Origin of the sequence: Sulfitobacter sp. 1A13679, assembly GCF_043557115.1 — a bacterium.
GTDB lineage: Bacteria > Pseudomonadota > Alphaproteobacteria > Rhodobacterales > Rhodobacteraceae > Sulfitobacter > Sulfitobacter faviae.
Genome location: NZ_JBIFFO010000006.1, coordinates 57,034 through 114,704 on the forward strand (window position 1 = coordinate 57,034; position 57,671 = coordinate 114,704).

A 57,671-nucleotide genomic window follows, 5' to 3' on the forward strand; every position below is an offset into this window, starting at 1 on the left:
GCTGGTCTGGGACGCGAAAACCGGCAAGCCGTTGCATAACGCCATCGTCTGGCAAGACCGCCGCACCGCCGATTTCTGCCGCGCGCTGCGCGAAAGCGGCGACGACAAGATCATCACCGAGCGCACCGGCCTGTTGGCCGACCCCTATTTCTCGGGCACCAAGCTGAAGTGGATCCTCGACAATGTTGAAGGCGCGCGCGAACGGGCGCGGGCGGGCGAGCTGCTTTTCGGCACCGTCGACAGCTATCTAATCTGGAAGCTCACCGGCGGCGCGCGCCATGTGACCGATGCGACCAATGCCGCACGGACCATGCTCTATGACATCCACAAGGGCCGCTGGAGCACGACGATCTGCAAGATGTTCGACGTGCCGCTCGAAATGCTGCCCGAGGTGCAGGACTGCGCCGCTGATTTCGGCACCACGCGGCCCGACCTCTTTGGCCGCGAGATCCCCATCCTCGGTGTCGCGGGCGACCAGCAGGCGGCAACCATCGGGCAGGCCTGTTTCCAGCCCGGCATGATGAAGTCGACCTATGGCACCGGCTGTTTCGCCCTCCTGAATACGGGCGAGACGGCGGTGACCTCGACCAACCGTCTGCTCACCACCATCGCCTATCAACTCGACGGCAAGCCGACCTATGCGCTTGAAGGGTCGATCTTTGTTGCCGGTGCCGTGGTCCAATGGCTCCGCGACGGGTTGAAAATGATCCGCGAAGCGAGCGAGACGCAAGGGTTGGCCGAGCAGGCCGATCTGCATCAGAACGTCGTGCTGGTGCCCGCCTTCGTCGGCCTCGGCGCGCCTTACTGGAATGCCGAATGCCGTGGCGCGATCTATGGGCTGACGCGCAACTCGGGTCCGGCGGAACTCGCGCGTGCGGCGCTCGAAAGTGTGGGCTACCAGACCCGCGACCTGTTGGAGGCGATGCAGGCCGATTGGGCCGCCCAAGGCCAGCCGGGCGAGATTGCGACCCTGCGCGTCGACGGCGGGATGAGCGCCAGTGACTGGGCGATGCAGTTCCTCTCGGACGTGATCGGCGCCTCGGTGGACCGCCCCGATGTGCTGGAGACCACCGCGCTTGGGGCCGCGTGGCTCGCCGGGCAGCGGGCGGGCATCTACCCCGATATGGAGGGTTTCGCTCGCGAATGGGCGCTTGATCGGCGGTTTGAAACCCAGATGGACGAGGCCGCGCGCGAAGAGAAATACGGCGCTTGGCGGCGGGCTGTTCAGGCGACGTTGCAGTTCTGATGCAGACGATCTCTCCTTTCGGTTTCGCCACCGCCGGACGCATCCGTTTTGGCCGCGGTGTGGCGGGTGAAGTGGTGACCGCTGCGCGCGGCTATGGGCGGCAGGTGCTTTTGCTCCGCGGCGGTTCGGTCGCATGGGTCGATGAACTGGCGCGCGATTTGGCGGCGGCGGGCTGCGAGGTGACCCAGTTGCGCGGCAGCGGCGAGCCATCGGTCAAAGACGTGCGCGCCGCCGTGGCGGCGGCGCGCGGGGCGGATGTGGTGCTGGGCGTGGGCGGCGGCGCGGTGATCGACCTTGCCAAGGCGGCAGCGGCGCTGATCCCTTCGAAGTGCGACGTGATGGAGCATCTCGAAGTCGTGGGCGCGGGCAGGCCCTTGCAGGCCGACCCCCTGCCGATGATTGCGGTCCCCACTACCGCAGGCACGGGGGCCGAGGTGACCAAAAACGCCGTCATCGCCGTGCCGGAGGCCGCGCGAAAAGTCAGCCTGCGCGACGACCGCATGCTGCCCCGTCTGGCCTTGGTCGACCCGGCGCTCACCGACGGCGCGCCGCGCGGGGTGACTTTGGGCTCCGGTCTCGACGCGCTGGTGCAGGTGATCGAGCCCTATCTGTCCAGCAAGGCCAACCCGCTGACCGATGCCCTCTGCCGCGCCGCGATCCCGCAGGGCATTGCCGCGCTCAAGCGTCTGGCCGAGGGCGAGGATCCAGCCGCGCGGGATGCGCTGGCCTATGTCAGCCTCTTGGGCGGTTTGGCACTTGCCAATGCGGGCCTCGGGGCCGTGCATGGGCTGGCGGGTGTGATCGGCGGGCGTTTCGCTGCGCCGCATGGGCTGATCTGCGGGCGGTTGTTGGGGCCGGTTCTGGCCGCGAACGCGGATGCGATTGGGGCCTCGACCCGGTTTTCGGAGGTGCAGATGTGGCTCTCCGACGGGTTCGACCTGCCAGAGGACGGCACGTTCAAAGCGCTGACCGCCATGCTGGATGATTGGGGGCTGGATCGGTTGAACCGTTGGATCCCCGAAGATGCGGATCTGGGCGAGACGGCCCGCGAGGCGGCGGCCTCTTCCTCCATGCGTGCGAACCCTTGCGTGCTTGAGGCGGAAACCCTCGAAGCCTGCATCCGCGCGGCAATTTAGAACGGGCAGGGGCCACGGCCCCCGCCCGGCAGTTTTACGCGGCGCGCGGCGGCGTGTTGCCCTCGCCCAAATCCCAGAACACGCCCGCCATCACCCGCAGCGCATCGCGGCAGACGGGTTTTAGCACATGTTCATCCGGCGCGTGCTGCGAACAGCTGCGGTAGGAATGCGGCACCCAGACCGTCGGCAGGCCCAGAATATCGCTGAAACTGTCGTTTGGCAGTGAGCCTGCGAGGTTCGGCAGGATATGCGGCGCTTTGCCTGCGGTCTCGGTCAGGGACTGGGCCACGAACTTCACCCAAGGGTGATCTGCATCCAACCGCGTCGCGCGGAAGAAGCCACGATCATGCGGCTCGATCCGGACATCTTCGAACCCCTGTTGATCAAGGTGGCGGCGCAGCGCTGGCAGGATGTCTTCGGGATCGGTGCCGACGACATAGCGCAATTGGCAGGTCGCGGTGGCATGGGCCGAGATCGCGTTGACCGGCGCTTCGGGCACGCCGCTTTTCATGGCCAGCACGGCAAAGCTGTTCCAGCCATAGGCACGCTCGACCGGGGTCAGGTCTTCTTCGCCCCAATCGCTGTCGATGGCGGGGCCATCATCGCTTTCGATCGGCAGATCTTTCAACGCCGCGCGGACCGAGGGGGTCAGGCTGTCGGGCCGCCATTCGGGGATCTGGATTTGCCCGCGTTTGTCGGTGATGGTCGATAGGGCCTGCGCCAAGATCATCGCCGGATCGGCAAGCAAGCCACCCCAGTTGCCCGAGTGATGCGCGCCTTCGCGTTTGTCGACGATCAGGTCAAACGACACGCCCCCGCGCGAGCCCATGAACATGGTCGGCACTTCGGGTTGCAGCCGCGGCCCGTCCGAGGCGATGAGCACGTCGGCGGTCAGTTCCTCGCGGTGCTCGGCAAAGAACTCGGGCAGACCCGCACTGCCGGTCTCCTCGCTCATTTCGATCACGATGCGGCAGTTGAAACCCAGCTTGCCGCGGGTTTTCAGCACCGCTTCGATGGCGGCGATGTTGATCAGGTGCTGGCCCTTGTTGTCGGCGGTGCCGCGGCCATAAAGCTTGTCACCTTCTTCGACCAGTTTGAAAGGATGCAGCCCCTCGCGCCATTGATCGGTCTGGGCGCGAATCACGTCGCCGTGGCCATAGGTCAGCACGGTCGGCAGGTCATCCCCCTCACGGCGCTCGCCCACCAGAAAGGGGCCGCCGCGCGGGTCAGGATTGTCGTGAAAGCTGCAGACAAAGCCCATCGCCGTCAGCCGCGGCTCCATCGTCTCGACCAGATAGCGTTTCAGTTCGGGGGCTTGGTCAGGGTTCTGGCTTTCGGTCTCGTAGGAGACGAGGTTAGCCAGTTCGGCTTGGAATGTCCCCTCATCGAAATAGGTCGAGATCGCTTCGATCGCTTGATCGCGGGTCATGCTTCAATGTCCTTTGTCATATCTTCGGAAATGGCGTCGCCCCAAGGCGACATGATCTCGGTGCAGCCGGAATTCTGCCCGCCCGCGCGCATCACGCCTGCGGGACAGGCGAAAGCGTAGGGAAAGATCGTGCGTTTGGTCTCGGCGACCTCATTGTTCTCGCGCAGCCGGTCGAGCACATCGCGCGGCAGGCTTTCATCGGCGATGAGTTGATTGGCGTCCGAGGCGTCAATGCGCGGCGCGTGGAAGCTGTCTTCGAGCGACATGTCAAAATCGGTGACGAAAGAGGACAGTTGCGCCACCGCGCCCAAAATCTTGCGCCCGCCGGAGGCGCCGAAGGCGAAGCGTTTGTCGCCCTGTTCGCCGATCACAGGGCAGACGTTCATCAGGCAACGTTTGTTCGGCCCCAGCGAGTTCGGGCGGCCCTGAACCGGGTCGAACCACATGATCCCGTTGTTCATCAAAAAGCCGGTGGAGGGCGAGACGACGCGGGAGCCGAAGATCGACAAGAGCGTCTGCGTCTGCGCCACCATATTTCCGTGGCGGTCGACGACCGAGAAATGCGTGGTGCAGCCCGGCGCCTCGGGGCTTTCGCCGGTATCGCCCATGGAGCCCAGACGGCGGGCATAGGCGCCTTTGAGGGCCTCGGCCATGGCGGCATAGCTGTCGGGGCCGGGGGCGTTCCCGAGGTCTTCGGTCGCGAGGGAGGCGAAAGTATCGCGGAAGGTTGGCCCGGCGGTCAGCCCCGGCACAACATGGAAGCGCGCGTCGCGATAGGCGAAGTCGAGCGGCGCGCTAAACTCGGCGCGGTAGGCTTGCAGGTCGTCGTGGCTGAGGCAGCCGCCTTTCTCCTGCACATCCCGCGCCATCGCGGCCCCGAGGTCACCATCATAGAGCGCGCGCGCCCCGTGCCGCGCGATCTGGTCAAGGCTGTCGGCCATGCGCGATTGGTCCAGCCGTTTCTCGGCCAGAGCGGTCCAGCCGCTGATCGTCGGCCACTGCCCGTCTTCCAGAAAGAGGTCCGCCGCATCCGCATCCTGCGCAAGGGCGCGCGTGCAAGAGGCGATGACCAACGCGGCATACCAATCCACCAACAGACCCTTGCGGGCATGTTCAACCGCCGGGCCAAGCAGCTCGGCCCAAGGCATCTTGCCGAAACGTTCATGCGCTTGGCCCAGGCCGTCAACCACGCCGGGCACGGCGATGGCAGTGGCGCCTTGGACGTTGCGGTCCCCCTCCACATGCTCCCACGGGAAGAGATCGCCCGCCTTGCCCCGCCCGCTCAGCGGATAATTCGCCGGGTCGAGCGCGCCGGGGCTGCGCATGCCGTGGTTCAGTGCATGGGCTTGGCCTTCTTCGGCGCGCCAGAGCATCATCGCCCCGCCGCCCGCAGGGCCGCTCATCCAAGGTTCCAACACGCCGATGACGAAAGAGGTGGCCACAGCTGCATCCACCGCATCGCCCCCTGCCGCAAGCACCTCGGCCCCCGCGATTGCTGCCAACCGATGCTGCGCGGCGACGACGCCATGTTCGGTTTCGATGACGGTTTTGCGGGTTTGACTGCTGTGCGACAGGTTCGATGACATGGGATTACTCTTGTTCGTACATGGGGGTTTCCGGATCGTGCAGATGGCAGGCCACATGCCCCTGCGGGATCGGGGTGTGACGCGGTGCCTTTTGTTTGCAAAGATCCGTCGCGCGCGGGCAGCGCGGGTGGAAATGGCAACCGGGCGGCGGCGCGATCGGGTTCGGGTAGGCCATGCCCAACTGGGTGTCCGGCACGCCCAAACCGGGCTCGGGTGTCAGCACGGATTTCAAAAGCGCCTTGGTGTAGGGATGACGCGGGGCGTCAAAGAGCCCGGCGACCGAGTTCTGCTCGACGATCTCGCCCAGATACATCACCGCCACGCGGGTGGCGAGGTGTTCGACCACCGCGAGATCATGGCTGATGAAAAGGTAGGTCAGGCCAAACTCCTCGCGCAGCTCGCCCAGAAGGTTAAGGATCTGGCTTTGTACCGACACGTCGAGCGCCGAGGTCGGTTCGTCGCAGATGATCACTTCGGGCTTCATGATCAGCGCGCGGGCGATGGCCACACGCTGGCGCTGACCGCCCGACATTTGGCTGGGGAAGGTGTTCATCACCCGCTGAGGCAAGCCGACGACGTCGAGGATCTCTTTGACCTTCTTCTTGCGGCTTTCCTCGTCTCCGATGTTGTGCACCCGCAGCGGCAGAGAGATCACGTCATAGATGCTCTTGCGCGGGTTGAGCGAGGAATAGGGGTCTTGAAAGATCGGCTGGATCCGCCGTGCCAGCGCTAGACGGCCCTGTTCGGTGATCTCTTCGCCGTCGATCTTGACGTGACCGGCGGTGGGCTGCTCCAGCCCCAAGAGGATTTTGGCGAGGGTGGATTTGCCGCAACCGGATTCACCGACGAGGCCCAGCACCTCCCCCTTGCCCAATTGCAGCGACACGTCATTCACCGCCGTCAGCGGTTTGACCTTGCCGAACATGCCCTGTTTCACCCGGTAGGTCTTGCTGACGCCGGAAAGCTCCAGCACCGGGGGTGTGTTCACGCTGTCCTTCATACGGTCAGCTCCTTCTCGGACTGGCGTTTGCCATCGGGGAAAATGCAGCGGAAGGCGTGGTTGCCGTCCTCGCGCTTGGGGATGTCGCCACGGCATTCGGCGACGGCATGGGGGCAGCGGGTACGGAAGACGCAGCCCTCAACCTCGCCCACCAGCGAGGGCACGATGCCCGGGATGGTGCCCAGTTTCGCGCCGCGGTCGGTCTTGCCCGGGAGCGGGATGCAGCGCAGCAGCCCGCGGGTATAGGGATGCGAGGGCGCGTTGAAGATGTCGCCCACCGGGCCCGTCTCGACCAATTCACCCGCATACATCACCGCGACCTTATCGGCCACGCGCGCCACGACGCCGAGGTCATGGGTGATCAGGATCACGGCCATGTTCATCTCGCGCCCCAGATCGTGGAGCAGCCGCAGGATTTGCGCCTGAATGGTCACGTCGAGCGCGGTCGTCGGCTCGTCCGCGATGATCAGTTCCGGCTCGCACATCAGCGCCATGGCGATCATCACGCGCTGGCGCAACCCGCCTGAAAGCTGGTGCGGGTATTGCGACAAGCGGCTCTCGGCGGCGGTGATGCCGACCTTCTCCAAGAGTTCAATCGCCCGGTCCCGCGCCTGTTGGCGGCTGACCTTGCGGTGCAAGAGCAGCGCCTCGGCCAGCTGATCGCCGATCGTGTAGGCCGGGTTGAGCGAGGTCATCGGCTCTTGAAAGATCATCGACATCCGCGCCCCGCGCAGCTTGCGCATCTGGCCTTGGCTGGCAGTGGTCAGCTCGATCCCGTCAAAGGTCATCCGATCCGCGCGGCGTTTGATGGATTTGCCCAAGAGCCCCATCAGCGCCAGCGAGGTGAGCGATTTGCCCGAGCCGCTTTCGCCGACGATGCACAGGGTCTCGCCACGGTTGAGGTCGAAGTCGATCCCGCGCACCGCATGCAGGGTGCCGCCGCCCGTGGGAATATCGAGCCGCAGGTTGCGGACGCTCAGAAGTGGTTCTGTCATGGGTCAGCTCCGGTTTTCGGGGGCGGTGACGTCGCGCAGACCGTCACCCATCAGGTTGATCGCCAGCACCAGCACGAAAAGCACGGCGCCCGGGATCAGCACGAGCCACGGCTCGAACAGCATCATGTTCTTACCTTCGGAGACCATCAGCCCCCAGCTTGGCGTCGGCGGCTGCACCCCGAGGCCGAGGAAGGACAGCGCCGCTTCGAGCAGGATCGCGTGGGCCATCTCAAGCGTCACGACTACGATCAGGTTGTTTGCGATGTTGGGCATGATCTCGGACAAAAGGATGCGCGGGGTGGAGGCCCCGATGACCTGCGCCGCCGCGACATATTCACGTCGCCGGACCTGCATGGTCGAGGCGCGCATGACCACCGCGAAACGGTCCCACAGCAGCAGGCCCAGCACCATGATCACCACTTGCAGCGATCCGCCAAGGATCGCCACCACGGCCAGCGCCACCAGTACCACCGGCATCGCCAGACGCACGTTGATGAGGAAGGTGACGACCGCATCGACCTTGCCGCCGAAATAGCCCGCAGCCACGCCCATGGCGGTGCCGATGAGGCCCGAAATCAGCGCCGCCACGGCCCCGATCAGCAGCGAAATCCGCGCGCCGTAGATGAGGCGCGACAGGTAATCGCGGCCCAGATGGTCGGTGCCCAAGGGATGCTCCCATGTGCCGCCCATGAACACGGGGGGCTCCATCCGGGTCATCAGGCTTTGGGCATAGGGATCATGCGGGGCAATCCAGGGCGCAAGGATCGCGATGATCGTGAGGATGATCAGAACGACCGCCCCGATCAGCAGACCTTGGTGCCCGAAGATGCGCTTGCGCAGCATCTGGCCGGGGGTCGGGCCGGTGATTTCGTCCAAAAGGCTGTCATGTGTGCTTGCCGTGGCCATGTCAGCTGCTCCTCATGCGGGGGTCGAGCCATGCGTTCAGCACGTCTGCGAGGAAGGTGAAAACGATGTAGAACATCGAGAAGATCAGGATCAGCGCCTGCACCGTGGGCAGGTCGTTGCGCGCGATGCTCTCCCACGCCAGATAGCCCGCGCCATGCAGCGCGAAGATCGATTCAACCACGATGGAGCCGCCCAGCATGAAGCCCATCTGCACGGCGGCGAGGCTGACCACGGGGATGATCGCGTTGCGCAGGGCGTGGCGGAACAGCACCCGGCGCTCGTTCGCACCCTTGGCCCGCGCGGTGCGGATGTAGTCGGAGTTCAACACGTCCAGCATGCCCGCGCGCGTCAGGCGCATGATGGCGGGCATGGCGTAATAGCCCAGCACCACGGTCGGCAGGATGAAATGGCGCCACGTGTCGGTGCCCGAAGGTGGCAGCCAGCCCAGTTGGATGGCAAAGACCACGATCAGGATGAGGCCGAACCAGAAGCTCGGCATCGCCTGACCGGCAACCGAGATGAAGAGCGCCACACGGTCGATGATCGAATTGGGGCGGATCGCGGCGACCACGCCCAAGGGCACGGCGGTCAGCAGCGCGAAAGTAATCCCGCAGACGCCGAGCGTCATGGTCACGCTCAATCGGTCGGCGATGAGCGAGGCGACGGGCAGGCGGAAATAGTAGCTTTCGCCGAAATCGCCCTGAAGGGCCGAGAACAGCCATTCGCCATATTGCACCAGCATGGGCCGGTCAAAACCATAGAGACGGCGCAGGGCCTCGATATCTTCGCCACTGGCGGTTTCACCGGCCAGCGCGGCGGCGGGGTCGCCCGACAGGAACAGCAGGCTAAAGCTGATAAACGACACGGTGAAGGCCACGAGAAGGGCCAGTCCCAATCGTTTGAGAATGAATTGAAGCACGGGTGCAACTACCTTGAGGCTGCGCCGCAGGCGAGGGCCTGCTGCGTGGGTCTGGGTTGGGTGCGGAAGGGGAGAAGGGCAGGGGCACCGGTCACGGCGCCCCCGCCGATTGGTTTACTTCCAGCTGGCCGTGGTGAAGCGCAGGACTTCGTCGGCTGTGGGTGTGTATTCCACCTCATTGGTGGTCACGTAGTTGGTGTTGTAGGAGAACATCGGCGCCCAATAGGCTTCCTCGGTGATGCGTTCGATCGCCTTGGAGTAGTTCTCTTTACGGACCTCGGGGTCGGTCGAGCTGTCGGCGATGTTGAGGTATTCAAGCGTTTCGTCGTCCATCGCGTAGTCGAGCGAGCCATGTTTGAAGAACTGGCTGACCATGGCGGAGGCGTCGTTGATCGAATAGCTGCCCCATGTCTGGAACGACACGGCGGTTTCGCCCTTCATGTTCTGCTCGCGCAGGGCGGAATACTGCAACATCTTAAAGTTGGTATCGATGCCCACGGCGTTCAGGTAACTGGTGATCGCCTCGGCATATTCACGGTCGCGGTAGGCGTAGAAGTCGATGGTCAGACCGTCTTCGTAACCAGCTTCGGCCAGCAATTCCTTGGCCTTCTCGGGGTTGTATTCATACTTCACCGCCGCGTCTTCGTCGCAGCCGAACTGGCTGGGGAAGCAAGGGGTGTAGACGACTTTGGATTTGCCTTTAAGCAGCGCGTCGACCAGTTCCTGACGGTTGATCGCATAGTTCACAGCCTTGCGCACGCGCACGTCGGTGAAGGGGCTGTCCTCGGAGCGGCCCGCCGCATCGAGCGTCAGATAGCCCACGCGCATGGTGGATTCGTTGGAGACTTGGAACTCATCCCGCTCGGCCAGTTTCTCGGCTTGGTCCGACGGTACCTGCCAGATCAGATCAAGCGAGCCGCTGAACAGTTCGGCCATCTGCGTGTTCACATCCGGGATGGTGCGGATGTCGATGTTCTTGATGCTGGGCTTGCCCTTGGGGCTGTCGTGGTAGCCCTCATAGGCTTCCAGTTTGAAGTGCTGGCCGGGGACGACTTCGGTCACCTTGTAAGGGCCAGTGCCGACGGGTTTCAGGCCCATGCCTTCGGGGCCGGCTTCTTCGTAGTAGTCGCTGGGATACATCGAAACGGGGCCGGAGAGGAATTCGATCGCCGCCGGGAACTTCTCTTTCAGCATGATGCGCACGGTGTAGTCGTCGACCTTCTCAGCCGATTTCATCCAGTTCACGTTGCGCTGCGTTTTCACGCCATTGGCCTCATCGGCGACGTAGTTCACGGTAAAGACCACGTCATCGGCGGTGAAGTCCGACCCGTCGTGGAATTTCACGCCTTCGCGCAGTTTGAATTCGATGGTCGTGTCGTCGATCCATTCCCATTCGGTGGCGAGGTTGCCCATGTATTCGTTGGTGACCGGATCGCGGTAGATCAGACCATCCCAGACGGCGCGTTGCAGCACTACGCCTTCGCGGGACGAGTTGAAGTAGCTGTCGACGTTCTCAAGCTCTTTGGTGAAGGCGACATTCAGCGTGTCATTGGCTTTGTCCGCCCAAGCCGCGCCGGTGGCGGCGGCCAAGACAAGCCCGGTGATGGTTGATTTCAGGACCGTGGATTTCATGGTCAACTCCCCTGCTGGTTAACGAATTCGGTTCCGTATCTTTTTGACTTGCGTATCGTATCATATAATAATACTTGATATCGCAATACGATTAATAAACGCAATCAGATCGACATACGTCAAGCCCCGGTTTGAACAATTGGGCCAGATTTCGGGGTAGGTGATTGGAAAAGAAGCAAAATACCCTCTACGTCGGGTCGCTTGCCAAGGGGCTGCGGCTGCTCCGCGCCTTCGATGAATCGCATACGGAATTGTCGTTGGTCGAGCTTGCCGCGCGCAGCGGATTGGACAAGAGCGCGGTTCAGCGGCTGGCGAATACGCTGCATATCGAGGGCATGTTGGAAAAGGATCCGGCCACGCGGCGCTACCGCCCGTCTCATGCTTGGTTGGAGCTGGCCTATGCCTATTACTGGTCGGATCAATTGGTCGGGCAGGCGATTCCCAAGCTGATCGACCTCAGCCAAGAGATCGGGGAGACGGTGAACCTCGCCGAGCTTTCGACCGATCATATCATCTACGTCAGCCGATTGCCCTGCCAGCGAACCTATTTCGCGGCGACGGTGATCGGACGGCGGCTGCCAGCGCTTTCGACGTCAGCGGGGCGGGCGATTATCTCGACATTCTCGCCCGAGGACCGGGAAGAGGCGATCGAGACTTGGCCGCTTAAACCCTTTACCGCGCGCACCACGATGGACCGCGCCACGATCCGCAACAGCATCGGTGAGGCCGTGCAGCAGGGCTATGCGATTTCCAGCGATCAGATGATTTTGTCAGAGATCGGGGTGGCCTGTCCGATTACCGGCCCGGATGGGCGGGCCTTTGCGGCGGTGCAATGTTCGGTCTCGGCGCATACCTGGACGCGGGAGCGGATCAGGGTCGAGATTCTGCCGCGCCTTCAGGACACGGCGAACGCGATTTCGCCCTCATCACAGGTGCATCGGCGCTAGAAAAAGGGCCGGAGCATTTCCGCCCCGGCCCGGTGTTTTCTTATTCCCAGTTCAGCTTTTCTTCGCGTTGCCAGAACCGCAGTTTGCGGCAGGTCTGAAGGAACGCGTCTGCGTTATCGGCAGAGACCTCCATCGTGCCCTCGTCCTTCTCGACTCCGGCGGCGTTGAGCAGCGGATCGGCGGCTGTGGTCCAAGCGATGAACTTGTTATGCGCAAAGGCGTCCGAGACGAAATCCTGCGCCGGTTTGTTCTTGGCGATCTTGTCGGCTTTCTCATTCCCGAAGACCAAGGCCACCGCGTCAAAGACCACCGAGGGGCCGCCGTCGATCTTCTCATCCGCTTCGCGGGTGCTGCCGTCCGAAAGGGTCACCCCTTGGATATGCGGCGTCACGATGGCGACCATCGCGCCCTCATCGGCAAAGGTTTTTTCCAAGGCTTCCACCACCGAGGCATCCGCGCCTTCAGTCAGGAACAGACCCAACTTGCGGCCCGCGAAGCTGTTCGGCGCGTTCTTTAGAATGCTGAGCGCATCCGACGGCGGCAGATCGGTGATCGGCTCCCGCGCGGGTTTGGCGGGTTCCGGCATTTCGGTCACGCCCAAGCCTTCGGCCACCTGTTTCGCCAGATCGTCATGGACGTTCATCAGATGCGAGAGCATCCGCAGGCGAATGCGTTCTTCCTGACATTTCGACAGCTCGAAGGTATAGGCCGCCGCGATGTGCTGCTGCTCGATCTCGGTCTGGCTGATGAAGAACTGCCGCGCTTGGCTGTAGTGGTCAGCGAATGTCTCGGACCGCACGCGCTGTTTCGTGCCTTCGACTTCGGCCGGGTAGCTCTGAAAACCAATCTCGGGGTTCTCGCGCGGGCCGCCATCCTCGCCCCAGCTGTTCGGTTCATAATTCACGCGGCCCTTGGGATTGTGCATCGCCATATGGCCGTCCTGCTGGAAGTGGTGGAACGGACATTTCGGCGCGTTGATCGGGATATGGGTGAAGTTCGGCCCGCCGAGACGCTTAAGCTGCGTGTCGAGGTAGGAAAAGTTCCGGCCTTGAAGCAGCGGGTCGTTCGTGTGGTCGATGCCGCGCACGATGTTCTGGGTGCAAAAGGCCACCTGCTCGGTCTCGGCGAAGAAGTTGTCGACATTGGCGTCCAGCGTCAGCGTCCCGATGATGCGCACCGGCACCTGCTCTTCGGGGATGATCTTGGTGGCATCAAGGATGTCGAACTCGAAGTTGTCGGCGAATTCGTCGTCGAAGACCTGAATGCCCAGATCCCACTGCGGATAGTCGCCCGCGTCGATGGCATCCCACATGTCGCGGCGGTGGAAATCCGGGTCCGCGCCGTTGATCTTGAGCGCCTCGTTCCAGACCACCGATTGCAGACCCTGCTTGGGCTTCCAGTGGAACTTGACGTAATGCGATTTGCCCTCGGCATTGACCAGCCGGAAGGTATGCACGCCGAAGCCTTCCATAAAGCGGAACGAGCGCGGGATCGCCCGGTCGGACATCTGCCACAGCGTCATATGGATCGCCTCGGGCGAGAGCGAGACGAAATCCCAGAAGTTGTCATGCGCCGACTGTGCCTGCGGGAAGCCACGGTCAGGGGCGGGTTTGACCGAGTGGATGAGATCGGGGAACTTGATCGCGTCTTGGATAAAGAACACGGGGATGTTGTTGCCGACGAGGTCCCAGTTGCCTTCTTGCGTGTAGAACTTCGTCGCGAAACCGCGCACGTCGCGGGCCAGATCGAAAGAGCCCTTGTTGCCTGCCACGGTGGAGAAACGGGTGAAGGTCGGGGTCTTTTCGCCGACGCGCTGGAAAATATCGGCGCAGGACAGTTCGGGGATCGCTTCTTTCAGCTCGAAATGCCCATGCACGCCGTAGCCGCGGGCGTGAACGACACGCTCTGGAATGCGCTCGTGGTCGAAGTGGAACATCTTTTCGCGGAAAACGTGGTCTTCCATCAAGACCGGGCCGCGCGGACCCGCTTTGAGTGAGTTCTGATCATCCGCGATCGGGCCGCCCTGCGCGGTCGTCATCGTCTTTGCGCGGTCCGTGGTTTGCTGGCGGGGTTCGCCGCCTTTGCCAAGTTCTTTGTCTGTCATGATCTTTCTCCACAGCGCCCCCGGAATATAATCGGGAGGATTTGTTGCTAATATGTGGCGGGCCGAGAGGGCCGCTCCAGTGCCGGCGGTGATTGCCCGACCCTATGAGAGTTCAACCACCCCCGCGGCGAGGGGTTCCGATGCTTTTGCCCGGCGGGCGGGAAAGTTCTCGCGCGGGCGGGGACCTCCCGCCTCCGGTGCGAGGGGGGCGGCTGTCTCACGGGCCGCGGACTTGTCCAAAAAGCCGCGCAGCAGCGCGATATGCGCGGGCAGTTCATCGACCGGAATGCGTTCAGCCTCTGGCACCTGCACCGGCCAGCAGCCCAAACCCCCCCGGCGCAGTTTCTCCAGCAAGCAGCCCGCATCCGGCAAACAGTCATCGGCGAGATAGCCCGCCCCGCTCAGCCGGTTGCGCAGCGTATCGGCCATGCCGCCCGCCGCCCGGCCGACCAGCCTGCAAGAGGCTTCGACCCAGACATCATCCGCGTGATGCACCCGGCGGCCCGCCGCCCGCAGGGCGCGGATGATCGCGCGGTCCTCGCCGCAGGGGATCGGGGCGAAACCGCCGACGGCCTCATAGGCATCGCGGGTGAAGCCAAGGCTGGCCCCCGGCGCTTCGCCGTGGCTGTTCTGCAAATCAGCGCAGTTCGGGGCGTGCCGCGCGTAGAGCGTGAGCACCAAGCGGCGGTAGGCCATTTCATGGGCCTCAAACATGGGGTCTTGCTGCGCCAAACAGGCGGCCTCTTCGGGGTTCAGCGTGACCCTGCCGCAGAGGGCATCAAAGCGTTGGAGGTGGTGAATGCTGCGCGCGACCCAATCGGGGCTGACGCGGCAATCGGCATCGGTGGTCAGGATCTGGCGCAAATGAGGCATCTGTTCCAAGGCCACAGCGCAGCCCCTCCGCCTTGCCGCGCCGACCCCCATGCCGGGGGGGAAGGTAAGATCGAGCACGGTGAGGTCGAGGCCAAGCCGTCCCGCCGCCGCCGTGGCGATCTTAGCGGTGTCGTCATCGGTGTTGTTCACCACGAGGATCACGTGGACACGGTCGTTGCACTGGGGGGCGAGGGCGGTGAGGCAATCGCCGATCCGCTCCGCTTCGTTCCGGGCGGGGATGATGATCGCGGTGTCTTTCCAGCGCTCGAAACTCATCTGTCACCCTCCGGAAAGGCGCGGTCGATGCGGTAGTTCTCGGTCTTGCTGACGCAGGTGAAGGCATGGGTGTCGAGCGCCTTGGCAAAGCCGTTCAGCGCCTCCTCCCCTTGCAACGGATTGCCGGTGTCACCGCGCCACGTCACGCAGAGGATCTCGGCCTGCGGCCAGCGGGTCGCGATGTCGGTCGCCAGTTGGTCCAGCCCCGGATGATCCAGAAAATAGAGTACTTCGGAAAGGATCAGCAGATCGAAGTCCCCCTCGGGCAGGGGGCCGGGATAGAACCCTTGGACGAAGCGCCCCTCTGGCACCGTTTTGCGCGCGGCGGTCAGGGCGCTGGCCACGGCGTCCATCCCGGTATAGCGCGCGCAGATGTCGATCAGGTGGCGTGCCAATTGCCCATTGCCGCAGCCCAACTCAAAAGCCGAGCGGTAGCCATCCTGTGAAAGCGCCGCCCGCGTCGCCGCGAATTTGGCCTGCTCATAGGCGCTATGTCCGAACCCCCAAGGATCGCTCGTCTCGGCATAGAGACCTTGGAGATGATCCAACCCCACACCCATCACGGCATCCTCCAAAAGATTTCGTCTTGCTGCGCGAAGAGGTCGATCATCGCCTCGGGCAGAACGAACCCCTCGGGATCGTCTTGCACGACTTGGCCAAGCTGGCTGCGATGCGCGCGGATCGCAGCACTCTTGGCTTCGCGATAGGCGGCGGTGTCGAGGGTAAGGGGGGCGTAGCTTGCCGTGTTCTCGGCAAAGTTCGGATCGTCGAAACGGCTCCACACCGGATAGCTATGAAAATGCAGATCGGGGCGCTGCGCGCGCAGCCCGTCGGCCAGTGACGCGGTGGTTTGATGGTCGCAATGTTTGTCTTCGCGGGCCGGGACGAAGACGTGGCGTGCCGTTTGCGCGTCGATTACCTGCATCAGCTCGGTCAGGATGGCGTCGGCAGGCACTTCGTGCAATCGGCTGTCGGGATGGCCGAGCCATGTCAAATCCGCTGCGCCGCCACCAAGGAGATCAAGCGCCTCCGCCAATTCCGCGCGTCGCCTTTCGGCCAATCGGGCCGGGGGCCATGCGCGGGAGCCGGGGTGGCTGGCGCCGCCATCGGTCAGGCAGATGACATGCGCTCCGGGCCCTGCGAAAGCGCGCGCCAAAAGACCGCCGCAGCCGAGTGTTTCGTCGTCCGGATGCGGCGCCAGAACCACGATCTTTTCGCGGCCCGACAGAGCCTCGGTGAGGGGGGCGTTGTGGCTCATCCGAAGACACCCCAAACCGTCTGGTCGCTTGAAAGCGCATGGCGGGCGGCGCGTTGCAGGAAGGCGTCGCGCGCGGCTTGGCGCAGATAGACCGAGAGATCGCGCGCCATGCGACCCGTCTCGGAAGTTCCGGTGAAATGGCGCAACCCAAGGCTCTGTTCCACTGCTTTGATCGCGTCGAGGGCGACTTCCTCGGTATATATCCGCGCGGCGATGGCGGTGCTGACGAGGGTCTCCTCCGCGTGGTCATCCGCGTTGGCGAGAGCGGCGCGTTCGACCAATGCCATACCGGCCCAGACCCGCATCAGCACCTGCATCAGGCGGCTCGATTGGGCCTCGGCCTCAAGCCGGTCCATGTCCCGCAAGGCAGTGGCCGCCGCATCAATCAACCCCGCCGCGGCGCCCGCCTGAAGCGCTGCGATCCGCCAGACGCCGCCGACGAAATGCGGCTCTTTCAGATAGTCGCCGGGGGCGCCGATAAGTGCGTCATCCTCAAGAGGCAGGCCGGAAAAATCATAGGTCCCCGAGGCCGTCGCCCGCATCCCCAGCATGTCCCATTGCGAGGCATCACCGCGCGCGGGGTCAGTCACATTGATCAGCGCAAGCTGCACCTCGGGGCCGGAATTGAGCGAGACGAGCGCATGGGTCACAGTGCCGAGGCCGGATGCGAAGATCTTCTCACCCTTCAAAACACCCTTCTCGAAATGCGCCGGATTGCCGCCATCGGCCCCCCAAACGCCCAGAAGCCCGCCCTGCCGGATCACCTGCTTCGCCCGCTCTGCCTGCGCCGCGCTGCCGTATAGGCGGATCAGGCGCAGCGCGTTGACATGGCCTTCCCACAACCGACCGACGCTGAGATTGGCGGCACCGATTTTCATCAATGCGTGAGCGGTGCGCAAAGGGGCGGTGGCGCCATCTTCCAACATCAGGCCCGCGTCGCGTAGGATATCGATAGAGCCGCTGATCGGGGCGGTGCCCGCTTCCTCGTCCCGTGCCGCGTTGCGCAGTGCCTCACGGGCCGTTTGCGAAAGAACATCCGTTTGCGACTGGGGCGGGAAAGGATCGAAACGTGGCGCACTGTTCATGGCAGTGTCCGACAGTCGCGCAGAGTGATACCGAGCAGATCAAGCGTCACGATTTAGCCCCCATTCATAAAACGGGCAGCCTGCGCGGACGGCAGCACTGCCTTTGGAAGTGCAACCGTTCAACTTGTCTCTTGGTTCCCGCCTACGTTGCAGCCGCGGCGGGGGCGGATGTCAGCCCTCGGGAATCTCGCCCATCACCTTGGGCACATGGTAGCCCTTTTGCACCGCGTCCCGCGCGCGGAGGCGCTGATACCACGCACGCACATTGGGATAGTCGGCAAGGTCGATCTGCTGCCATTCATAGCGCGAGACCCAAGGCCAGCAGGCCATATCCGCGATGGAATATTCGCCGCAGATGTGGTCCCGCCCCTCAAGCTGTTTGTCGAGCACGCCGTAAAGCCGTTTGACCTCGGCCCCGAAACGCTCTTCGGCATAGGCGGCCTTGCCGGGGTTGAAATGCAAGAAGTGATGCGCCTGCCCGGCCATGGGGCCAAAGCCGCCCATCTGCCACATCAACCATTGCATCACCTCGGCCCGCGCGGCCTGCCCCTCGGGCAGGAAGCGGCCATGTTTCTCGGCGAGGTAGACCATGATCGCGCCGGATTCCATCAGGCTCACCCCAGTGTCATGGTCCACGATGGCGGGGATTTTATTGTTGGGGCTGATCTTTAGAAACTCGGGCGCGTGCTGTTCATCCTTGCCGATGTTGATGGCGTGCACATTGTAGTCGATCCCCAATTCTTCGAGCAGGATCGAGACTTTGCGGCCGTTGGGGGTGGTCCATGTGTAGAAATCAATCATCGCTTCGGTCCCTTATGCAGAGGTGCGTTTCGGTTTCTTGCAATGTTAAGCAGGCGGTTTGCGGCGGGTCAACGTAAGGAACCACAGCCGCCTGCGGGGGTTTTGCTTAACAAGGCACCAATTTGCGGAGCGAAGATGCAGAACAGTGACCCCCTAGCGCAGCCCGACATCGCAGATCGCGCGAAATCCGTTCTGGAAGTGCTTTGCGACCGCGACATTCACATCGCCACGGCGGAAAGCTGCACCGGCGGGCTGGTCGCCGCGCTGCTCACGGATATCGAAGGGTGCTCACACGCGTTCGAGCGGGGTTTCGTCACCTATACGGATCAATCCAAGCATGAGCTGTTGGGCGTCGACCGGGCGCTTTTGGACCGCTGCGGCGCGGTTTCGCGCCCCGTGGCGATTGCCATGGCCGAAGGCGCGCAGGGGCGTTCGGGCGCGCAGATCGCCGTCTCGACCACCGGGTTTGCCGGGCCGGGCAGCGCCGAGGATGAAGAGGGGCTTGTGCATTTTGCGCTTGCACGCGAGGGGTGTAACACGGTTCATCGGGCCGAGTCCTTTGGTGCCATTGGCCGGGATGCGATCCGGCAGCGATGCCTTGAAACGATTTTGGATATGTTGGAGGAGAGCCTGACGTGAGCAAGAGCCAAGCCGCCGCCTTTACCGCCTACCACCGTCATGGCTTTGTCCGGGTGGCGACCTGCACACCGCATGTGCGGCCCGCCGATGTGGCCTTCAACCGCGACAGCCTGTTGGACGAAATGCGCCGGGCCGATGCGGCGCGGGTGGATTTGCTGGTTTGCCCCGAACTGTCACTCTCGTCCTATGCCATCGACGATCTGCACATGCAGGATGCGCTGCTGACGGCGGTGGAAGAGGCGCTCGGCGACCTGATCGAGGCCAGCGCCGAGATGACCCCCGTGATCCTGCTCGGCGCGCCACTGCGCCGTGAGGGGCGGCTTTATAATTGCGCCATCGCCATTTCACGCGGGCAGGTGCTGGGCGTGGTGCCGAAATCCTACCTGCCCAATTACCGCGAGTTCTATGAGAAACGCTGGTTTGCCCATGGCCGTGACACCGACGGAGAGATCACTGTCGCGGGCCGGCGAGTGCCCTTTGGCGATGACCTGATTTTCGAGGCGACGGATCTGCCCGGTTTGATTTTCCATGCCGAGGTTTGCGAAGACCTCTGGACGCCGGCGCCGCCCTCGGCGGATGCGGCCCTTGGTGGGGCGCTCATCCTCGCCAATCTCTCGGCGTCCAACATCGTGATCGGCAAATCCTCTGACCGTCACCTGCTGTGCCGGTCGCAATCCATGCGCGCCTTCGCGGCCTATGTGTACTCCGCCGCGGGGCCGGGGGAGAGCACGACCGATCTGGCGTGGGACGGGCAGGGGATGATCCATGAGTTGGGCGATCTTCTGGCCGAATCCACCCGTTTCCCGCTGGAGCCGGAACTGACCATCGCCGATGTAGATTGCGGGCGTATCCAGTCTGAGCGGATGCGGACGGGTAGTTTCCATGACGCCGCGCGGCACCGGGCGCCGGAATTCCGCCGGGTGACCTTTGCCCATCAGCCGCATCACGAGAACGCCGGGCTGATCCGTCCCGTCCGCCGGTTTCCCTATGTGCCGAACCGCGAAAGCCATCTCGACCAAGACTGCTACGAGGCGTTCAACATTCAGGTCGAAGGGCTGCGCCGCCGCTTTGAGGCGACCAAGGGCAAGACCATGGTCATCGGCATTTCCGGCGGGCTGGATTCGACCCATGCGCTGATCGTGGCGGCAAAAGCCGGTGACCGTATGGGCATCCCGCGCGACCGGATCCTCGGCTTTACCATGCCCGGCTTCGCCACCTCCGAGGGCACCAAATCCAACGCGTGGAAATTAATGCAGGCCATGGGCATCACCGCGGATGAGATCGACATTCGCCCCGCCGCGCGCCAGATGCTTGAGGATATGGATCACCCCTTCTCAGACGGGGAGCCGGTCTATGACATCACCTTTGAAAACGTCCAAGCCGGGCTGCGCACCGATTACCTCTTCCGGCTCGCCAACCAGCGGCAGGGCTTTGTTATCGGCACCGGCGATCTGAGCGAATTGGGGCTTGGCTGGTGCACCTATGGCGTGGGCGACCAGATGAGCCACTATGCGGTGAACACCGGCGTCCCGAAAACGCTGATCCAATATCTTATCCGTTGGGCCACCCGTTCGGGGCAGTTCGACGCTGAGACGGACAAGGTGTTGCAAGCTATTCTGGACACCGAAATCTCGCCCGAACTCGTGCCCGCTGGCGAGGATGAAGAGATTCAAAGCACCGAGTCGATGATCGGCCCCTATGAGCTGAACGACTTCTTCCTCTTTCACACCATGCGCTACGGGCTCGCCCCGTCAAAGGTGGCCTTTCTGGCGTGGCACGCTTGGCATGATGTCGAGGCGGGGCGCTGGCCTGAGGGCTTTCCGCAGGGCAAACGCAACGCCTATGATCTGAAGACGATCCGCCATTGGCTCGAAAAATTCCTGCATCGCTTCTTTGCCACCAGCCAGTTCAAGCGCTCGGCTCTGCCGAATGGGCCAAAGGTCAGCGCCGGGGGGGCATTGTCGCCGCGCGGGGACTGGCGCGCGCCGTCCGACTCCGTCGCCACCCCGTGGCTGGAAGAGCTGCGCAGCAACGTGCCAGAGAGCTGGCCCCAGAGCTAAGCCGCGCTATTCCTCGCGGCTCAGCTCGCCTTCGACAAAGTTGGGGGTCAGCGGCGGCGCCGCGTGACGCTCTTGGGTTTCGGGATCGCTGCGCAGGGTCATGCGCAGCAGCCCCCATGCCACGATGGTCAACTGAAAACCGCCAAGCGCCAGCGGCAGGCCGCGCGGACCCAGCGTATCCAGCAGCACACCCGCCAGCAGCGGTCCGATTGCGGCGCCAATCCCCTGCATCAGCACCAGCCCACCCGAGACGGCCACCACCGCCGAGCCGGGGGCGCGGTCGTTGACATGGGCGATGACGATGGATTGCGCAGGCAAGACTAGCCCGCCAATGGCAAAGCCCAGCACCAGCAGCATCGACCCCGAAGGCGCGGGGATCGGCAGGGTCAGCATCATCAAAGCACCGCCCGCCACAGCCAGTCCGACGCCCAAGCCCCGGCGGCTCATCCGGTCGGAAACCCAGCCCAACGGGAATTGCAGCATCAGCCCGCCGATGGTGAAGGCCGCGATCAGCAGGGCGATGCGCGCTTGGGTATAGCCCATCTCCTGCGCGAAGAGCGGTGCCAGCCCGTAGAACGTCCCGATAGAGGCCCCGACCAGCCCTGCGCTGACCGCCCCGTAGGGCGACAGCCCCCACAGTCGGCGCAGCGATGGCGGCTCCTGCGCGCCTTCCGAGCGTGGCCCCTCCACACGGCTAAGCGAGATCGGCACCAGCGACAGCGACATCACGATGGAGACAAGCACGAAGAGGATGAACTCAGCCGGATCCCCGAGGTTCAGCAGGAACTGCCCCGCCGCACCTGAGGCCATGCCGACCATGCCGTAGACCGCGAGCAATTTGCCCCGTTGCGCGGAACTCACAGAGGCGTTGAGCCAGCTTTCCGTCACGATGATCAACCCGGCAAAGGCAAAGCCAGTGAGGCAGCGCACGGCGATCCAGACCCAAGGGTCGATGAAAGCCAAATGCATCAGCGCCGCGGCGGAGGCGACAGAGGCGAGTGCTGCAAAGGTGCGGATATGGCCCACCCCGCTGATCAGCCGCGGTGCCACGAAGGAGCCCACGCTCAGCCCCGCGAAAAAGCCCGACATGATGAGGCCGGTGGTCGCCCCGCCAAACCCTTCGAGCCCCGCGCGCACGGCCAAAAGCGTACCCTGCAACCCGTTGCTCATCTGCAAAAGCGAAAAGCCCAGTAGCAGTGTCGCCAGTGGTAGAACCGTCGCGCGCATGATGTCCCCTTGGTCTTTGATCCGGCTTGGGCCAGAATATGTGCGGCGGAAACGGAATTTCTAGTAATCAACCCCATTGCCCTTCCACCGGGCAGGCTTCCGCGCCATAGTGCTAGCAGCCAGCGGCCCCTTCGGGGAATGCCCAGCCAGTGATCAAGCAGAATTGAGGTGCCTTTTTGGGGCCGATGTTCAATTATGCGCCTCGTAACATATTTTGAAAGCGCATCCCCCGTGAAAGCCCTGCGCCAATTTTTCGTATTTTTGCTTGTTCTCGTTGCGGGTCTCTACGCGATGTTAACCTATGTCCCCGCCTCCCGCCCCTATGTGGCGGAGACCGGCTTGCTCGATCTTCTGGGGATCGAGGAGGTCGCGGAGGCGCCACAGGCCTCTGGCCGGGGCTGGGGCGGCGGCGGGCCGTCGCTGGTCGTCACCGCCGGGGTCAGCGAAGAGACTTTGGCCGACCGGATCACCGCCATCGGTGACGGGCGCGCGCGCCGCTCCGTCACGCTGCGTTCCAACGCCGTGGGGGTCATCACCGACCTGAACCTGCCCGCCGGACAGTTGATCGAAGCAGGCACCGTCGTGGCCCTGTTGGAGAATGAGGCCGAGCAGATCGCCCTGAAACAGGCCGAACTTCAGCTTGAAAACGCCCGGACCGAGCAAGACCGCGTAGAGCGGCTGCAAAACACCGGCGCGGTCAGCGAAGTGCGCCTGCGCGAGACGGAACTGGCCCTGCAAAGCGCCGAGCTTGCGCTGAGCCAAGCGCAGTTCGATCTGTCGCAACGCCGCATCCTCGCGCCGATTTCGGGTTGGGTGGGGATCACCGATATCGAAGAAGGCGACCGCGTCAATGCGCAGGATCAACTCGCCACCATCACCGACCGGAGCGAGATCCTGATCGATTTCCGCGTGCCTGAACGGGTGGTGAGCAAGCTCTCCTTGGGAAAGGAAATCACCGTCACCCCGCTTGGCATGCGCGATTTGACCCTGACGGGCGAAGTCAGCGCCATCGACAGCGTGATCGACCGTGCCAGCCGCACGCTTCTGGTGCAGGGCCGGGTGCCGAACGAAGGCGACCAGCTGCGCGCGGGCATGGCCTTTTCGGTCAGCCTGACCTTTGTCGGCGATCCTTATCTGGCGATCCCGCCGCTGGCGGTGCAGTGGTCCTCGGACGGGCCGTTTGTCTGGACGGTACGGGAGGGCAAGGCGCATCAGGTCGCGGTCGAGATCGCGCAGCGCAACAGCAATTCGGTGCTCGTCCTGTCGGATGATCTGACCGCCGATGATGTGGTGGTGACCGAAGGCGTGCAAACCCTGCGCGAAGGCGGCGAGGTGCGTGAGGTCAACCGCGCGGGCAGCGTGCAGTCAGATGCCGCCCAGACTGAGAAGACAACCCTATGAGCGCCGCCCCGACCGAAGACGCCACGCCGCCCGCGAGCACCGCTTCGGGCACCGCGCTTTTCGTGCGCCGCCCGATCCTTGCTTTCGTGCTGAACGCGCTGATCGTGCTGGCGGGCATCGCCGCGCTTTTCGGTGCGGAGGTCCGCGAACTGCCTAATGTCGACCGGCCCGTGGTCACGGTCACCACGACCTTCTCGGGCGCCTCCCCGGAATCCGTCGATCAGGAGCTCACGGGGCGGATCGAAGGGGCCGTGGGCCGGGTTTCTGGCGTGCGGGCGATTTCATCGAACTCGCGCTTCGGGCGCAGCCGGGTCACCTTGGAGTTCAACGACAGCACCGATATCGACGTGGCCGCGACCGATGTGCGCGATGCAGTGGCGCGGATCGTGAACCAATTGCCCGAAGGGGCCGACCAGCCGCAGATCGTCAAGGCCGATGCCAATGCCCAGCCGGTGATGCGCATCGCCGTGACCTCCATGGGCCGTTCGCCGGAGGAGTTGACCAAACTGGTGCAGGACCGCGTCGAAGATCGGCTGATCTCGGTCAACGGTGTGGCGGATTTGCAGGTCTACGGCGACCGCGAGCCTTTCTTCCGCGTCGATATCGACCAGTTGGAACTGGCGAGCCGGGGCCTGACCTTGGGCGACATCCAGCGCGCCTTGGCCGATGTGGCCTATGACGCGCCCGCGGGTGATCTGGCGGGCGACCGTCAGTCGATCAACGTGCGCACCACGGCCAGCGTCGTTACCACACAGGCGTTCGAGGCGATGGAGATCAAGCAGAACGTCCGGCTCGGCGATGTCGCCAGCGTCACGCTCGGCCCCGCCGAAGGGGAGACGATCCTGCGCGCCAATGGGCAATTGGGCCTCGGCATCGGCATCATCCGGCAGGCCACGTCGAACACGCTTGAGATCTCGCGCGATGTGCGCGCCGTGGTGGGGGAGTTGAACGAAACCCTGCCCGAGGACGTGCGGATTTTTGTGACCTCGGACGATGCGACCTTTATCTCAGGCTCGATCCGCGAGGTGCTCTCAACACTGGCCTTTGCCGTGGGCATCGTGGTGGCGGTGATCTTTGTCTTCCTGCGTGATTTCCGCGCCACGCTGATCCCGGCGCTGACCCTGCCCGTGGCGCTGATCGGCACTTTGGCGGCGATCTATCTGGTGGGCTTTTCGATCAATATCCTGACCCTTCTGGCGCTGGTTCTGGCCACCGGGATGGTCGTGGATGACGCGATTGTGGTGCTGGAGAATATCGTGCGCCAACGGGCGGCGGGCATGGGGCCACGCGCGGCGGCGGTGCTGGGCACCTCGCAGGTCTTCTTTGCGGTCGTCACCACCACGGCCACGCTGGCGGCGGTCTTTATCCCGCTGTCGTTCCTGCCCGGACAGGCGGGCGGGCTGTTTCGGGAGTTTGGCTTTACCCTCGCCATCGCGGTGATGCTGTCCTCGGTCGTGGCGCTCAGCCTTTGCCCGGTCTTGGCGAGCCGCTTGTTGACCAAACCCGCGGCCGAGAACCCGCGCGGTCCTGTCGTGTGGCTTGGCAACCTGCTGTACCGCGCCTATGCGGCGACGCTTAGATGGGCGCTGGCGATGCCCTATGTCGTGGTGCTGCTCGCGGCCTTCGTCGCGCTGACAGCGGTGCTGGTCTCGGGCGAAATCCGGCAAGAGCTGACCCCGCGCGAAGATCGCGCCGTGGCCCTGCTCAGCGTCTCGGCCCCGCAGGGCGTCTCGCTTGATTATACCCAAAGCAAGATGCGTGAGATCGAAGACCTGATTACCCCGCTGCAAGAGGCGGGAGAGGTGACGAACATCTTCTCCATCACCGGATTTGGCGCGGATAACCGGGGTTTTATGGTCTTCACTCTCGCCGGATGGGAGGATCGCGCCCGCAGCCAAGATGAGATCGTGGGCGAGATCAACGGCAAGCTGCGCGGCATCGTGGGCGTGCGGGCCTTTGCAATCCAACCCAATTCCCTCGGTATTCGCGGCGCGGGGCGGGGGCTGTCTTTCGCGATCACCGGGAATAATTACGAACAACTGTCGCTGGTCGCGCAGGCGATGGTGGACCGGCTGAGCACGAACCCCGCGATGGGGCAGGTGCGGCTGGAGTATGAACGCACGCAGCCGCAGCTTTTCGTGCAGATCGACCGGACGCTTGCCGCTGATCTCGGCGTCGATATCACCGGACTGGGGCAGGCTTTGCAAGCCATGCTCGACGGGCGCGAGGTGGCGTCGGTCTTTATCGACGACACCAGCTATGGCGTGCAGATGCTGTCGACCTCGGACCCGGTGAACGATCCGCGCGACCTTGAGAACGTCTTTGTCCAATCGGGCAACGGGCAGACGATTTCGCTGGCCAGTTTTGTGACCCTCGAAGAACGCGCCGTTGCGCCCGAGTTGGACCGGGAGGGCCAGAACCGCTCGGTCGAGATTTCCGCCGGGCTGACGCCGGGCCTGTCGCTGGGCGATGCATTGGAACAGGTGCGCGCGGTCGGGCAAGAGGTGTTGGACGATGAAAACCTGATCGTGCCGCTGGCCGAGGCCGCCGCGTTGGATCAAACCAGTTCAGGGCTTTTCGTGACTTTCGGCTTTGCGATCCTCGTGGTTTTCCTTGTCCTCGCCGCGCAGTTCGAAAGCTTTATCTCTGCCATCGTGGTGATGGCCACGGTGCCCTTGGGGCTGGCCTGCGCGATCTTCGCGCTGCTGATGACGGGGCAGAGCCTCAATGTCTACAGTCAGATCGGTCTGGTCATGTTGATCGGGATCATGGCCAAGAACGGGATTTTGATCGTCGAATTTGCCAACCAATTGCGCGATCAGGGGGCGGATATCCACGCGGCGATCTTTGGCGCTTCCACCATCCGCCTGCGTCCGGTGATGATGACGATGACCTCTACCGTCTTGGGCGGCGTGCCGTTGATCCTCTCGGCGGGTGCGGGGGCCGAGGCGCGCGAGGCGCTTGGCTGGGTGATCGTCGGGGGGCTGGGCATGGCCACGCTCTCGACCCTCTATCTCACCCCTGTCGCCTATTTCCTGCTGGCGCGGTTCACCACGCCCAAAGCCGCCGAAGAAGCCCGGCTTCAGGCCGAGCTGTCTCAGGCGCAACCGGTCTGAGCCTGCCCGATATTTACGCATCGATGCAACTTCGCGCGGGAATGGGCGTTTAGCCCTGTAGGATCGAAGAGAGAGGGACAAAACGTGCAGGGCGATTTGGAACTGGCTAAGACGAACCACGCGCAAGCGGCCAACGGCCAAAGCCTGTTCAATGACAAGACGACATGGCGCGTCGCCCGGGCCGAGCGGTTTGGCCTTATTGTCGATGCGGCGGATTATTTCCGGGTCCTGCGCGAGATCTTCCTCGGAGCGCGGCAGCAGTTGATGCTGATCGGCTGGGATTTCGATTTCGAGCTTGAGATGCTGCCCGGCGAAAGTGACGAAGACGGCAATGCGCCGGACGGCTATCCCAACCAACTTGGCGCTTTTGTCGAGGCGGTGGTGGAGCGGAGGCCGGAACTGAATGTCTATCTGCTCAAATGGAACGGCGCCGTGCTGGCCGCGCCGGGGCGATTGGTGCCCTCGTTAGCGCTCAGCCTATTCGGTGGCGACCGGATTCACTTTGCCTTGGACGGCCACCACCCCTTCGGCGCCTGCCACCACCAAAAGATCGTCGTGGCCGACGATGCTCTGGCCTTTTGCGGCGGGATCGACGCGACCGAAGACCGGTGGGACACGCCCGACCATCTGCCGCACGACCCGCGCCGCCTGCGCAAGGATGGCACACCCTCCGACCCTTGGCATGACGCGACTTCGGCCATGTCAGGCCCCGCCGCCGCCGCCTTGGGTGAGCTTTCGCGCCGGCGTTGGTTCCGCGCCACGGGGGATGAGATTGCGCGCCCTGAGGATGCGCCCATGTTCGAATGGCCCGAAGACCTGCCGATTGATGCCGAAAACGTCGATGTGGGCATCGCCCGGACGGAGCCGCCGTTTGACGAAGAGCCACTGATCAATGAGATCGAACGGCTCTATATCGCAGGGATCCAATCGGCGCGTGACTATATTTATATTGAATCGCAGTACCTCGCTGCCGCCTCGGTCTGTGATGCGCTCAAGGCGCGTTTGGCCGAAGAGGATGGGCCGGAGGTCGTCATCATCAACCCGCGCGATGCGGAATCCCAGTTGGAAGATGACGCCATGCATGTGCTGCGTGAGCGGCTTGTGGAAGAGCTGAAACGCGCCGATCACCAAAACCGCTTTCGCATCTATTTCCCCGTCACCGAGGAGGGGGAGCCGATCTATGTTCATGCGAAGATCATGATTATCGACGATCATCTTTTGCGCCTCGGTTCCAGCAACCTTAACAACCGTTCCATGGGGTTTGATACCGAATGCGATGTCGCGATCGAACACCCCGCAGAGGTGATTGAAGGGTTCAGAACCCGCTTGATTGCCGAACACCTCGGCCTGCCGCTCGAACGTGTGGCCGAGGTGATGGCAGAGAAGAAGTCGATGATCGGGACCATTGAAACCCTCAACCGCAAGAAGGGCCGTGGCCTGCGGGCGGTGTTCCGGGGCAGCGAGACTGTTGTCGGTGGTTTTCTTGCAGATACCCGCCTGCTCGACCCGCGCTACCATCCGGGGGAGGCCACGACCACCGGGCGCGGCATCCGCCCACGTCACATGGCGCTGATCGCGGGCGGGCTGGGGCTTGCATGGCTGGCTTGGCGCAAATGGGGGCGTGGCGACGACCGGCGTTCGTAAAGGCTAGGGGGCGGCTTAGACGGTTGGGGCTTTAAGCGAGACGGGTGCGGGTTCAGCCGGTGCGGCAAGCACCTGCCGCGAGGTCTCTGCAACCCAGGCTACCCCATAGAGCGCCGCCGTTCCGACAACAGGCAGAACCCACGGCATCCACTGCGCCTCTGGCCGCGCCATCATCGCAACCTGACAGATCAGCGCCAGAACGGTGCCGCTGGCAAAGACCAGCAGACCATGCCGACCGATCAGCCGGACGGGGCTGGCCACGGCATGGGCCGAGAGGCGGGTGACGGTCTGCAACTGTGACAGGAAATACCCCAAGGACAGAATGTGAATGAAACGCGGGGCAGAGAGATAGGTCTTGTCGTGCGAAGTGATGTTGAAGGGCACCCCGGCCTCTCTCAAATGATGCATTTGCAGGTTCAGGAAACGGCCCAAACCCGGCACATAGCGCCATGCGAAGACGCCCAGCAGGATGGCGACGGACAGCCAGAACAGCGCTGGCGAGTTCGGGAAAAAACGGTAGCCCTGCCGCTGGCTCAGACCCACCAGCAGCCCGCAGACAAAGATCGCTTGCCATGCGAAGGGGTTGAAGAACCAGCCGCCTGGGTTGGGGTAGTTCGGCAGGTTCAGCCGGAAGACCCCGGTCAGCAGCCAAAGCACCAGCGACAGCACGAGAAGCAGGCGCGGCCAGCGCAGCCCTAGCATGATCGCCGCCGGGGCGCAGACCAGCAGGACGGAATAGGCGGGCAGAATGTTCACATAGCCGAACTGATGCGTCAAAAGCGGAATGCCGATCACGCTTTGGGTGGGGTTTTGGAAGACCTGCCGCATGTTGATCTTGGTCAGGAAGGCGGCCTCTGTGGTGATCTGGAAGGCAGCGGCGAAGATGCCCAAGGCCACTGCTGAGAGCAGGAGTTGCACCACGTAAAGCGACCACGCCCGTTTCCACAGGGGCGCGATGGCACGCCAGAGGCCGTGGCGCACCCTGCCTCGCGCGATAAAACGCGGCGTATAGGCCAAGCCTGCAGCGATGCCGGACATGAGGAAGAACGCCTCCGCCGCGTCGGCGAAACCGAGGTTGCGGATGGTCAGGGCCTCATAGGGGTTGCCCGGGACGTGGTTGATAAAGATCATCACCAGCGCCAGCCCGCGAAACAGGTCGATGCGCGGATCGCGGGCGGATTTGGGAGCCGCGCCGGCAGCCCGTGCGGCGGGCGATAGCCCGGTGTTAGGCGGTGGCATGGGGCAGATCCGCCGCTTTAGGTTCTGGCATCAGATGTTCGTCATTCCACGTCAGCCGCCAAACATCGCAGATGCTGTCGTATTCCGCGACGACATCGCGCGGCGCGGCATCCTCGGGCACGGCGAAAAGCCTGCGGGGCAGGGGGCGGGAGGTCCAGGAGATGAGCAGCGGCGCCAGCAGCATCGGGACCGCCACGGGCAGCAGCCAGACGGTCAGATCGGGCGCGACCCATTGTACCGCCGCGAGGATCACCGCCCCGATGAACACGATCCACCGGCCCGCCGTCCAGCCATCGGCCAAGCTCAATTGGCCCTCGTTTCGTTGGTTGGCGGGCCAGCCGCCGTCTTGGCCCGAGAGGACCTGCAACACTGCGCGACTGTGGTAGAGCAGCATCAGGGGGGCCAGAAGCGTGGTCAGCACGATCTCGGTCAGCACCGAGAGCGCCATCCGCAAAGCGCGGCCAAAGTCGCGCGCGCGGTCGGTCAGAAGCGCATGGATCAGGATCAGCAGTTTTGGCACCACCAACAGCCCCAGCACGCCCAAAGCCAGCAGCGTGATCTCGCGCGCGCTGGTATCGGGGAAGACGGGGAAAAGCTGATAGGGGCCGGGGAAATATTCCGGCGGCGGCGCGTAGAGCGTGCTGATCGCTGAGGTGATCAGAAAGGCCGCCCAGAGAAGCGAGACCACATAGGCGGTCACATTCTGCAAAAAGACGAAGCGGCTCCACCCCGCCAAGCCGGGCGCAAAGATCAGCCGCGCATGTTGCAGGTTGCCTTGGCACCAGCGCCGCTCGCGCCGCGCGAAGGAGAGTACGTTTTCGGGGCCCTCCTCAAAGGAGCCGCCCAAGGTCTCATCCACCTCGACCTTCCAACCGGCGCGGGCGAGCAAGGCCGCCTCGACATAATCGTGGCTCAGGATATGCCCGCCCAAGGGTGGCGGGCCAGAGAGTTCGGGCAGGCCACAGCTTTCGGCAAAGGCGCGGACGCGGATGATCGCGTTATGGCCCCAAAACGGCCCCGTCGCCCCTTGCATGCGGGCAAGGCCACGGGTGAAGATCGGCCCGTGGAACCACGAGGCGAACTGCAAGGCGCGGCCAAAGAAAGACCGCGCGCCGATGATCTTGGGCAGGGTCTGCAAGAGCCCCAACTGCGGATCGGCCTGCATCCGCGCGATCATGGCGCGGATCGTCTCGCCCTCCATCAGACTGTCGGCGTCAAGGATCACGGCAAAGTCATAGGCCCCGCCGTAGCTGCGAATGAATTCTTCGATATTGCCCGCCTTGCGGCCCGCGTTGTCCTGCCGCCTGCGGTAAAAGATGCGGCCTTGGCCCTCGGTTTCGCGCAGCAGGCGGGCGAAGGCAAATTGCTCTTTCCCGGCCAGCGCGTCATCGCGGGTGTCCGACAGAACGACAAAATCCACCGTAACCCCGGCCCGGGCGACAGAGCGGTCAATCGCGGCGATGCGGGCGAAGGTGGTGAGCGGGTCTTCGTTGCAGATGGGCACCGGGATCACCGTGCGCGGCTGCGGTGCCTCAAGCGCGGGGCGGGGCGGCGTCGATCTGCCGCCGAAAAGCCCGATCAGCGCCAGCGACGCGCCCCAAGCCAACCAAGCGGTGGTGGCGAAAACGAGCAGGGCGCGGAGGCCGTCCCAGCCGCTGAACCCATCCCGCGCCGCAGCCTCGGCCAAAAGGGTCGCGGCAAGGGCTGCGGAGCCGAGCGACAACAGCAGGGCGACCGCCCGTGCAAAACGGGTCGGGCCATCCGCCGCGATCTGCCTGTGCTGGGAGGTCATGGTGCTCAGGCCTTACGCCGCAGCAGAAATGCCCGCGCAAGGTCGGCCAGCCCGGCCAGATGGCCGCGCCGTTCCAAGCTCTGCCGTGGCATCGCGAGTGGGGCGGCGGGCGGCATCCAGTTCTCGCCCTCGCCAGCCATTGCGGAAGTGGGGGTCGTCGCGTCTTGAAGGGTCATGCGTTGATCCATTGGTACACCCATGTCTCTGTCAGATTGCGTTCATATCCCGATAGAACTGCCTTGATTTCGACGATGGCATCAGGCTCGGCGCGCAGTTCCAGCACCAGCCGCCATTCGTCCCTGCCATCCACCCGGCTTAGGATCGCCTCAACGATTTCGCCGTTTTGTGCGCTGGTGACGGGTTCAAGCTCGGCGTCGCTCGGCATATCGCTGAGCTGCCCGCCTGCGAAGTCGATGACGAATTTGCGGGTCTCGGTGTCTGCCTCAACACCCGCCACCCCGCCATGGCCTGAGCGCAGCCGTACCACGCGGCCAAGGGTCTGCGGCGTCGCGCCCGGCGGGGTCATTCCCCAGTGCATGCGGTAGCCGTAGGCCAGTTCATCGCCCGCGCGGGTCTCCTCTTCGGGGATCCAATAGGCCACGATATTGTCATTGCCTTCCAGATCCGAAGGTATCTCGACCAGCCGCAGTGTGCCTTTGCCCCAGTCTCCCATGGGTTCGATCATCAGCGAGGGGCGGCGTTCGTAATGGGCCTGCGCGTCGAGGTAATGCTCAAAGTCCCGGCTGCGCTGCGCCAGCCCGAAAGACCGCGGGTTCTGCGCCCCGAAATAGGAACTCGCCAAACGCGGCGGATTGTTCAGCGGGCGGCAGAGGGTGGTATCCTTGCCTGTGTTCAGCACCAAGACTTCGCTGTCATGCACCGCGGGGCGGAAGTCGTCGAAATTCCCCTTATCCGCGCCATTGTGCAAAAACATCGAGGTCAGCGGTGCGATGCCAAGCTGCTTGATGTCCTCGCGCAGGAACAGACGCATGGTGACCTCGACGGTGGTGTCTTCGCCCGGGGTGATCACAAATTGATAGGCCCCGGTGACCGAGGGGCTGTCGAGTGCGGCATAGATCGTGGCGCTATCGTCACCCGGTTCGGGGCGGCGCAGCCAAACCTCGCTGAAGCGGGGGAATTCCTCACCTTCGGGCAGGCCGGTGTTCACGGCCAATCCCCGCGCGCTCAGCCCATAGAGCGTGTCCTTGCCCAAGGCGCGGAAATAGCTCGCCCCTTGGAAGACGATCAATTCATCGAAAATATCAGCCCGGTTGAGCGGGGTGTGCAGGCGGAAACCGGCGACGCCCGGCATCTCGGCATTGGGTGGGATCGACTTGGCGAGTTCTTCGTCGTCATACTCGAAATCGGCGGTGGTAAAGCCCATCGGTTCCACCGCGTCGCCCCGGACTTCGTTGATCTTCACCGCCTCTTTGAACAGCCAACCGGGGTGGAAGGCGTGCAGCCTGAAGGCCACGCCCTTTTCCTGCCAGCGGGCCTGCTCGGGCCGGAACCGGATGCGTTGGTAGGCGTCGTAATCCAGATCGGCAAGGAAGCCTTCGACAGGCTTCGGGGCCATATAGGAGGTCTGGGCCAATCGCCGCATATCTTCGACCAGCCCGTCGAAGGTGAAGGAGGCGGCGGGCACCTCCTGCGCCGCGCTGTGCCGCGGCATGAGCGCGGCGGCAAAGGACGCGGCGGAGAGGGTGAGGAACTGGCGGCGTTCTAGGGTTTCGGACCGCTGTTCAATCGGTCGTGCAGTCGGGAAATTCGGCAAAACAATACCTCAGAAGACACGTTAAGAGTGTGCAATTTTTTCCCTATCTAATCTTTTTGCGGAGGCTGGAAACTTGATATTGCAACTATCAGCGGAATGCCGCAGGTCAGCGCGGAAAACCGCCGATCCGCCTGGTGCGCGGTGAGGGCTGCACAAATTTTCGCCTTGATTTCCGTAGGATCGCCGCTTTTTTGTGACAATCGCCCTGCGGTAGCGGCAAGATTTTGCGGCGCTTTGAGGCGTGTTTGGGCGGGATCGCGCCCCACCCCCGCGGGAGGGTGGCGCGCGGTGGGGGTCAGACGGCGTCGTGCCCTTCGGCCAGCAAACGCTCAAGGCTGCGCATCTCGGCATCCGTCAGGGGAATCCCCTTGGCCCGCGTCTCGGCACGCGCCTTGAAACGGCGCTGCGAGGGCAGCCGCGCCCCTTGGCCGGTGATCGCGTCAAAGAGGGTTTCCGCCCGCGCGAAGGGATCGCCGGGGCGGCCTGCGGCAAACGTTTTGGGGTCGAAGGCGATGATCAATTCGCCATGCGCGGGCGCAAGGGTGAGCGCGCCCAAGGCATCGCGCGCTTCAGGGCTGGTCAGGTCACCGATCATCACCCCGGCAAGCAATTCGATCATGGTCGAGATGGCCGACCCCTTGTGCCCGCCGAAGGGCAGCATGGCCCCGGCGAGGGCGGCTTCGGGGTCGGTCGTCGGGCTGCCATCGGGGGCGATGGCCCAGCCTTCGGGCAGGGGCGTGCCCGCGCGGCGGTGCAATTCGATCTCCCCCCGCGCGGCGACGCTGGTGGCGAAGTCAAAAACGTAAGGGTCGCCCCCTTCCCGAGGCCAGCCAAAGGCGAAAGGGTTGGTCCCCATCAAGGGGTCGGTTCCGCCAGAAGGGGCGACGCTGGCATAGCTGGGGCACATGGCCATGGCCGCGAGGCCCATCTCGGTCAGCGCCTCGATCTCGGGCCAGAGCGCGGCGAAATGGGTGCAATCGTTGATCACCATTGCGGCGATTCCGGTGGTGCGGCAACGCTCTGCCAGTACCGGCGCGCCTGCTTCGAAGGCGGCATTGGAGAACCCGCCGCCCGCGTTCACGCGCACCACGGCGCTGTCGTCGTGATGCACCTGTGGCACCGCGTCGGGCACCACCTTGCCCGCTTTGATCGTGCGCAGGCAGCCTTCGATCCGGTAGATGCCGTGGGATTTGCAGGCATCGCCTTCGCCCGCGACAATCACCCGCGCGAGGGCGGCGGCATTCAGGGGCGACAGACCCGCGCCTTGGAAAATCCGAATGACCATCGCGGTCAGGTCATCGTGAGAGAGGGTTGTGTCGGCCATCTGAAACCTCGCAGGGCTTGGGTTGCAATCATGCATACATCATGTATGCAGATGCGGAGAGACGCAAGCTGACACCGGGCCGCGGCCCGCATGAAAGGATAGACGATGGCCTTTACCCCCCATGGCAAACACCTGATCGCTGGCGAATGGATCGCCACGGATGACCGCTTTAGCTCTAGCCCGGCCCGTGGGCCGGCGCATGACTACTCGGTCGGCACGGTGGAGTTGGTCGACCAAGCCTGCGAAGCTGCCGAAGCGGCGTTTTGGGACTATGGCTATTCCAGCCGCGCGACCCGCGCCAAATTCCTCAACGCCATCGCCGATGAGATCGACGCCCGCGGGGCCGAGATCACCGAGATCGGCAGCCAAGAAAGCGGCCTGCCCGAAGCGCGGCTGGAAGGGGAGCGGGGCCGGACCGTGGGCCAACTCCGCCTGTTCGCGGCGCATATCGAACAGGGTGACTACCTCGACCGCCGCTTCGATGCCGCCATGCCCGAACGCCAGCCCGCCCCGCGGCCCGCGATCACCATGGTGCAACGCCCCATCGGCCCCGTGGCCGTCTTTGGCGCGTCGAACTTCCCGCTGGCCTTCTCCGTGGCGGGCGGTGACACCGCAGCGGCGCTGGCGGCGGGCTGTCCGGTCGTGGTCAAAGGTCACTCCGCCCATCCCGGCACCGGAGAGATCGTGGCCGAAGCGATCCATGCGGCGGTTGAAAGCTGCGGCATGCCGCGCGGGGTCTTCTCGCTGATCCAAGGCGGCAACCGCGCCGTGGGGCAGGCCGTGGTGCAGCATCCTCGGATCAAGGCCGTGGGCTTCACCGGCTCGCTCGCCGGGGGCCGGGCGCTCTTCGATCTCTGCGCCGCGCGGCCAGAGCCGATCCCCTTCTTCGGCGAGTTGGGCTCGGTCAATCCGATGTTCATGCTGCCCGCCGCGATGGCGGCACGGGCCGAGGAGCTTGGCAAGGGCTGGGCGGCATCGCTGACCATGGGCGCGGGCCAGTTCTGCACCAATCCCGGCATTGCCGTGGTAATCGACGGGCCGGGCGCCGACGCCTTCGTGCAAAACGCGGCCACAGCGCTGCAAGAGGTGGCCCCGCAGGTCATGCTGACAGACGGTATTGCCGAGGCCTATTGCGCAGGGCGGGACAAGTTCAAATCCGCGCCAAGCCTGCGCCAAGTGCATCTGGCCGACAGCGAAGGCCGCACCGCCGCGCCTGCGCTCTTCGAGACCACGGGCGAAGAGTTCAAGGCCAATCCGGCGCTGCACGAAGAGGTCTTTGGCCCTCTGGGCTTGGTGGTGCGGGTCTCTTCGCTGGAAGAGATGCGCGCGCTGGCACTCGATCTGGACGGGCAGTTGACCATCACCCTGCATATGGATGACGCGGATGTCGACGCCGCGCGCGACCTCATGCCGGTGCTGGAACGCAAGGCGGGTCGCCTGTTGGCCAACGGTTTCCCGACAGGGGTCGAGGTGGTGGATTCCATGGTGCATGGCGGGCCGTATCCGGCCAGCACCAACTTCGGCGCGACCAGCGTGGGCACCCTGTCGATCCGCCGTTTCTTGCGGCCCGTGTCTTATCAGAACCTGCCTGAGGCGCTGTTGCCGGAAGACGCGGCGGGATAATCTGAGATCGCAAAAGCCGGGCCGCGCGCCCGGCTTTTCGCATTTGTTTCGCCGTGGGGGAGCAGCCCAACCGGCTGCTCTTTCGCGACCATGCTGGCCAGGCCGGATTGTATCAGAAATATGTCGACATGCCGGTAAAAGTTAAAAATACATATTGTATTTTTAATGAAGACATTGTTCCTTCATACCACCCCGCACCCCGTCCAGAGAGAGTCGGGGGCGACCAACCCAAGAGGGAGATACCTATGAAATTCACGCAACTCGCCGGGAGCCTCGTGGCTGCGACCGTGATCGGCACCGCCGCTCAGGCCGACAAATTGGACGACATCATTTCTTCGGGCACGCTGCGCTGCGCCGTGGTGCTGGACTTCCCGCCCATGGGCTCGCGCGATGACAGCAATACGCCCGTCGGCTTCGACGTGGACTATTGCAACGATCTGGCCGCCGCCCTTGGCGTCGAAGCCGAGATCGTGGAGACGCCCTTCCCCGACCGTATCCCAGCCCTCGTCTCGGGCCGCGCGGATGTGGGTGTTGCCTCCACCTCTGACACGCTGGAGCGCGCCAAGACCGTCGGCTTCTCGGTGCCCTATTTCGCCTTCACCAACGTCGTGCTGACCCGCGAAGACGCGGGCGTCGACAGTTTTGAAAGCCTCAAGGGCAAGACAGTGGGTTCCGTCGCGGGCACTTTCGAAGCCATCGCGCTGGAAGAGCAGGTCGACGCATGGGACGAAGGCAGCTTCCGTTCCTACCAGAGCCAAGCGGACGTCTTCCTGTCGCTGGCCCAAGGCCAGATCGACGCGACGGTCGTGACCTCCACCGTGGCCTCCTCCATCGTGGCGAGCGGCAAGTTCGACGGTCTGACCATCGCGGGCGATGCGCCCTTTGACGTGGACTATGTCGGTCTGATCGGCCTGCGTCAGGAATACGGTCTGCTGAACTACCTCGACCTCTTCGTGAACCAGCAGGTGCGCTCGGGCCGTTATCAGGAACTGTTCGACAAATGGGTCGGCGGCGAGGCGCCGGACCTGACCATCGCCAAAGCCTATCGCTGATGAATGCGGGGCCGCGACCTGCGGCCCCCTTGCCGATAACCGCTGATCGGAGCAAGAGATGGGCAACTATACCTTTCAATGGCGACAGGCCTTTCGCGCCTTACCAGAGATGCTGGAAGGCGCGCTGGTCACGCTGCAAATATCGATCCTGTCGATGCTCATCGGCATTGCCATCGCCGTGCTGCTGGCCGTGGGCCGGGATGCCAAATCGGCTTGGCTGCGGGCGCCTGCGACCGCATGGGTCGAAGTGGCGCGCAACACGCCGGCGCTGTTTCAGATTTACATGGCGCATTTCGGGCTTGGGTCTTTCGGGATCTATCTCAGCCCCTACGCCGCGCTGCTGGCGGGGATCGCCTTTAACAACGCGGGCTACCTTTGCGAGACGTTCCGCGGCGCGATGCGCGCCATTCCGGGGACGCAACTGCGCGCCGGACGGTCACTGGGCATGGGGCAGGCCAAGGCGTTTCGCTTGATCATCCTGCCGCAGATGTTCCGCATCTCGTTCCTGCCGACGACGAACCAGATGATCTGGGCGATCTTGATGACCTCTCTGGGGGTCACAGTGGGGCTGAATTCGGATCTCGCCGGGGTGACGCAAGACCTCAACGCGCGCAGCTTCCGAACCTTTGAATTCTTCGCATTGGCGGCGGTGATCTACTACGTGATCGCCAAGACCGTGATGCTTGGCGCACGGCTGCTTGCGGCCCGCCTGTTTCGCTACTGAAGGAAGAGAATAGATGTTTGATACGGCTCTGACCTTCAACGACCTGTTGTTCATGCTCAAAGGCGCAGGGGTGACGCTTTCGGTCACCGCCTTCGCGGTGGTGGGCGGCACGCTGCTGGGGGTGTTCTTCGGGGTGCTGCGCAGCCAGATCAGCCCATGGGCGGCGCTGCCGCTGACCTTCGTGCTGGATATCTTCCGCTCGGTCCCGCTGCTGATCCAATTGATCCTTGCCAACGCCTTTCAGGCCATCGCGGGCTGGGGGATTTCGCCCTTCGTGACCTCCTGCATCGTGCTGGCGCTCTATACCTCGGCCTATTGCACCGAGATCGTGCGCGGCGCGATTGAGGCGGTGCCTTCGGTCACCCGCCGTGCGGCGCGCTCACTCGGCATGACATGGGGCCAAGACCTCACGCAGATCGTCTTTCCCATGGCGCTGCGGGTTGGCCTGCCCAGTTGGATCGGCCTGACGCTCGGCGTGATGAAAGACAGCGCGCTGGTGATGTGGCTCGGCATCATCGAATTGCTGCGCGCCTCGCAAATTCTGGTGACACGCCTGCAAGAGCCGATGTTCATCCTGCTCGTGACCGGCGCGATTTACTTCGCGCTCAGTTTCCCCATTGCCCGGCTTGGCAGCCGCTTGGAAAAAAGGTGGCAAGAAAATGATTGAGATTGAAAACGTCCACAAATCTTTTGGTGCGCTTCAGGTGCTCAAGGGCATCGACCTGACCGTGCAAAAAGGCGAGGTCGTCTCGGTGATCGGCGGCTCGGGTTCGGGCAAATCGACGCTTCTGACCTGCATCAACGGGCTAGAGCCGATCGACAGTGGCCGCATCGTCGTCGACGGGACCGAGGTTCACGCCCGCGACACCGACCTGAACAAGCTGCGCCGCAAGATCGGCATCGTGTTCCAGCAATTCAACGCCTTCCCACATCTGACGGTGCTGGAGAATGTCACGCTGGCCCCGCGCAAAGTGAAAGGTATGGGCCGCAAGGAAGCCGAAGAAATCGCGGTGCAGCAACTTTCGCATGTGGGTCTGGCCGACAAGCTGGATGTCTACCCTAGCCGCCTGTCGGGCGGGCAGCAGCAGCGGATGGCGATTGCGCGTGCATTGGCCATGTCGCCCGATTACATTCTCTTTGACGAGGTGACCTCGGCGCTCGACCCGCAGCTGGTGGGCGAGGTGCTGGACACGCTCAAATTGCTGGCAGATGAGGGGATGACGATGATCTGTGTCACCCATGAGATGAGTTTCGCACGCGATGTGTCGGACCGTGTGGCCTTCTTTCACAAGGGCGTCATGGCCGAGATCGGCGCGCCGGATCAGATCTTTGGCGATCCGCAGCAAGAAGAGACCCGTCAATTCCTGTCGAGCGTGCGGTAATGAACCAAACCCCGGTGACGGTTGTCGGCGCTGGCGTGGTGGGCCTGTCCACCGCGCTGGCACTTCAGGCGCGCGGGCTACCCGTGCGGGTGATCGACCGTGAAGGCCCGGCGGCGGGCGCTTCGGCGGGCAACGCGGGCGCCTTTGCTTTTACCGAGATCCTGCCGCTCGCCTCGCCCCGGATGATCCGGCAGGCGCCGAAATGGCTGCTTGATCCGCTGGGGCCGCTGTCAGTGCCGCCGCGCTATGCCGGGCGGATCGCCCCGTGGATGTGGCGATTTTGGAAAGCGAGTTGGCCCGCGCAGGTCCGTGCCTCGACAGTGGCGCAGACGGCGCTGATGAAGCTGTCGCAGGCCGCCCTAGATCCGCATCTGGAGAGGAGCGGTCTGGCCCATATGCTGCGGCACGACGGGCAGTTGCAGGTCTATGAAAGCGAGGCCGAGTTCCGCGCCTCCCTCCCCGGATGGCAGGCCCGCGAAGAGGCGGGGATCGCCTTCACCCATCTCAAGGGCGATGAGATTGCGGCCTATCAGCCCGGTCTTGCGCCCAGCTTCACCCATGCGACCTTCACCCCGGAATGGCAATCGATCTCGGATCCGCGCGACTATGTGCTGGCGATGGCCAAACGCTTCCGGGCCGGGGGCGGGGAGATCACCATCACCCGCGCCGAACGTCTCGTCGCGGGCGGGGTCGAGACCGCCGCTGGCCTGATGCCGGGCCGCGTGGTGCTGTCCGCAGGTGCGCATTCGCATCACCTCGCGCGGACCGCTGGCGCGAAAATCCCGCTGGAGACCGAGCGCGGCTATAACACGACCCTGCCCGCCGGGGCCTTCGACCTGAAGCGCCAAATCACTTTCGGCGGCCATGGCTTTGTCATCAGCAAGGTGGGCCATGGGATGCGCGTCGGCGGGGCGGTGGAACTCGGCGGGCTTGACCTGCCGCCGAACTTTGCCCGGGCCGATGCGATGCTGAAAAAGGCCAAGCGCTTTCTGTCGGGGCTCGACACCTCGGGCGGCACGCAGTGGATGGGTTTCCGCCCCTCACTGCCCGACAGCCTGCCCGCTATCGGCGCGCTGCCAAACCGCCCGGATGTGTTCTGCGCCTTTGGCCACGGGCATCTGGGCCTCACCCAATCGGCGGGCACTGCCGCCATCATCGCGGATCTGATGACCGGTCAAGATCCCGGCATCGACCTGACCCCCTTCTCTCCCGCCCGTTTCTAGAGGCTGACATGACGCAACACACATTTCCCTGTATCGACGGCCATACCTGCGGCAATCCGGTACGGCTCGTCACCGGCGGCGCGCCGCTGTTGAAGGGCGCGAACATGCTGGAAAAGCGCGCGCATTTTCTGGCGGAATACGACTGGATCCGCACCGGTCTGATGTTCGAGCCGCGTGGGCACGACCAGATGTCAGGCGCAATCCTTTACCCGCCGACGCGGGATGATTGCGACATTGCAGTGCTGTTCATCGAAACCTCGGGCTGCCTGCCGATGTGCGGCCACGGCACCATCGGCACCGTCACCATCGCGCTTGAGAACGGGCTGGTCACCCCCGCCACCCCCGGCCAATTGCGCCTTGAAACCCCTGCCGGGCGGGTCGATGTGACCTACCGGCAAGAGGGGCGTTTCGTTGAAGAGGTGCGCCTGACCAACGTGCCCGCCTTCCTCTACGCCGAAGGGCTGACGGCGGAGGTCGAGGGTTTGGGCGAAGTGGTGGTCGATGTGGCCTATGGCGGCAATTTCTACGCTATCGTCGAGCCGCAGAAGAACTTCCGCGATATGGCAGATTTTTCGGTCTCCGAATTGGTCGGCCTTAGCCCGAAACTCCGCGTCGCGCTCAATGCGAAATATGAGTTCATCCACCCCGAACACCCCGCGATCCACGGGCTGAGCCATATCCTCTGGACCGGCGCCCCCCGCGCGGGAGAGGCGCACGCCCGCAACGCGGTTTTCTACGGTGACAAGGCGATCGATCGTTCGCCCTGCGGCACTGGCACCTCGGCGCGGATGGCGCAGTTGGCGGCCAAGGGCAAGCTGAATGTCGGCGATGATTTCGTGCATGAATCCATCATCGGCTCCATGTTCAAAGGCCGTGTCGAAGCGGCGGCAGAGGTGGCCAGCAGGCCCGCGATCATCCCCTCCATCGCCGGTTGGGCGCGGGTGACGGGCTTTAACACCATTTTCATCGACGAGCGTGACCCCTTCGCGCACGGCTTTGTCGTCACCTGATATAAAGAGGCTCCCCATGGCGCATATCATCGTTCCCGCCGCAGCCCAAGGCGCGGTGCTGGCTTCCTCTGAGGGGCTGAGTTTCTGGGGCGGCGTCGATCCGGCCACGGGCAAGGTCATCGATGCGCATCACCCGCTTTGCGGTCAGTCGCTGGCGGGGAAGATCCTGCTCATGCCCACCAGCCGCGGCTCCTGCACCGGCAGCGGCGTGCTGCTGGAACTGGCGTTGAACGGTCATGCCCCTGCTGCCCTCGTGTTTCGTGAGGCCGAAGACATCCTGACCCTGGGCGCGTTGATCGCGGGGAAGATGTTCGACAAGCCGCTCGCGGTGCTGCGCCTCGGGGCCGAGGATTACGACCTGCTCGCCAAATCCCGCAGCGCGCGGATCACGCCTGAGATGCTCAGCACCGATGACTGGGATCTGCCCCTGTCGGACAGGCCCGCCCGCGCCCTGCATCTCACCGCCGAGGATCAAGCGATGCTGGACGGGGCCGAAGGCAAGGCCGTGCAACTGGCGATGGAGATCACCTGCACCATGGCCCGGGGGCAGGGGGCCGAGCGGCTGGTCGACGTGACGCGCGTGCATATCGACGGCTGCATCTACGCCAGCCCTGCCAACCTGCTCTTTGCCCAGACCATGGCCGATATGGGCTCGAAGGTGCGTGTGCCGACGACGATGAATGCGATCTCGGTCGATCACGGCAATTGGCGCGATCAAGGCGTGCCGCCGGACTTTGGCCTGCCCGCCAGCCGTTTGGCCGACGCCTATGTCACGATGGGCGCGCGGCCCAGTTTCACTTGTGCGCCCTACCAATTGCCGGCCCCGCCCGAACGCGGCGAGTTCATCGCGTGGTCGGAGTCCAACGCGGTGATCTATGCCAATAGCGTGCTTGGCGCGCGGACGGTGAAACATCCCGATTTTCTCGACCTGTGCATCGCGCTCACGGCGCGCGCGCCGCTCTCAGGGGTCTATCTAGAGGAACACCGCGCCCCGCGCCGGGTGATCGAAGTGGCGCTGCCCGCGCAGTATGACGAGGCGATCTGGCCGATGCTGGGCTGGCTGGCGGGGCAGGCCGCCCCGGACCGGATCCCGCTTTTGCGCGGGTTGGAGGGGGCCGCCCCGAATGATGACGATCTCAAAGCGCTCTGCGCGGCCTTTGGCACCACCTCCGCAGCCCCAATGCTGCATGTCGCCGGGATCACACCCGAGGCCGATCTGCCCCCTGTCGCGGAGGCCGATACGGTCCGCCTCACATCCGATGACCTGCGGCGTGTTTGGCGACAGTTCAACGCGGGGGCGGCGAAGGTCGACCTCGTGGCCTTTGGCAGCCCGCATTTCTCCCACGCAGAATGCCGCGCGCTCGACACCGCCCTTGCCGGGCGCAAGCGCCATGCCGACACGGCGGTGATCGTGACGCTTGGCCAAGACACGTTACAAGCGGCGCGCGATGACGGCACCGTGGCGCGGCTCGAAGCGGCGGGCGTGCAAGTCGTGCCCGATATCTGCTGGTGTTCGATCTCCGAGCCGGTCTTCCCGCCCTCGGCCAAGGTGTTGATGACGAACTCCGGTAAATACGCCCATTACGCCCCCGGACTGTCGGGCCGGGAGGTGCGCTTTGGCAGTATCGCGGACTGTGTCGAGGCAGCCGTGACCGGGCAGGCCGGGGAGGCTTTGCCGCCATGGCTGGCCGAAGAGGAAACAAGCAATGCGTAGCAGCAAGACGGTACATGTGATCTCGGCCCATGCCGAGGGCGAGGTCGGCGACGTGATTGTGGGCGGTGTCACCCCGCCGCCGGGCGAGACGCTGTGGGAGCAAAGCCGCTGGATCGCGCGGGATGAGACGTTGCGCAACTTCGTGTTGAACGAGCCGCGCGGCGGGGTGTTTCGCCATGTGAACCTGCTGGTGCCGCCGAAAGACCCCCGCGCCGATGCGGCCTTCATCATCATGGAGCCGGAGGACACGCCGCCGATGTCCGGTTCCAATTCGATCTGCGTCTCGACCGTGCTGCTCGACGGAGGCATCCTGCCGATGACGGAACCTGTGACGGAGCTAACCCTCGAAGCGCCGGGCGGGCTGGTGAAGGTTCGCGCCGAATGTCGCAATGGCAAGGCGGAGCGTATTTTCGTACAGAACCTGCCAAGTTTCGCGGCGCGTCTGGATGTGCCGCTTGAGGTCGAAGGGCTGGGCACGCTCACTGTCGATACCGCCTATGGCGGCGACAGTTTTGTGGTCGTCGATGCCGCCGCCATGGGGTTTTCGCTAGAGGCGCATGAGGCCCATGACATCGCGCGGCTCGGCGTGCGGATCACCGATGCGGCCAATGCGGCGATGCGGTTCGACCACCCTGAGAACCCTGATTGGCAGCATTTCTCTTTCTGCCTGTTCGCCGGTCCGGTGACCCGCGATGAGACCGGCCTGCGCGCCGGGGCGGCGGTGGCGATCCAGCCCGGCAAGGTGGACCGTTCGCCCACTGGCACCGCCCTTTGCGCGCGGATGGCCCTGCTGCACGCGCGGGGGGAAATGGGGCTGGAGGACAGTCTGACCACCGTGTCGCTGATCGGGTCGACCTTCACAGGGCGCATCTTAAGCGAGACGCGGGTGGGCGAACATATGGCCATCCAGCCAGAACTGTCGGGCCGGGGCTGGGTCACGGGCATCCATCAACATATGCTCGACCCCGATGACCCTTGGCCGGGCGGCTACCGCCTGTCCGACACATGGGGCGCGCGCGGCTAGGCGCCCTTTGCCACGTTGAACCCCGCCGCCCGGGGCAGACCGGGGGCGGGGCCAGTCTTTACAACCTCGCGCCGCCTCGGCGCGAAGCCGCCGTGTTTGGCTGACGCGAGGCAACGTCTTGCATGTGCTCTTCGTTTTCGATTGATTACTTTTCAATCAGAACACGAACTTTCAAACAACGGAGAGTCACCATGAAGCTATGCACCACACTCGCATCCTCCGCATTGGCGCTGAGCCTTGCGTTTCAGGCCCATGCCGCCGATGTGCCCGAGGGCGTGAATCTTGCCGACGATCAAACCTATACCTTCTGGCTGCTCGACGCGATCAAGTCGATGGACCCGCAGATCAACACCGACGTTGAAGGCTCAGACGTGCTGCGCAACCTTTTCGAGGGGCTCTACAACGAAGATGGCAACGGTGAGCTGGTCCCCGGTGTGGCGCTCGATCACGAAGTCTCGGAAGACGGCAAGACCTATACGTTCAACCTGCGCGACGACGCCAAGTGGTCCAACGGCGAGCCGGTCACCGCGAATGACTTCGTCTATTCATGGCGCCGTCTGGCCGACCCGGCGACCGCCTCGGAATACGCCTGGTACATGGAGTTGATGCAGGTCGAGAACGCGCCTGAGATCATCGCCGGGGACAAGTCCCCCGAGGAGCTGGGCATCCGCGCCATCGACGACTATACGCTTGAGGTCAAGATCACCACGCCGCTGCCCTATTTCCCGCAGATGCTGGTGCACGGCTCGACCTTCCCCGTGCTGCAAAGCGTGGTCGAGGAACATGGCGACGACTGGACCGATGCAGGCACGCTTGTCGGCAACGGCGCCTATACGCTGGTCGAACACCAGCTGGGCGAGCGTGTCGTGATGGAGAAGAACGACACCTATTGGGACGCCGAGAACGTGGTGATGGAAGAGATCATCGCGCTGACGATCAACGACGTGAACCAAGCCCTGACCCGCTATCTGGCCGGTGAGCTGGACCGCGTGGACATCCCCGCCGGGCAGTATCCGCGTCTGAAGAAAGAGTATCCCGAACAGGCGGTTTCCACCCCCTATAACTGCTCCTACATCTACATGCTGAACGTGGGCGAGAAGGGGCCGGAGGCGCTGAAAAACGTCAATGTGCGCAAGGCGCTGGCCTATGCCATCGACCGCGACATCATCGTCGACCGCATCCTGCAAGGCGGCCAGAAACCTTCGTACAACTGGACCCACTGGGCGATCGCCGATTTCGAGCGTCCCGAACTGGACTGGGCCGACAACATGGATCAAGCGCAGCGCGTGGAGAAAGCCAAGGAGCTGCTGGCCGAGGCAGGCTACGGGCCCGACAACCCGCTGGATCTGACGCTGCAGTACAACACCTCGGAAGATCACAAGAAGATCGCCATCGCGGCCTCGCAGATGCTCAAGCAGATCGGCGTGAACCTCACGCTCGACAACTATGAGTGGAAGGTCCACACCGACCGGATGCAGAACCAAGACTACGACATGGCGCGTTATGCTTGGTGCGGTGACTACAACGAGGCGTCGACCTATCTCGACCTCATGACCTCCTATTCGGGCCACAACAACGGCGAGTTCTATAACGACGCCTATGACAAGCTCATGAAGGACAGCAAGACCGCCGAAGATCCGCAGCCGCTTTATCAAGAAGCGGAGAAGATTTTGGCCGAGGAAATGCCGATCATCCCGATCTACCACTACGCGAACGTCGACATGATCGCGGAAGACATCGAAGGTCTGCCTGAGAACAACGTGAACAACACGTGGTACGGCAAAGACCTCTACCGTACCGCGGAGTAACCTCTCGACATTCGGGCAGCCCGGCGGTTATGGCACGGGCTGCCCGATTCTATTCTACACCCCCACAAACCCCGTATTCGGAGCGCGCGCCTCTTGCTCAGTTACATCCTCAAGCGCCTTGCTATCGCTATTCCGACGCTTCTGGTCTTGATCGTCATCTCCTTCCTGCTGATGCATTCCGCCCCCGGCGGCCCCTTCACCTCGGAGCGCGAGTTGCCGCCGCAGGTGTTGGCCAACCTCAATGCGAAATACGGGCTCGACGATCCGCTGTGGAAGCAGATCACAACTTACGTCTGGGGCATCGTGACCGAATTCGATTTCGGGCCGAGCTTTGTTTACAAGGACCGTTCGGTGAACGAGATCATCGCCCAAGGTTTCCCGATCACGCTCACCTATGGCCTTTTGTCCTTCGCCGTGGCGGTCATCGTCGGCGTGAGCCTCGGCGTCGCCGCCGCCGTGCGGCACAACTCGGCGCTGGACTATGCCGCCGTCGGCGTCTCCATCGGGGCGCAGGTGCTGCCGAACTTCGTGATGGCGCCGATCCTCGTGCTGGTCTTCACGCTCTGGCTTGGCTGGCTGCCGGGTGGCGGCTGGCAGGGACCGGAATATTGGATCATGCCAGTGATCGCCCTGTCCACGTCCTTCATGGCGTCGATTGCGCGGATTACCCGCTCCTCGATGCTGGAAGTGCTGACCTCCAACCACATCCGCACCGCCCGCGCCAAAGGGCTGCCCGAGCGCCGAGTCATCCTCCGCCATGCGTTGAAACCTGCGATGTTGCCCGTAATCTCCTACCTTGGGCCGGCCTTTGTCGCGATGATCACCGGCTCCGTGGTGGTCGACATCTATTTCTCCACCGGCGGCATCGGGAAGGCCTTCGTCGACAGCGCGCTCAACCGCGATTACGCGGTGATGATGGGGGTGACGATCCTCGTCGGCGCGCTGACGATCTTCTTCAACCTCGTGGTCGACATCCTGTACGGATGGATCGACCCCAAGATCCGGTACTGACATGGTGATGACATCCGAACAACGGGTCGAAGCCAGCGAGCTTGCGGGCAAGGGGCGCTCCCCTTGGGCCGATGCGCGGCGGCGGTTCTTTCGCAACAAGGCGGCGCTGATGGGATTGGTGATCCTCGGCTTCGTGGTGGCTTTCGCGCTCTTCGGCAACAGCCTTGCGCAATGGTCGAACGAGGAACTCGACTACAACGTCATGGGCCAGATCGTGGAACTCGGCGGGCCGTCTATTGAAAGCGGCCATTACTTCGGCACCGACGATCTGGGCCGCGACCTCTTCGCCCGTACCGTACAGGGCACCCAGATTAGCCTCGCCGTCGGCCTCGTGGGCGCGCTGATCGCCTGCGTGGTCGGCACGCTATACGGCGCGGTGGCGGGCTACTTCGGCGGGCGCACCGACAGCATCATGATGCGCCTCGTCGATATCTTCATGGCCGTGCCTTATATGTTCGTGCTGATCCTGCTCTTGGTCATGTATGGCCGCTCGATCACCATCCTTTTTGCTGGCGTCGGCCTGATTTCCTGGATGGAGATGGCCCGCATCGTGCGCGGCCAGACCCTGACCATCAAGGGCCGCGAATTCGTCGAGGCCGCCCGCGCCACCGGCGTCTCGGCCCCGGTCATCATCCTGCGCCACATCGTGCCCAACCTTCTGGGTGTTATCGCCGTCTATGCCACGCTGCTGGTCCCGCTGATGATCCTGACCGAAAGCTTCATTTCCTTCCTCGGCCTCGGCGTGCAGGAGCCGCTGACCTCCCTCGGGGCGCTGATCTCCGAAGGGGCGGGCACCATCGCCTATGGCACCACCTGGCAGTTGGGCTTCCCGCTGCTGTTCTTCTGTCTCACGCTGTTCGGCCTGTTCTTCATCGGCGACGGGCTTCGTGACGCGCTCGACCCCAAGGATCGCTGATGTCTCTGTTGGAAATCGACAAGCTCTCCGTCACCTTCGACGGCGAAGACGGCCCCGTACATGCGGTCAACGACCTGTCGCTCTCGATCAACCGGGGCGAGACCCTCGGCATCGTCGGCGAAAGCGGCTCGGGCAAATCGCAGACCGCATTCTCGATCATGGGACTGCTAGCGCCCAACGGGCGCACCGGTGGGTCGATCCGTTTCGATGGGCAAGAAATCCTCGGCGCCAAGCCCAAGGTACTGAACAAGATCCGGGCCGAGCGCATCGCGATGATTTTTCAGGACCCGATGACCTCGCTCAACCCCTACATGCGGATCAGCGACCAGATGACCGAGGTGCTGACCCTGCACCAAGGCCTGTCCAAACGCGATGCGCTCGCGGAATCGGTGCGGATGCTGGACGCGGTGAAAATCCCGGCGGCCAAGGAACGCATTCGCCTCTTCCCACACGAGTTCTCGGGCGGCATGCGCCAACGGGTGATGATTGCCATGTCGCTGCTGTGCAAGCCCGACCTGCTGATCGCAGACGAGCCGACCACCGCGCTCGACGTCACCGTACAGGCGCAGATCATGGACCTCTTGGGCGATCTGCAAAAGGATTTCGGCATGGCCACGATCCTCATCACCCATGACCTCGGCGTTGTCGCAGGCTTCTGCGAGCGGGTGCTGGTCATGTACGGTGGTCGGGTGATGGAGCAAGGCCCGACCGAGCCGCTCTTTGCCCAGCCGACGCATCCCTACACCCGCGGCCTTTTGGCCGCCGTGCCGCGCGTCGATGACGAGGACGCCACGATGAAGGCGATCCCCGGCAACCCGCCCAACATGGCGGCCCCGCCCGAAGGCTGCCCCTTCCGCCCGCGCTGCGACTACGTCGGCGACGATTGCCGCGTGATGCCACCCTTGGCCCCCTTCGACGGCGCGCGCGCCCGCGCCTGCCACCGTCCCATCGCGGAGGTCACCGCATGAGCCCGCTGCTTTCCGTCCGCGACCTTCACGTCAAATTCCCGATCACCCGCGCCGGCGACATGCCCTGGACCAAGCCGCGCATCCTGCACGCGGTCAACGGGGTGAGCTTCGATCTGGAGCCCGGCAAGACCCTCGGCGTTGTGGGCGAATCCGGCTGCGGCAAATCCACCCTCGCGCGCGGGCTGATCCAGATGGTCCCCGCCGAGGGGCAGGTCATGTGGCAGGGCGAGACCGATCTTCTGTCGCTCTCCCCGCGCCGGATGAAGCCCTACCGGTCCGAGATCCAGATGGTGTTTCAGGACCCGCTCGCCTCGCTCAACCCGCGTATGACGCTGGGTCAGATCATCGCCGAGCCGCTGAAGACCCACCGCCCCGACGTGCCCGCGCGCGAGCGTCGCACCCGGGTGGCTCAGATGATGGAGCGCGTGGGCCTGCTGCCGCAGATGATCAACCGCTACCCGCATGAGTTCTCCGGCGGCCAGTGCCAGCGCATCGGCATCGCCCGTGCGCTGATCGTGGAGCCGAAGCTGCTGATCTGCGACGAGCCGGTTTCGGCACTCGACGTCTCGATTCAGGCGCAGGTGATTGAACTTCTGAAAGAGTTGCAGCGCGATCTGGGGCTAGCGATGATCTTCATCGCCCATGACCTCAGCGTGGTGAAGAACATCTCGGACGAGGTCATGGTGCTCTACCTTGGCCGCGTTATGGAGAAGGCACCAAAGGCGCAGCTCTACGACGACCCGCAGCATCCCTACACGCAGGCCCTGCTCTCGGCCGTGCCAATCCCCGATCCGATCGCCGAGCGCGCCAAGCAGATCGTGCCGATGAGCGGCGACATGCCCTCGCCGATGAACCCGCCCTCGGGTTGTGCCTTCCGGGGCCGATGCCCGCGGGCGCAGGCCGATTGCGCGCAGGTGGTGCCGCAACCGGGCGAGTCGCTGCATCAAGTCGCTTGCATTCACCCCGGCCCGCTGCAAGCCAGCGAGACCGCGGCGCGGTAAGTTTGTGGGCGGTTTCGGCATGAAAACTTCAGAATAATCAGACCTTTAGGGGCGGTTTACGTTCGCCGCCGCCCCGCCCTATCCGCGAAAAATGATATACGTCTATCAAAAATGATTGACGTATATCAAAATATCCCCCTAGATAGGCCCCGAGATGCGCAGGCTGGGAGGGCCAGCGCGCGGGGGAGGGGCCATGACAAGTCCGACGTTAAGCGATGTCGCACGCGCTGCCGGGGTGAGCTATGCCACCGCGGACCGGGTGATCAACAACCGCGGCAACGTGGCGGAAAAGTCCATCGCCAAGGTGCGCGAAGCGGTCGCAGCACTTGGCTATGTGCGCAATGTCGCGGCGGCGAACCTGTCACGCGGGCGGGTCTACCGGCTCGCTTTCCTGATCCCCCGCGGCTCCAACGCCTTTTTCAACCGCATCCGTCAACACATCGACCATACCGCCGCCCATCAGGCCACCGAACGCGTCACCGCCGAGGTGATCGAGGTCGCGGCCTTCGCCGTCGAAGGGCTGCAAGACAGCATTTCGGACCTGCTGGAACGGGATTTCGACGGTGTCGCCATCGTCGGCTTGCAAAGCGCGGCGCTTGAGGCACCTTTGGCCGCCCTGCGCGAAAAGGGGGTGGCCGTGGTGGGCCTCGTCTCCGACCTGCCGCAGGTCGCCCGCGCCGCCTATATCGGGATCGACAACATCGCCGCCGGGCGCACCGCGGGCCGCATGGTGGGGCTTGCCCATGGCGGGCAGGGCGGGCGGGTGCAGACCTTTGCAGGCTCGCTGGACGCGCGCGACCACGCGGAGCGTCTGACCGGCTTTCGCGAAGTGTTGCAGGCCGATTTCCCACAGGTTGAATTGCTGGATCCGATCATGACGAAGGACGACGCGCAGGTGCTGAACGCGCAGACGCGTCAGGCGCTCGAACAGACGGAGCTGACAGCACTTTACAACGTGGGCGCGGGCAACAGTGGGTTGGTCGCAGCCCTGCAAGAGGGCCAGGGAGAGCGGCCCTTCTGCGTGGTGCATGAACTGGTCGCGCATTCGCGTCAGGCGCTGCTTGATCGGCATATCGATCTGGTGATCGACCAGCGCCCGGATGTCGAGATCAACCGCGCCTTCACCGTCTTGCGCGCGCTGATCGACCAAAAGGAGTTGCCGCCGATGCCGGACCTCGTGCCGACGATTTATGTGCGGGACAATCTGCCCGCCGACACATTGACCGATAAGATGAAGGCCAAGATAAATGACTGATTTCTTTAAAGATATAAAGCCCCTCACCTATGATCCCGAGGGGGCCGATCTGGCCTTTCGCCACTACAACCCTGACGAGATCGTCATGGGCAAACGGATGGAAGATCACCTGCGTTTCGCCGTGGCCTATTGGCATTCCTTCGCATGGCCGGGCGGCGATCCCTTTGGCGGGCAGACCTTCGATCGCCCGTGGTTCGGTGACACGATGGATTTGGCAAAGCTCAAGGCCGATGTGGCCTTTGAGATGTTCGATCTGCTGAACGCGCCCTTCTTTTGCTGGCACGATGCCGACATCCGCCCCGAGGGGGACACATTCGCCGAAAGCCTTCGCAATTTCGAAGAGATCATTGATTATCTCGGCACCAAGATGGAAGGCTCCCAAACCAAGCTGCTTTGGGGCACGGCGAACCTCTTTGGCCACCGGCGCTTCATGTCGGGCGCGGCGACCAACCCCGACCCTGAGATTTTCGCTTGGTCCGCCGCCACGGTCAAAGCCTGCATGGACGCGACCCATAAGCTGGGCGGTCAGAACTACGTCCTTTGGGGCGGGCGCGAAGGTTATGAGACTCTGCTGAACACCGATCTGAAACGCGAACGCCAGCAGGCCGGGCGCTTCTTGCAGATGGCGGTGGAATACAAACACAAGATCGGCTTCAAAGGCGCCATTCTGGTTGAGCCCAAGCCGCAGGAGCCGACCAAACACCAGTATGATTTCGACGTGGCCACGGTCTATGGTTTCCTCAAGGAGTTTGGGCTGGAGAACGAAGTTCAGATGAACATCGAACAGGGCCATGCGATCCTTGCGGGCCATTCGTTCGAACATGAGCTGGCGCTCGCCGCGTCCTTGGGGATTTTCGGCTCGATCGACATGAACCGCAACGACTATCAATCGGGCTGGGACACGGATCAATTCCCCAACAACGTGCCCGAAGTGGCGCTGGCCTATTACGAGGTGCTGAAGGCGGGCGGTTTCACCACCGGCGGCACCAATTTCGACGCCAAGCTGCGGCGGCAATCGCTTGACCCCATCGATCTGGTCGCGGCCCATGCGGGCGCGATGGATGTCTGCGCGCGGGGCTTCAAAGCCGCCGCCGCCATGCTGGAGGATGGCACGATTGAGGCCATGCGCGCCGAGCGCTACGCGGGGTGGGAGACGCCCAAGGCCAAGGCGATGCTGGAGGGGGATCTGGCCTCAATCGCCGCGCAGGTCGTCCAAGACGGCATTAACCCGCAGCCCCGCTCGGGCCGGCAGGAAATTCTGGAGAACATCGTGAACCGGTTCGTTTGAGCCGGGGAGAGGGAGGAACATTATGAAGACGATCAAGGGACCGGCGCTGTTTCTGGCGCAATTCGCGGGCGATGAGGCGCCCTTCAACTCTTGGGACAGCATCACCAAATGGGCCGCCGATTGTGGCTACAAAGGCGTGCAGGTGCCCAGTTGGGACGCGCGGCTGATCGACTTGGCCAAGGCCGCGTCGAGCAAGGATTACTGCGATGAGTTCAAGGGCAAGGCGGTCGAAAACGGCGTGGAGGTGACCGAGCTTTCGACCCACCTTCAGGGCCAGTTGGTCGCCGTGCATCCGGCCTATGACACGGCCTTTGACGGCTTCGCCGTCGAAGAAGTGCGCGGCAATCCCAAGGCGCGGCAGGAATGGGCGGTCGAGCAGGTCAAACTGGCGCTTTCGGCGTCCAAGAACATGGGGATCGGCGCGCATGCGACCTTCTCGGGCGCTTTGGCTTGGCCCTATGTCTACCCTTGGCCGCAGCGGCCTGCCGGGCTGATTGAGACGGCCTTTGACGAACTCGCCGCGCGTTGGCTGCCGATCCTGAACCACGCCGAGGATTGCGGTGTCGATGTCTGCTATGAAATCCACCCCGGTGAAGACCTGCATGACGGCATCACCTATGAGATGTTTCTAGAGCGCACGGGCAATCACGCGCGCGCCAACATGCTCTATGACCCCAGCCACTACGTCCTGCAATGTCTTGATTACATTGATAACATCGACATCTACAAAGACCGGATCAAGATGTTCCACGTCAAGGATGCGGAGTTCAATCCGACGGGCCGTCAGGGGGTCTATTCGGGCTATCAAAGCTGGACGGACCGCGCCGGGCGGTTCCGGTCGCTGGGTGACGGGCAGGTTGATTTCGGCGCTGTCTTTTCCAAAATGGCGGCGAATGATTTCGATGGCTGGGCCGTGGTGGAATGGGAATGTTGCCTCAAGCACCCCGAAGACGGGGCGCGTGAGGGGGCGCAATTCGTCTCAGATCACATCATTCGCGTGACCGACAAAGCCTTTGACGACTTCGCCGATGGCGGCACCGATGAGGCGGCAAACCGCAAAATGCTGGGGATCGACTGATGGCACGTATTCGACTTGGCATGGTGGGCGGCGGCAATGACGCCTTTATCGGCGGGGTGCACCGCATCGCCTCGCGCATCGACGACCGGTTCGATCTGGTCGCGGGCGCGCTGTCTTCGACCCCCGAGAAATCCGCCGCCAGTGCGGAGGCTTTGGGCATCCCGCGCTCCTACGGCAGTTTCGAAGAGATGGCCGAGGCCGAAGCCGGCCGCGAGGACGGGATCGAGGCGGTTTCAATCGTCACGCCCAACCACGTTCATGCCGCTGCCGCAAAGGCCTTCTTGGCCAAGGGCATCCATGTGATCTGCGACAAGCCCCTGACCTCCACGCTGGAGGATGCGGAGGCGTTGGCGGCCAGCGTCGCGGAGGCCGAGGCGCTCTTCATCCTCACCCATAACTACACCGGCTATCCGATGATCCGCCAAGCCCGCGAAATGGTCGAGGCAGGCGATCTGGGCGAGATCCGCATCGTGCAGGCGGAATATCCGCAGGACTGGCTGACTGCCCCAGCGGAGAACGAAGGCGTCAAACAGGCCGAATGGCGCACCGATCCCGCACGCTCGGGCGCGGGCGGCTCTGTGGGGGATATCGGCACCCATGCCCATAACCTTGCCTGTTTTGTCAGCGGTCTGGAGGTCGAAAGCCTTGCCGCCGATCTGCAAAGCTGGGGCGCGGGGCGCCAGCTGGATGACAACGCCCATATGATGCTGCGCTTTGCTGGCGGCGCGCGCGGCATGCTGTGGTCAAGCCAAGTTGCCCCCGGCAATGAGAACGCGCTGAAGCTGCGTATCTATGGCGACAAGGGCGGTTTGGAATGGTCGCAAGAGGATCCCAATTACCTGTGGTTCACGCCCTTGGGAGAGCCGAAGCGCCTGATCACCCGCAACGGGGCAGGGGCGTCTGAGGCGTCGCAATCGGTAAGCCGCATTCCCGGCGGCCACCCCGAAGGGTACCTCGAAGGGTTTGCCACGATCTATAACGAGGCCGCCGATGCGATCCGCGCCGTGCAGGGCGGGGCGAGCCGCGAAAGCGCCATGGGCGTGCTGCCGGACATCACGGCGGGCATGGCGGGGATGCGTTTCATCAACGCCTGCGTCACCTCCTCGGCCAATGATGCGGCGTGGACCAAGCTATGAGTGCCACCCCCGTTCTTGCCCTGCGCGACGTGAGCAAGAGCTTCGGCTCTATCGAAGTGCTGCACGGCGTGACCCTCGCGCTAGAGCCGGGGACCGTTCATGCGCTGATCGGTGAGAACGGGGCGGGCAAATCGACGACGATGAAGATCATGGCGGGCTATCAACTGCCCTCCAAGGGCGCTGTCGAACTTGACGGTGCAGCGGTCCGTTTCGACAGTCTGCACGAGGGCGAGATGGCCGGGATCGTGATGATCCACCAAGAGTTCAACTTGGCGGAGCAGTTGACTGTTGAGCAGAACATCTTTCTGGGCCGCGAGTTGAAACGCGGGCCGCTGCTCGACAAGGCCGAGATGCGGCGGCGCACGCGGGACTATCTTGATCGGGTGGCCTGCAACGTCTCTCCGGATGCGCTGGTCTCGCGCCTGTCGAATTCCGACAAACAGATGGTCGAGATCGCCAAGGCCCTGTCGCGCGATGCGCGGGTGTTGATCATGGACGAGCCGACGGCGGTGTTGACCAAACGCGAGACCGATGTGCTGTTCAAACAGGTCGCGGCCCTGCGCGCGGCGGGAACGGCGGTCTTGTTCACCTCCCATAAGCTGGACGAAGTGGCCGAGATCTCGGACCATGTCACCATCATGCGCGATGGCGCGGTGGTGCAATCCAGCCCGACCTCTGAGATCACCGAAGACGAGATGGCCACCGCCATGGTGGGCCGCGATGTCTCTGACCTCTACCCCGCCAAACCCGGTGTAGAGCGGGGCGCGCCAGAGGTGCTTTCGGTCGAAAACCTCAGCGTGCCGGGCTTTGCCAGCAATGTGTCCTTTTCGCTGCGACAGGGGGAGATCCTCGGGCTGGGCGGGCTGATCGGTTCTGGCCGGACCGAGGTGATGGAGGGCCTTGCCGCGCTGCGCCCGGCGAGTGCCGAGCGCGTCACCCTCTTTGGGGAGCCGGTACAGTTCAAGCGGCCAAGCGACGCGCAACAGGCCGGGCTGTGCTATCTGACCGAAGACCGCAAGCTGCGCGGTCTGCTGCTGGAACGCGGCATGCGTGAGAACCTGACCCTGCAAAACCTGCATAAATTCGGCGGCTTCCTGATCGACCGCAACGCAGAGGAAACCGCCCTGACAGAGGCCATTGGCGAGTTCGACATTCGCGCGGGCAGCCGTGATGTGCGCGTCGGCAATATGTCGGGCGGCAACCAGCAGAAACTGCTGCTGGCCAAGATCATGCTCTCCGAGCCGCGCATCCTGATCGTCGATGAACCCACCCGCGGCATCGACATCGGCACCAAGCAGCAAATCTATGCCTTCCTGCGCAAATTGGCCGATCAGGGCCACGCCATTATCGTGATCACCTCCGAGATGCCCGAACTCATCGGTCTTGCCGACCGCGTGATGGTCATGCGTTTGGGTGAGGTCAGCGGCACGCTGAACGCGGGCGAGATCACGGAAGACGCGATTGTCCGCCTCTCCTTGGGGCTGCGCGCCGAACAAATGCCGATGACGGCCTAAGGAAACCGAAGATGACAGATGTAACCACACCTCAAAACAAAAGCTTCCGGATGCCGTCGATGTCTGTCCTCGGGCCGATCATCGCGCTGATCGTTCTGCTGCTGATCGGCACGGCGCTGAATTCCAACTTCCTGAGTGCGGCGAATATCACCAACGTCCTCGCCCGCTCGGCCTTTATCGGGATCATCGCGGTGGGCATGACCTTTGTCATCACCGCGGGCGGGCTTGACCTGTCGGTGGGGTCGATGGCGGCCTTTATCGCGGGGCTGATGATTTTGGTGATGAACGCCGCCTTGCCGAGCCTCGGTGTCGGCGTGCCGATCATCCTCTTGGGCATGTTCACGGCCATCGTCGCGGGGCTGCTGGCGGGGCTGTTGAACGGCTTTTTGATCACCGCCCTCGGCATCGAAGCCTTCATCGTCACGCTCGGCTCCATGGGCATTTACCGCTCGCTGGTGACTTGGCTGGCGGATGGCGGCACCCTGTCGCTCGATTTCGGTCTGCGCAGCTTTTACCGGCCCGTGTATTTCGACGGCATCCTCGGGATCAGTTGGCCGATCATCGTCTTCGCGCTGGTGGTCATCATTGGTGAGATCATCATGTCGCGCAGCGTCTATGGCCGCCACTGCGCCGCCACCGGGTCGAACGAACATGTGGCGCATTATTCTAATGTGAACGTCAATCGCACCCGTCTAATCTCCTATGCCGCCTTGGGCATCTTGGTGGGCATCGCGACGATCATGTATGTGCCCCGCCTCGGCTCTGCCTCGGCCTCCACCGGGGTGCTGTGGGAGTTGGAGGCGATTGCCGCCGTGATCATTGGCGGCACCGTGCTCAAGGGCGGTTTCGGTCGGGTCTGGGGCACCGTCATCGGCGTGCTGATCCTCAGCCTGATCGGCAATATCCTCAACCTCACCGATTTCGTGTCGCCCTATCTCAACGGCGCGATCCAAGGGATTATCATCATTCTCGCTGTGATCCTACAGCGCGAAAGGAAGACGGCGCTTTAAGCCGTAGTTGAACGCTTCATGGGAGGAGCAAATATGACATTTACCAAAACATTCATTGCCACCGCGCTGGCCACGGCTGTTGGCACCGCCGCCTTTGCCCAAGACACCAAAGTCATCGGTGTCTCGATCCCGGCGGCGACCCACGGCTGGGCGGGGGGCATGAACTTCCACGCCAAGGAAACCGTCGAACGTCTGGAAGAGGTCTATTCCGATCTCGACTTCGTTCTCGCCACCGCGTCGGACCCCGGCAAACAGGTGAACGACATCGAAGACATGGTCGCCACGCGCGACATCGACGCGCTGGTGGTGCTGCCCTTTGAATCCGACCCGCTGACCCCGCCGGTGCAAGCCGTTGCCGACAGCGGTGCATGGGTCACCGTGGTGGACCGTGGCCTCTCCGTTGAGGGCATCCAAGACCTTTACGTTGCGGGCGACAACAGCGGCTTTGGCAAGGTGTCGGGTGAATTCATGGCCCAGCAAATGCCCGATGGCGGCGACATCGTCGTGCTGCGCGGCATCCCCACC

General features: G+C 63.6%; 48 protein-coding genes (2 of these 48 only partly in view). 29 read left to right on the forward strand and 19 right to left on the reverse strand.

Annotation, left to right across the window (positions count from 1 at the left end):
* Window positions 1–1,246, forward strand: partial view of a glycerol kinase GlpK gene (gene glpK / locus ACGYLA_RS06620; RefSeq protein ID WP_394431254.1) — the 3' portion only. 251 nt of this gene lie to the left of the window's left edge; 1,246 of the gene's 1,497 nt are visible here — the last part of the coding sequence; the start codon falls outside the window, past its left edge; the stop codon is at window positions 1,244–1,246.
* Between the two features lie 8 nt (window positions 1,247–1,254).
* Entirely contained in the window at window positions 1,255–2,382 is a 1,128-nt protein-coding gene (locus tag ACGYLA_RS06625) for an iron-containing alcohol dehydrogenase (protein ID WP_394431422.1), read from the forward strand.
* Window positions 2,383–2,416: 34 nt separating this feature from the next.
* Here the strand turns inward: ACGYLA_RS06625 and ACGYLA_RS06630 are convergent, their stop codons facing one another.
* The 7 genes from ACGYLA_RS06630 to ACGYLA_RS06660 form a co-directional block, all read right to left on the reverse strand.
* Window positions 2,417–3,811, reverse strand: coding sequence for a M20 family metallopeptidase (locus tag ACGYLA_RS06630; protein ID WP_394431256.1), 1,395 nt, complete (start codon window positions 3,809–3,811; stop codon window positions 2,417–2,419).
* Entirely contained in the window at window positions 3,808–5,397 is a 1,590-nt protein-coding gene (locus ACGYLA_RS06635) for a gamma-glutamyltransferase (RefSeq protein WP_394431258.1), read from the reverse strand. Before ACGYLA_RS06635 ends, ACGYLA_RS06630 begins: the two co-directional genes overlap by 4 nt.
* A 4-nt stretch (window positions 5,398–5,401) precedes the next feature.
* Window positions 5,402–6,397, reverse strand: a complete 996-nt coding sequence (locus ACGYLA_RS06640; RefSeq protein ID WP_394431260.1) for an ABC transporter ATP-binding protein — start codon at window positions 6,395–6,397, stop codon at window positions 5,402–5,404.
* Entirely contained in the window at window positions 6,394–7,392 is a 999-nt protein-coding gene (locus tag ACGYLA_RS06645; protein ID WP_394431262.1) for an ABC transporter ATP-binding protein, read from the reverse strand. Before ACGYLA_RS06645 ends, ACGYLA_RS06640 begins: the two co-directional genes overlap by 4 nt.
* A gap of 3 nt (window positions 7,393–7,395) precedes the next feature.
* Complete coding sequence (locus tag ACGYLA_RS06650; RefSeq protein WP_271690227.1) at window positions 7,396–8,298, reverse strand: ABC transporter permease; 903 nt, start codon at window positions 8,296–8,298, stop codon at window positions 7,396–7,398.
* 1 nt (window position 8,299) lies between these two features.
* Window positions 8,300–9,217 carry an ABC transporter permease gene (locus tag ACGYLA_RS06655; protein ID WP_136720362.1) on the reverse strand — a complete coding sequence of 306 codons (918 nt, stop codon included), beginning with the start codon at window positions 9,215–9,217 and terminating at the stop codon, window positions 8,300–8,302.
* 114 nt (window positions 9,218–9,331) lie between these two features.
* Window positions 9,332–10,849, reverse strand: a complete 1,518-nt coding sequence (locus ACGYLA_RS06660; protein ID WP_067265130.1) for an ABC transporter substrate-binding protein — start codon at window positions 10,847–10,849, stop codon at window positions 9,332–9,334.
* Between the two features lie 164 nt (window positions 10,850–11,013).
* Between ACGYLA_RS06660 and ACGYLA_RS06665 the strand changes: the two genes are divergently transcribed.
* Window positions 11,014–11,796: an IclR family transcriptional regulator gene (locus ACGYLA_RS06665; RefSeq protein WP_394431264.1), complete on the forward strand. Its 783-nt coding sequence runs from the start codon at window positions 11,014–11,016 to the stop codon at window positions 11,794–11,796.
* A gap of 40 nt (window positions 11,797–11,836) precedes the next feature.
* Here ACGYLA_RS06665 and ACGYLA_RS06670 read toward each other — a convergent pair whose 3' ends face one another.
* The 6 genes from ACGYLA_RS06670 to ACGYLA_RS06695 form a co-directional block, all read right to left on the reverse strand.
* The gene (locus tag ACGYLA_RS06670) at window positions 11,837–13,900 is read right to left on the reverse strand and encodes a catalase (RefSeq protein WP_394431266.1); all 2,064 of its coding nucleotides are present in this window, start codon (window positions 13,898–13,900) and stop codon (window positions 11,837–11,839) included.
* A 102-nt stretch (window positions 13,901–14,002) separates the two neighbouring features.
* Window positions 14,003–15,049, reverse strand: coding sequence for a glycosyltransferase (locus tag ACGYLA_RS06675; protein WP_394431268.1), 1,047 nt, complete (start codon window positions 15,047–15,049; stop codon window positions 14,003–14,005).
* On the reverse strand, window positions 15,046–15,609 hold the full coding sequence (locus ACGYLA_RS06680) for a class I SAM-dependent methyltransferase (protein ID WP_394431270.1): 564 nt from the start codon (window positions 15,607–15,609) through the stop codon (window positions 15,046–15,048). The genes ACGYLA_RS06675 and ACGYLA_RS06680 overlap by 4 nt, the downstream gene beginning before the upstream one ends.
* Window positions 15,609–16,307: a PIG-L deacetylase family protein gene (locus ACGYLA_RS06685; protein ID WP_394431272.1), complete on the reverse strand. Its 699-nt coding sequence runs from the start codon at window positions 16,305–16,307 to the stop codon at window positions 15,609–15,611. Before ACGYLA_RS06685 ends, ACGYLA_RS06680 begins: the two co-directional genes overlap by 1 nt.
* Window positions 16,304–17,392: an acyl-CoA dehydrogenase gene (locus ACGYLA_RS06690; RefSeq protein ID WP_394431274.1), complete on the reverse strand. Its 1,089-nt coding sequence runs from the start codon at window positions 17,390–17,392 to the stop codon at window positions 16,304–16,306. The genes ACGYLA_RS06685 and ACGYLA_RS06690 overlap by 4 nt, the downstream gene beginning before the upstream one ends.
* A 171-nt stretch (window positions 17,393–17,563) precedes the next feature.
* A complete protein-coding gene (locus ACGYLA_RS06695) occupies window positions 17,564–18,193 on the reverse strand; it encodes a glutathione S-transferase family protein (RefSeq protein WP_394431276.1) in 630 nt (209 codons plus the stop codon).
* Window positions 18,194–18,328: 135 nt separating this feature from the next.
* On the opposite strand from ACGYLA_RS06695, the gene ACGYLA_RS06700 reads away from it, so the two are divergent.
* Both ACGYLA_RS06700 and ACGYLA_RS06705 read left to right on the forward strand, forming a co-directional pair.
* Window positions 18,329–18,832 carry a CinA family protein gene (locus ACGYLA_RS06700; RefSeq protein WP_394431278.1) on the forward strand — a complete coding sequence of 168 codons (504 nt, stop codon included), beginning with the start codon at window positions 18,329–18,331 and terminating at the stop codon, window positions 18,830–18,832.
* Window positions 18,829–20,892: an NAD(+) synthase gene (locus ACGYLA_RS06705; RefSeq protein ID WP_394431280.1), complete on the forward strand. Its 2,064-nt coding sequence runs from the start codon at window positions 18,829–18,831 to the stop codon at window positions 20,890–20,892. Before ACGYLA_RS06700 ends, ACGYLA_RS06705 begins: the two co-directional genes overlap by 4 nt.
* 6 nt (window positions 20,893–20,898) lie before the next feature.
* Here ACGYLA_RS06705 and ACGYLA_RS06710 read toward each other — a convergent pair whose 3' ends face one another.
* Window positions 20,899–22,119 (reverse strand): MFS transporter, encoded by a 1,221-nt coding sequence (locus tag ACGYLA_RS06710; RefSeq protein ID WP_394412908.1) that lies wholly within the window; start codon window positions 22,117–22,119, stop codon window positions 20,899–20,901.
* A gap of 291 nt (window positions 22,120–22,410) precedes the next feature.
* On the opposite strand from ACGYLA_RS06710, the gene ACGYLA_RS06715 reads away from it, so the two are divergent.
* From ACGYLA_RS06715 to ACGYLA_RS06725, 3 genes are all read left to right on the forward strand, one after another.
* Window positions 22,411–23,520: an efflux RND transporter periplasmic adaptor subunit gene (locus ACGYLA_RS06715; protein ID WP_394431283.1), complete on the forward strand. Its 1,110-nt coding sequence runs from the start codon at window positions 22,411–22,413 to the stop codon at window positions 23,518–23,520.
* The gene (locus ACGYLA_RS06720; RefSeq protein ID WP_394431285.1) at window positions 23,517–26,636 is read left to right on the forward strand and encodes an efflux RND transporter permease subunit; all 3,120 of its coding nucleotides are present in this window, start codon (window positions 23,517–23,519) and stop codon (window positions 26,634–26,636) included. Before ACGYLA_RS06715 ends, ACGYLA_RS06720 begins: the two co-directional genes overlap by 4 nt.
* An 84-nt stretch (window positions 26,637–26,720) precedes the next feature.
* A complete protein-coding gene (locus ACGYLA_RS06725; RefSeq protein ID WP_394431287.1) occupies window positions 26,721–28,280 on the forward strand; it encodes a phospholipase D-like domain-containing protein in 1,560 nt (519 codons plus the stop codon).
* A 15-nt stretch (window positions 28,281–28,295) separates the two neighbouring features.
* Here the strand turns inward: ACGYLA_RS06725 and ACGYLA_RS06730 are convergent, their stop codons facing one another.
* From ACGYLA_RS06730 to ACGYLA_RS06750, 5 genes are all read right to left on the reverse strand, one after another.
* Window positions 28,296–29,519 (reverse strand): OpgC family protein, encoded by a 1,224-nt coding sequence (locus ACGYLA_RS06730; RefSeq protein ID WP_394431289.1) that lies wholly within the window; start codon window positions 29,517–29,519, stop codon window positions 28,296–28,298.
* Window positions 29,506–31,311 (reverse strand): glucans biosynthesis glucosyltransferase MdoH, encoded by a 1,806-nt coding sequence (gene mdoH / locus ACGYLA_RS06735; protein ID WP_394431291.1) that lies wholly within the window; start codon window positions 31,309–31,311, stop codon window positions 29,506–29,508. The genes ACGYLA_RS06730 and mdoH overlap by 14 nt, the downstream gene beginning before the upstream one ends.
* Before the next feature lie 5 nt (window positions 31,312–31,316).
* Complete coding sequence (locus tag ACGYLA_RS06740; protein ID WP_394431293.1) at window positions 31,317–31,487, reverse strand: hypothetical protein; 171 nt, start codon at window positions 31,485–31,487, stop codon at window positions 31,317–31,319.
* Window positions 31,484–32,983, reverse strand: coding sequence for a glucan biosynthesis protein (locus ACGYLA_RS06745; RefSeq protein WP_394431424.1), 1,500 nt, complete (start codon window positions 32,981–32,983; stop codon window positions 31,484–31,486). The genes ACGYLA_RS06740 and ACGYLA_RS06745 overlap by 4 nt, the downstream gene beginning before the upstream one ends.
* Window positions 32,984–33,380: 397 nt before the next feature.
* The gene (locus ACGYLA_RS06750; RefSeq protein WP_394431295.1) at window positions 33,381–34,409 is read right to left on the reverse strand and encodes an Ldh family oxidoreductase; all 1,029 of its coding nucleotides are present in this window, start codon (window positions 34,407–34,409) and stop codon (window positions 33,381–33,383) included.
* Window positions 34,410–34,514: 105 nt separating this feature from the next.
* Here ACGYLA_RS06750 and ACGYLA_RS06755 point away from each other — a divergent pair, with 105 nt between their 5' ends.
* From ACGYLA_RS06755 to ACGYLA_RS06855, 21 genes are all read left to right on the forward strand, one after another.
* The gene (locus tag ACGYLA_RS06755; protein WP_394431297.1) at window positions 34,515–36,032 is read left to right on the forward strand and encodes an aldehyde dehydrogenase (NADP(+)); all 1,518 of its coding nucleotides are present in this window, start codon (window positions 34,515–34,517) and stop codon (window positions 36,030–36,032) included.
* 245 nt (window positions 36,033–36,277) lie between these two features.
* Window positions 36,278–37,084, forward strand: a complete 807-nt coding sequence (locus tag ACGYLA_RS06760) for a transporter substrate-binding domain-containing protein (RefSeq protein WP_067260893.1) — start codon at window positions 36,278–36,280, stop codon at window positions 37,082–37,084.
* A 58-nt stretch (window positions 37,085–37,142) separates the two neighbouring features.
* Window positions 37,143–37,808, forward strand: coding sequence for an amino acid ABC transporter permease (locus ACGYLA_RS06765; RefSeq protein WP_067260891.1), 666 nt, complete (start codon window positions 37,143–37,145; stop codon window positions 37,806–37,808).
* 13 nt (window positions 37,809–37,821) lie between these two features.
* On the forward strand, window positions 37,822–38,475 hold the full coding sequence (locus ACGYLA_RS06770) for an amino acid ABC transporter permease (protein WP_067260889.1): 654 nt from the start codon (window positions 37,822–37,824) through the stop codon (window positions 38,473–38,475).
* Entirely contained in the window at window positions 38,468–39,190 is a 723-nt protein-coding gene (locus ACGYLA_RS06775; protein WP_243268455.1) for an amino acid ABC transporter ATP-binding protein, read from the forward strand. The genes ACGYLA_RS06770 and ACGYLA_RS06775 overlap by 8 nt, the downstream gene beginning before the upstream one ends.
* On the forward strand, window positions 39,190–40,413 hold the full coding sequence (locus tag ACGYLA_RS06780; RefSeq protein WP_394431300.1) for an NAD(P)/FAD-dependent oxidoreductase: 1,224 nt from the start codon (window positions 39,190–39,192) through the stop codon (window positions 40,411–40,413). The genes ACGYLA_RS06775 and ACGYLA_RS06780 overlap by 1 nt, the downstream gene beginning before the upstream one ends.
* A gap of 8 nt (window positions 40,414–40,421) precedes the next feature.
* On the forward strand, window positions 40,422–41,423 hold the full coding sequence (locus tag ACGYLA_RS06785) for a 4-hydroxyproline epimerase (protein ID WP_394431302.1): 1,002 nt from the start codon (window positions 40,422–40,424) through the stop codon (window positions 41,421–41,423).
* Window positions 41,424–41,439: 16 nt separating this feature from the next.
* Window positions 41,440–43,137, forward strand: a complete 1,698-nt coding sequence (locus tag ACGYLA_RS06790) for an aconitase X (RefSeq protein ID WP_394431304.1) — start codon at window positions 41,440–41,442, stop codon at window positions 43,135–43,137.
* Window positions 43,130–44,161: a proline racemase family protein gene (locus tag ACGYLA_RS06795; protein ID WP_394431306.1), complete on the forward strand. Its 1,032-nt coding sequence runs from the start codon at window positions 43,130–43,132 to the stop codon at window positions 44,159–44,161. Before ACGYLA_RS06790 ends, ACGYLA_RS06795 begins: the two co-directional genes overlap by 8 nt.
* Before the next feature lie 191 nt (window positions 44,162–44,352).
* Window positions 44,353–45,969, forward strand: a complete 1,617-nt coding sequence (locus ACGYLA_RS06800) for a peptide ABC transporter substrate-binding protein (protein ID WP_394431309.1) — start codon at window positions 44,353–44,355, stop codon at window positions 45,967–45,969.
* Window positions 45,970–46,062: 93 nt separating this feature from the next.
* Window positions 46,063–46,980 carry an oligopeptide ABC transporter permease OppB gene (gene oppB, locus ACGYLA_RS06805; protein ID WP_394431311.1) on the forward strand — a complete coding sequence of 306 codons (918 nt, stop codon included), beginning with the start codon at window positions 46,063–46,065 and terminating at the stop codon, window positions 46,978–46,980.
* Window position 46,981: 1 nt separating this feature from the next.
* Window positions 46,982–47,896 carry an ABC transporter permease subunit gene (locus tag ACGYLA_RS06810; protein WP_394431313.1) on the forward strand — a complete coding sequence of 305 codons (915 nt, stop codon included), beginning with the start codon at window positions 46,982–46,984 and terminating at the stop codon, window positions 47,894–47,896.
* Window positions 47,896–48,864 (forward strand): oligopeptide/dipeptide ABC transporter ATP-binding protein, encoded by a 969-nt coding sequence (locus ACGYLA_RS06815; protein ID WP_394431315.1) that lies wholly within the window; start codon window positions 47,896–47,898, stop codon window positions 48,862–48,864. Before ACGYLA_RS06810 ends, ACGYLA_RS06815 begins: the two co-directional genes overlap by 1 nt.
* Window positions 48,861–49,865 carry an ABC transporter ATP-binding protein gene (locus tag ACGYLA_RS06820; protein WP_394431317.1) on the forward strand — a complete coding sequence of 335 codons (1,005 nt, stop codon included), beginning with the start codon at window positions 48,861–48,863 and terminating at the stop codon, window positions 49,863–49,865. The genes ACGYLA_RS06815 and ACGYLA_RS06820 overlap by 4 nt, the downstream gene beginning before the upstream one ends.
* A gap of 193 nt (window positions 49,866–50,058) precedes the next feature.
* Window positions 50,059–51,120 carry a LacI family DNA-binding transcriptional regulator gene (locus ACGYLA_RS06825; protein ID WP_394431319.1) on the forward strand — a complete coding sequence of 354 codons (1,062 nt, stop codon included), beginning with the start codon at window positions 50,059–50,061 and terminating at the stop codon, window positions 51,118–51,120.
* Complete coding sequence (gene xylA / locus ACGYLA_RS06830) at window positions 51,113–52,408, forward strand: xylose isomerase (protein WP_394431321.1); 1,296 nt, start codon at window positions 51,113–51,115, stop codon at window positions 52,406–52,408. The genes ACGYLA_RS06825 and xylA overlap by 8 nt, the downstream gene beginning before the upstream one ends.
* A gap of 22 nt (window positions 52,409–52,430) precedes the next feature.
* Window positions 52,431–53,486, forward strand: coding sequence for a sugar phosphate isomerase/epimerase (locus ACGYLA_RS06835; protein ID WP_067261237.1), 1,056 nt, complete (start codon window positions 52,431–52,433; stop codon window positions 53,484–53,486).
* Complete coding sequence (locus ACGYLA_RS06840) at window positions 53,486–54,622, forward strand: Gfo/Idh/MocA family protein (protein WP_394431324.1); 1,137 nt, start codon at window positions 53,486–53,488, stop codon at window positions 54,620–54,622. The genes ACGYLA_RS06835 and ACGYLA_RS06840 overlap by 1 nt, the downstream gene beginning before the upstream one ends.
* On the forward strand, window positions 54,619–56,136 hold the full coding sequence (locus ACGYLA_RS06845; RefSeq protein WP_394431325.1) for a sugar ABC transporter ATP-binding protein: 1,518 nt from the start codon (window positions 54,619–54,621) through the stop codon (window positions 56,134–56,136). Before ACGYLA_RS06840 ends, ACGYLA_RS06845 begins: the two co-directional genes overlap by 4 nt.
* An 11-nt stretch (window positions 56,137–56,147) precedes the next feature.
* The gene (locus tag ACGYLA_RS06850; RefSeq protein WP_394431327.1) at window positions 56,148–57,146 is read left to right on the forward strand and encodes an ABC transporter permease; all 999 of its coding nucleotides are present in this window, start codon (window positions 56,148–56,150) and stop codon (window positions 57,144–57,146) included.
* A 33-nt stretch (window positions 57,147–57,179) separates the two neighbouring features.
* On the forward strand, window positions 57,180–57,671 hold the 5' portion of the coding sequence (locus ACGYLA_RS06855; protein WP_394431329.1) for an ABC transporter substrate-binding protein. Its footprint extends 456 nt past the window's final position; only the first 492 of its 948 coding nucleotides appear in the window; the start codon lies at window positions 57,180–57,182; the stop codon falls past the right edge of the window.

Excerpts from the sequence above, each read along its gene's own strand:
- ACGYLA_RS06630 (WP_394431256.1), bottom strand. The coding sequence starts at position 3,811 with ATGACCCGCGATCAAGCGATCGAAGCGATCTCGACCTATTTCGATGAG.
- ACGYLA_RS06635 (WP_394431258.1), bottom strand. The coding sequence starts at position 5,397 with ATGTCATCGAACCTGTCGCACAGCAGTCAAACCCGCAAAACCGTCATC.
- ACGYLA_RS06640 (WP_394431260.1), bottom strand. The coding sequence starts at position 6,397 with ATGAAGGACAGCGTGAACACACCCCCGGTGCTGGAGCTTTCCGGCGTC.
- ACGYLA_RS06645 (WP_394431262.1), bottom strand. The coding sequence starts at position 7,392 with ATGACAGAACCACTTCTGAGCGTCCGCAACCTGCGGCTCGATATTCCC.
- ACGYLA_RS06650 (WP_271690227.1), bottom strand. The coding sequence starts at position 8,298 with ATGGCCACGGCAAGCACACATGACAGCCTTTTGGACGAAATCACCGGC.
- ACGYLA_RS06660 (WP_067265130.1), bottom strand. The coding sequence starts at position 10,849 with ATGAAATCCACGGTCCTGAAATCAACCATCACCGGGCTTGTCTTGGCC.
- ACGYLA_RS06670 (WP_394431266.1), bottom strand. The coding sequence starts at position 13,900 with ATGACAGACAAAGAACTTGGCAAAGGCGGCGAACCCCGCCAGCAAACC.
- ACGYLA_RS06675 (WP_394431268.1), bottom strand. The coding sequence starts at position 15,049 with ATGAGTTTCGAGCGCTGGAAAGACACCGCGATCATCATCCCCGCCCGG.
- ACGYLA_RS06680 (WP_394431270.1), bottom strand. The coding sequence starts at position 15,609 with ATGGGTGTGGGGTTGGATCATCTCCAAGGTCTCTATGCCGAGACGAGC.
- ACGYLA_RS06685 (WP_394431272.1), bottom strand. The coding sequence starts at position 16,307 with ATGAGCCACAACGCCCCCCTCACCGAGGCTCTGTCGGGCCGCGAAAAG.
- ACGYLA_RS06690 (WP_394431274.1), bottom strand. The coding sequence starts at position 17,392 with ATGAACAGTGCGCCACGTTTCGATCCTTTCCCGCCCCAGTCGCAAACG.
- ACGYLA_RS06695 (WP_394431276.1), bottom strand. The coding sequence starts at position 18,193 with ATGATTGATTTCTACACATGGACCACCCCCAACGGCCGCAAAGTCTCG.
- ACGYLA_RS06700 (WP_394431278.1), top strand. The coding sequence starts at position 18,329 with ATGCAGAACAGTGACCCCCTAGCGCAGCCCGACATCGCAGATCGCGCG.
- ACGYLA_RS06710 (WP_394412908.1), bottom strand. The coding sequence starts at position 22,119 with ATGCGCGCGACGGTTCTACCACTGGCGACACTGCTACTGGGCTTTTCG.
- ACGYLA_RS06715 (WP_394431283.1), top strand. The coding sequence starts at position 22,411 with ATGTTAACCTATGTCCCCGCCTCCCGCCCCTATGTGGCGGAGACCGGC.
- ACGYLA_RS06720 (WP_394431285.1), top strand. The coding sequence starts at position 23,517 with ATGAGCGCCGCCCCGACCGAAGACGCCACGCCGCCCGCGAGCACCGCT.
- ACGYLA_RS06730 (WP_394431289.1), bottom strand. The coding sequence starts at position 29,519 with ATGCCACCGCCTAACACCGGGCTATCGCCCGCCGCACGGGCTGCCGGC.
- mdoH (WP_394431291.1), bottom strand. The coding sequence starts at position 31,311 with ATGACCTCCCAGCACAGGCAGATCGCGGCGGATGGCCCGACCCGTTTT.
- ACGYLA_RS06740 (WP_394431293.1), bottom strand. The coding sequence starts at position 31,487 with ATGACCCTTCAAGACGCGACGACCCCCACTTCCGCAATGGCTGGCGAG.
- ACGYLA_RS06745 (WP_394431424.1), bottom strand. The coding sequence starts at position 32,983 with ATGCCGCGGCACAGCGCGGCGCAGGAGGTGCCCGCCGCCTCCTTCACC.
- ACGYLA_RS06750 (WP_394431295.1), bottom strand. The coding sequence starts at position 34,409 with ATGGCCGACACAACCCTCTCTCACGATGACCTGACCGCGATGGTCATT.
- ACGYLA_RS06755 (WP_394431297.1), top strand. The coding sequence starts at position 34,515 with ATGGCCTTTACCCCCCATGGCAAACACCTGATCGCTGGCGAATGGATC.
- ACGYLA_RS06760 (WP_067260893.1), top strand. The coding sequence starts at position 36,278 with ATGAAATTCACGCAACTCGCCGGGAGCCTCGTGGCTGCGACCGTGATC.
- ACGYLA_RS06765 (WP_067260891.1), top strand. The coding sequence starts at position 37,143 with ATGGGCAACTATACCTTTCAATGGCGACAGGCCTTTCGCGCCTTACCA.
- ACGYLA_RS06770 (WP_067260889.1), top strand. The coding sequence starts at position 37,822 with ATGTTTGATACGGCTCTGACCTTCAACGACCTGTTGTTCATGCTCAAA.
- ACGYLA_RS06775 (WP_243268455.1), top strand. The coding sequence starts at position 38,468 with ATGATTGAGATTGAAAACGTCCACAAATCTTTTGGTGCGCTTCAGGTG.
- ACGYLA_RS06780 (WP_394431300.1), top strand. The coding sequence starts at position 39,190 with ATGAACCAAACCCCGGTGACGGTTGTCGGCGCTGGCGTGGTGGGCCTG.
- ACGYLA_RS06785 (WP_394431302.1), top strand. The coding sequence starts at position 40,422 with ATGACGCAACACACATTTCCCTGTATCGACGGCCATACCTGCGGCAAT.
- ACGYLA_RS06790 (WP_394431304.1), top strand. The coding sequence starts at position 41,440 with ATGGCGCATATCATCGTTCCCGCCGCAGCCCAAGGCGCGGTGCTGGCT.
- ACGYLA_RS06795 (WP_394431306.1), top strand. The coding sequence starts at position 43,130 with ATGCGTAGCAGCAAGACGGTACATGTGATCTCGGCCCATGCCGAGGGC.
- ACGYLA_RS06800 (WP_394431309.1), top strand. The coding sequence starts at position 44,353 with ATGAAGCTATGCACCACACTCGCATCCTCCGCATTGGCGCTGAGCCTT.
- ACGYLA_RS06810 (WP_394431313.1), top strand. The coding sequence starts at position 46,982 with ATGGTGATGACATCCGAACAACGGGTCGAAGCCAGCGAGCTTGCGGGC.
- ACGYLA_RS06815 (WP_394431315.1), top strand. The coding sequence starts at position 47,896 with ATGTCTCTGTTGGAAATCGACAAGCTCTCCGTCACCTTCGACGGCGAA.
- ACGYLA_RS06820 (WP_394431317.1), top strand. The coding sequence starts at position 48,861 with ATGAGCCCGCTGCTTTCCGTCCGCGACCTTCACGTCAAATTCCCGATC.
- ACGYLA_RS06825 (WP_394431319.1), top strand. The coding sequence starts at position 50,059 with ATGACAAGTCCGACGTTAAGCGATGTCGCACGCGCTGCCGGGGTGAGC.
- xylA (WP_394431321.1), top strand. The coding sequence starts at position 51,113 with ATGACTGATTTCTTTAAAGATATAAAGCCCCTCACCTATGATCCCGAG.
- ACGYLA_RS06835 (WP_067261237.1), top strand. The coding sequence starts at position 52,431 with ATGAAGACGATCAAGGGACCGGCGCTGTTTCTGGCGCAATTCGCGGGC.
- ACGYLA_RS06840 (WP_394431324.1), top strand. The coding sequence starts at position 53,486 with ATGGCACGTATTCGACTTGGCATGGTGGGCGGCGGCAATGACGCCTTT.
- ACGYLA_RS06845 (WP_394431325.1), top strand. The coding sequence starts at position 54,619 with ATGAGTGCCACCCCCGTTCTTGCCCTGCGCGACGTGAGCAAGAGCTTC.
- ACGYLA_RS06850 (WP_394431327.1), top strand. The coding sequence starts at position 56,148 with ATGACAGATGTAACCACACCTCAAAACAAAAGCTTCCGGATGCCGTCG.